The following is a 56,000-nucleotide window of genomic DNA, read 5'->3' as shown; positions in this document are numbered from 1 at the left end:
TTGGCAAGCGCATAAAGAAACAGGGAACGCGCCAGGCGATGTTTCAGGCTTCCGCTGGGATGCGTACTTTCATCTTTCAGATAGAACCCAATGCCCGGAAAATCCGGCAAACTGAAGCGAATTAAGTGCGTGTCCGCTGAGCGTTGAAAGTCAGCGTTTATTTCGTTAATCGCGTGGCGTATCCAGCATGTTGACATAGGGTTCATTTCCGCTCGGGTGAAAGTCACTATCTTAAGGCACGTGCAGGAAAAAGAGCTTGCAGGTTTTGCGTTAAAATGGCGGTAATGGAGAAAATAATTCTACCGGAGGCCCATATGCCAGATAAAATTGACCTTAAATTGCTGGCTATGTTGCAGCAGGACTGCACTACCTCGCTCCAGGTGCTGGCGGACGCGGTGAATCTCACTACCACGCCCTGCTGGAAGCGCCTGAAAAAGCTGGAAGAAGATGGCATTATTCGCGGGCGGGTTGCACTGCTGGACAATGAAAAACTTGGCCTTTCCCTGACGGCGTTTATGTTTGTCAAAACCACCCAGCACAGTAAAGCCTGGTATCAGGAGTTCGTCTCGGTGGTGCAGAGCATGCCGGAAGTGATGGGCTTTTACCGTATGGCCGGTGAGTACGATTATTTACTGCGTATTCAGGTTGCCGACATGAAAAGTTATGATGCCTTTTATAAGCGTTTAGTTAATGGTGTAACAGGCCTGATCGATGTGACCTCCAGCTTTGCGATGGAAGAGATTAAATACACGACAGCCCTGCCTGTTGGCCCTTGAGTACCAGAGATTGAGAGCAGCCTTGTGCGATTATTCAGCCAGTTAAGTTGGTATTTTATTCGTGAGTGGCGACGCTACCTTGGCGCCGTGACCTTGCTGATCGTTATTGCCGTACTGCAATTACTGCCGCCCTGGGTTGTGGGCGTGATTGTTGACGGTGTCACCCATCAGAACATGAGCGCCCGCCACATAATGATGTGGATTGGCATTATGTTGCTGACGGCCGTGGTGGTTTATCTGCTGCGCTATGTCTGGCGCGTGCTGTTATTTGGGGCATCCTACCAGCTGGCCGTTGAGCTGCGCGAAGATTTTTATCGTCAGCTCAGCCGTCAGCAGCCAGCCTTTTATTTGCGTCACCGCACCGGCGATCTTATTGCCCGCGCCACCAACGATGTCGATCGTGTGGTCTTTGCCGCCGGTGAAGGCGTGCTGACGCTGGTGGATTCCCTGGTGATGGGATGCGTGGTGTTGATTGCCATGAGTACCCAAATCAGCTGGCAGTTGACGCTGGTGTCGCTGATACCCATGCCATTTATGGCGCTGGTGATTCACCGCTATGGCGAGCAGTTGCATAACCGTTTCAAACTGGCGCAGGCAGCCTTTTCCAGTCTGAACGACCAGACGCAAGAGAGCCTGACCAGTATCCGAATGATCAAGGCGTTTGGCCTGGAGCAGCATCAGTCAGAGCAGTTTGCCGATATTGCCCGCGACACCGGCGAGAAAAACCTGCGTGTTGCGCGGGTAGACGCGCGTTTTGATCCCACCATTTATATCGCGATTGGCTTTGCCAACCTGCTGGCGATTGGCGGTGGAAGCTGGCTGGTGTGGCATGAGCAAATGACGCTCGGGCAGCTCACCAGCTTTGTGATGTATCTTGGTTTGATGATCTGGCCGATGCTGGCGCTGGCATGGATGTTCAACATTGTTGAGCGTGGCAGTGCTGCCTGGAGCCGGATTCGTGCGTTACTCTCTGAGGCACCGGTGGTTGAAGACGGCGATAAAACGTTGCCCGAGCGGGCAGGGACGCTGCAGGTTGCCATTCGTGAGTTTCGCTATCCCGCCAGCTCGGGCGCGATCCTGAGCCACGTTGAGTTTCAGCTTAAGCCTGGCGATATGCTGGGCCTGTGTGGCCCGACCGGCAGTGGTAAAACCACCTTGCTGAGTTTGATTCAGCGCCACTTCGATATTCAGCAAGGGGATATTCGCTATCATGCGATTCCGCTGCCGCAACTGCGTCTGGACAGCTGGCGCAGCCGCCTGGCGGTGGTCAGCCAGACGCCGTTTTTGTTTTCCGACAGCGTGGCCAATAACATCGCGCTGGGCAAGCCCGATGCCCGTCAGGAGGATATCGAGCAGGCGGCAAAAATGGCCTGCGTCCATGACGATATCTTACGCCTGCCGCAAGGGTATGAAACCGAAGTCGGGGAGCGCGGTGTCATGCTGTCGGGCGGCCAAAAGCAGCGTATCTCAATCGCGCGTGCCCTGCTGCTCAATGCAGAGATCCTGGTTCTGGACGATGCACTGTCGGCGGTTGACGGGCGCACCGAGCATGACATTCTGCATAATCTGCGCCAGTGGGGGAAAGGAAAAACGTTGATCATTAGCGCCCATCGCTTATCCGCACTGACTGAAGCCAGTGAGATTCTGGTGTTACATCAGGGAACCGTAGCGCAACGCGGCGACCATGCCGCCCTGAGCAACAACGCGGGCTGGTATCGGGATATGTACCGCTATCAGCAACTGGAAGCCGCGCTGGATGATGATGAAACTGAAAAAGGAGCGCCACATGACTAAGTCACAACCGATGTGGCCAACACTCAAACGCCTGCTGAGTTACGGTAAACCCTGGCGCAAATCCCTGTCGCTGGCGGTGTTAATGCTGTGGGTTGCCGCCGCCGCCGAAGTCACCGGTCCCGTACTGGTGAGTTATTTTATCGATAATCTGGTGGCGAAGCATCACATGCCCTGGGGCATTGTGGCGGGCCTGGTGGTGAGTTTTATTCTGTTGCAACTGCTGGCCGCTGCGCTGCATTACGGCCAGGCGCTGCTGTTTAACCAGGCCGCTATTGGCGTGGTACAGCGTTTACGCACCGATGCCATGGACGCGGCCCTGCGTCAGCCTCTTGCCGCATTTGATACCCAGCCGGTTGGACAACTGATTTCCCGGGTGACCAACGACACCGAAGTCGTCAGGGATCTGTATGTGACCGTTGTGGCAACCGTTCTGCGAAGTGCGGCACTGGTGGGCGCAATGATGGTGGCCATGTTCAGTCTGGACTGGCGCATGGCGCTGGTGGCCATGTTGATTTTCCCTATGGTGCTTATCGTGATGCTGATTTATCAGCGCTTCAGCACGCCGATAGCCCGGCGCGTTCGCAGCTATCTGGCCGATATCAATAACGGCTTTAACGAAGTGATCAGTGGGATGAGCGTGATACAGCAGTTTCGCCAGCAGGCGCGCTTTGGCGAACGCATGGGTGAGGCCAGCCGCTCTCACTATCTGGCGCGCATGCAAACGCTGCGGCTTGATGGTTTCCTGCTGCGGCCACTCTTAAGCCTGTTTTCGGCACTGGTGCTGTGTGGCTTACTGCTGTTGTTCAGTTTTTCGATGCCGGGTGTTTTCGAAGTCGGCGTACTGTACGCGTTTATCACCTATCTGGGACGGCTTAACGAGCCGCTGATTGAACTCACGACGCAGCAGTCCATGTTGCAGCAGGCGGTCGTGGCGGGCGAACGTATTTTTGAACTGATGGATGCACCGCAACAGCGTTATGGTGACAGTGACCAGCCGATGACGTCAGGGCGGATTACGCTGAATAACCTCAGTTTTGCCTATCGCGATAATCGCGACGTGCTGAGCAATATTAGTCTGGATGTCCCCTCACGCGGTTTTGTTGCCCTGGTCGGTCATACCGGTAGCGGTAAAAGCACGCTGGCAAACCTGTTAATGGGTTACTACCCGGTGACGCGCGGCCAGGTCAGGCTTGACGATCGCCCGCTGGGCGAGTATTCCCACCACGCGCTACGACGCGATATCGCTATGGTGCAGCAGGACCCGGTGGTGCTGGCCGATTCGCTGCTGGCCAACGTGCGTCTGGGCCGGGATATCAGTGAAGACGCGGTGTGGACAGCGTTGGAGCAGGTGCAACTGGCACCGCTGGCCCGCGCCTTGCCCGACGGCATTCACACCCGACTGGGCGAGCAGGGGAATAACCTGTCTGTGGGGCAAAAGCAGTTACTGGCGCTGGCGCGTGTGCTGGTGCAGTTGCCGAAGATCCTTATTCTTGATGAAGCCACTGCCAATATCGACTCCGGCACAGAGCAGGCGATTCAGCACACTCTGCGTACCCTGCGTCAGCATACGACGCTGGTAGTGATCGCTCATCGCCTCTCGACTATCACCGAAGCCGACAACATTCTGGTGCTGCACCGCGGTAACGTGGTGGAGCAGGGCACGCATCAGCAACTCCTGGCATTACAGGGGCGCTATTGGCAAATGTACCAGCTGCAACAGGCAGGTGAAGAGCTGGAACTGGCCGCGCCGTTAGTCAGCGCCGTCTGATTGCACCTTTTTTGCACATATTTTCTCCCTTGATCCGTTTGGATGCACGTCTTTGAGCCTGAGCGCACCAAAGATGTGCATCCGCTTCGCTTATCTGTCCTTCTGACTTTTCCTGTCCACATATTCAGCATTAACTGAGCCTTATTCCGTCGCGGCCTGATAACTGATTTCATCCTTTAATTACATCTGGCACAGGCTTTGCTTAAGTCTCTGCGTGTCCATGAGACTTACTTATTTCAAACCCTTAAGGAGAGGCTATGAAGCTGGTTACCGTCGTAATTAAGCCGTTCAAGCTTGAAGATGTGCGAGAGGCATTATCCTCAATTGGTATTCAGGGACTGACCGTCTCCGAAGTGAAAGGTTTTGGGCGTCAGAAAGGGCACGCCGAACTGTACCGTGGGGCGGAATACAGCGTGAACTTTCTGCCTAAAGTAAAAATTGATATCGCCATTGCCGATGACCAACTGGACGAAGTGGTGGACGTAATCAGTAAATCGGCTTACACCGGAAAAATTGGCGACGGTAAGATTTTCGTTGCTGAACTGCAGCGCGTGATTCGCATACGTACCGGCGAAACCGACGAAGCCGCACTGTAAACAAGACTCAGTAATGTGATGGGATGGAAAAAAAATGAATAAAATGCTGACCAAGTTGGGCCTCACCAGCCTGGCACTGTTACCGTCGCTGGCAATGGCTGCTGCACCTGCCGTTGCAGACAAAGCCGATAACGCCTTTATGATGATTTGCACCGCGCTGGTGCTGTTTATGTCAATTCCTGGGATTGCGCTGTTTTACGGTGGCCTGATCCGCGGTAAAAACGTCCTTTCTATGCTAACCCAGGTGGCTGTGACCTTTTCGCTGGTGTGCGTGCTGTGGGTCATTTATGGCTACTCACTGGCTTTCAGTGAAGGTAACGCCTTCTTTGGTAGCTTTAACTGGGTGATGCTGAAAAACATTGCTCTGACAGCGGTGATGGGCAGCTTTTATCAATATATCCACGTGGCATTCCAGGCCTCGTTTGCCTGTATTACCGTAGGGCTGGTTGTCGGTGCTATTGCTGAACGTATTCGCTTCTCCGCGGTACTGATTTTTGTCCTGGTGTGGCTCACGCTGGCCTATGTGCCTATCGCACATATGGTATGGGCGGGCGGTTTGCTGGCTCAGGATGGCGCACTGGATTTTGCAGGCGGCACGGTGGTGCACATTAACGCTGCGGTTGCAGGCCTGGTCGGTGCTTACCTGGTGGGTAAACGTGCCGGTTTTGGTAAAGAGGCGTTTAAACCGCATAACTTGCCGATGGTGTTCACCGGTACGGCGATTCTGTATGTCGGCTGGTTTGGTTTTAACGCAGGGTCGGCGTCTGCCGCTAACGAAATTGCTGCACTGGCCTTCCTGAATACCGTTGTTGCAACTGCGGGTGCCGTGCTGGCATGGACCTTTGGTGAGTGGGCGATGCGCGGCAAACCTTCGCTGTTAGGTGCCTGTTCTGGCTTCATTGCTGGCCTGGTCGCCATCACTCCAGCCTGTGGTTATGTCGGTGTCGGTGGTGCGTTAATTATCGGTTTAGTGGGTGGTCTGGCTGGCATCTGGGGCGTGACAACGCTGAAAAGATGGCTGCGGGTTGACGATCCTTGCGACGTATTCGGTGTTCACGGCGTCTGTGGCATCATCGGTTGTATCCTGACAGGTGTATTCGCGTCTTCCTCGCTGGGCGGCGTAGGTTATGCCCCAGGCGTCACCATGGGTCATCAGGTTTCGATTCAGTTGCTGAGCGTGGGTGTCACGATTGTCTGGTCCGGTGTGGTGGCCTTCATTGGCTTCAAACTGGCGGATATGATTGTGGGTCTGCGTGTACCAGAAGAGCATGAGCGCGAAGGCCTGGACGTCAACAGCCATGGCGAGAACGCTTACAACCAATAAGTTATCTCTACAGCGATACCGATAAAACAAAGGGGCGATTTCGCCCCTTTTGCTATTCGTGACGCTGGCGCATCACCCCTTCCTGCACCGTTGACGCCACCAGCTCGCCTTGCCGGTTATAAAATTCGCCACGTACAAAGCCACGCGCACCTGACGCGGAAGTACTCTCCACGCTATACAATAGCCAGTCATTGAAGTTCAGCGAACGATGAAACCACATAGAGTGATCTATCGTCGCTACCTGCATATCGGCTTCCAGAAAACCTTTACCATGTGGCTGTAGCGCCACCGGTAAAAAGTTGAGATCGGAGGCATAGCCCAGCAGATACTGATGGATGCGCAAATCGTCTGGCAGCGTTCCGTTGGCCCGAATCCATACCTGACGCTGTGGTTTATCAACATGACCTCTCAGCGGGTTGTGGATCTGCACCGGGCGAATTTCCAGCGGCCGTTCGGCAATAAATTTTTCACGCAGTTTTTCTGGCAGCATATGGGCCATTTTTTGCGCCATCTGCTGTTCATTAGGTAAGTTATCGGGCCCTTTTACCTGCGGCATCGGCTTTTGATGTTCAAACCCGCTCTCCAGTGCCTGGAAGGAGGCCGTCATATAAAAAATCGGCTGGCCGTTTTGAATGGCGCTAACCCGACGGGCGCTAAAGCTTTTACCATCGCGCAGGCTTTCCACATCGTAAATAATGGGCTTCTGGCTGTCGCCAGGGCGGAGAAAATAGCTGTGGAAGGAATGGATAATGCGATCGTCGGGGACAGTCTGTTTGGCCGCAAAGAGTGCCTGTCCCACGACCTGACCACCAAAGACCTGACGCAGTCCCAGATCTTCGCTCTGGCCGCGAAACAGACCTTCTTCGATTTTTTCCAGATGGATTAAAGTAAGCAAATTTTCGAGTGCCTGACTCATGGCGCTTTCCTGATTATCAGTATTTACCTCAGTGTGAAAGATCCGACCAGTTTCCGTCAATCAGACTTTCTGTCTTTCATCCAACCAGGCAAACTTCTGATTTTGTGCCAACATTAAGGCATACGGCGAGTGAAACGCTGTAATGAAGATTCACTGCTAAAAATCATTTTGATCAAAAGGAGACGACATCAATGAAATTCTGGCATGTGTTAAGTGGCGTAGCGATGGCAATGGCTCTCGCAGGTTGTGCACACAAAGGCAAACCGGTGCCAACCCCGACGTTGGGTTCGGCGGTAGCAGGACAAACAGCAACGATTGCTCAGCCTAACGTCAGCGGATCGGTCTATATCCGCCAACGTATCGCGCTTCCACCGAATGCGGCGCTGACCGTGACGCTGTCCGATGCGTCGGTGTCTGACGCACCGTCAAAAGTGCTGGCACAGCGCGTCGTACGTACGGATGGGAAACAGGCACCGTTCCACTTTGTGCTGCCCTTCAACCCAGCGGATATTCAGCCAAATGCACGTATCCTGTTGAGCGCCGCGATTACCGTTGACGGCAAAATGGCCTTTATTACTGAAGAGGTTAAACCGGTCATTAATCAGGGCGGAACGAAAGCCGATCTGGTGTTAGTGCCGGTACCATCAATGGCGATGGCGACACAACCTGGTGCAGCGACCAGCGTGCCGTCCACCTCACCGACTCAGGTTACCCCGTCAGCCGCCGTGCCTGCGCCGACGACCATGTAATGCCTTAGGGCGATATGTTCAGGGCGACCTCGTTGTCGCCCTGATGCATTAAAACCGCCAGCGATATTTTTCTAAATCAATCTCACCGCCGTCACTCACTTCAACGCCTTCTGCTTCCAGCGCGTCTCGCTGACGGAATAAACGGTCACCCTGCAACGAAATCGTGCCATGACGGTTAATCACCCGATGCCAGGGAAGCGTGCTGCCCTCGGGTAAGCGACTGAGTACGCCACCGACCTGACGTGCTGCTCTGGGCGAGCCGGCCAACAATGCGACGTCACCATAGGTGGTGACTTTACCGGGTGGAATCGCGGCGACAATTTGCCAGATTCGCTGTTTGAAGCTGTCAGTGCTGTCCATCGGCTTACCCTGCCCAAAAAAAGACGATGATTTTATCACAATGCAGGTTAATTATCGGCGATCGTACAAGAAACCAACGGTCATCCCCACCAGGCTTGCAATTGCCGGGGGCTTCCCCGATAATGCCTCCGCTCTCGAAATGAGGGCTAGTCAATGGAGGCCCTGTTGGTTCTCCCGCAATGCTAGCTTGTGAACTCGGTCAGGTCCGGAAGGAAGCAGCCGCAGCAGGTGACGTGTGTGCCGGGATGTAGCTGGCAGGGCCTCCACCATTTCATCTCTGTCACATCCCTTTCTTCAGATGATAAACAGCCGAAGCTCGCCTGGGCCGTTCCATTGCCGGCAGGCGAGTTATGCAGATACTGGCTGGTGAAATCAGATTAAACGTAAAGCAAAAATAACTTAGCGTACAAATTTCCAGACTGAGACCGGTACTTTGTCATAAAGCTTGTTCATCGTCAGTTCCGCCAGACGATGGTCGGCTGCTGAGTAGAATACTGCTAATTCGTCATCGGGTAATTCGTACTTATTTTTTTCAATCACTCTTTCCAGCGTGTCAATTGAACGACAGCGCCTCAGTCGCATCAAATAATCAGTTTTAGTTAGGGTTTTGTTCATAAATAAACCGTTCTCACGTCAGTACTATAATGAATGGCTTGGCTGTTGAAGAAAAGCGCACTCTTCAGTAAACAGATTAAATAAACGTTTCGCTGAGCGTTGCCAGCGCTGAAGGTCCTGAGTATTTACACTATAGTTGCTGAACAGCATAAAGGTATCATCAAGATATTCATCGATTTGGGTAATCAGTGCTTCGTCTTCAACATGCTTAATTTTGTAATTCATGGTGAAAGAGGCGATATGCTCAATCAGATCGTTTAGCTGTAAATTGCTTTCGGCAGTAGGATCATTAACCCAGCCATGATGACTGTCAGTTAATGTCGCCATGCTTGCGTCAAACAAACTCTCACACAAGTATTTAAGCTGGGCAATATCATGCCGTTTCGGTGAGTATTCGTCCATCTTTTTCCCCTCCGTAGCAAGCAAAGTTACCGCAATGCGGCAAGATTAGGTGAAGTGGCAAAGAAGTGGTTGTCGGGTTTGTAAATAACGGACTGAGTTAAGAATAGTGTAAAATCATTAGTTCTGCTCACCTCCATTACTAAATATTACAATTCATCGCCAGGTGAGGGGCGCTGATTCTCGATCGGCTCAAACACAAGCGCAGCAGGGCTGATATGAAAGCTGACTTGTTCATTCTGCGTAATGGTTTCATTTAAATCCAGGCAGGGATTAAATACATTCCACTGAAAATCGTAAAGTAACTTAAATCTATTCGACCCCGTCATCTCAACAGCAATAACTTTTAAACTGTCTGGCACTAACATGGCATTAGCTGAATACCATTGTAAATCGCCAACCAGAGAATCTGTTATTTTGAGAATATTCCGCCCAATAATTGTGGCTAATTTTGCGCAATCCGTTTCATCCTGCGCGACATTGCATTCAATTCTTACTGACATGGCCTGCTCATAAATAACGCCTGTAAACCCATCATTGATGTTCTTCTGGCGGTTTGCAAGTAGCAGTGCGCCTGTAATAAGAGATTAGTCGTGCCAGTTTTAAGCAAGTGATTGATTCGTTACTGCTTATCAAACGTGGCCTTACAGGCAATTTGTGCGCTGATTTATTTTTTGAAACACATTGCTGTGCCTCTGGCACCACAACATCGGATATCATAGTTGTTATGTTATAACATTTTTCCTGGTGCGGTGATGAATCAAAGTGGGCTGTTAATGTCACTCGGTGGGCGGTTAGTCGTAGCACTCATGTTAATCGCTGTTCTGGCAATAGCGATGTGGTGGGGAATGCAGCCGTGATAGCGTTCAGAAATTTGCAGGTGGGTTATCAGGGGCAATCGGTGACGCCCGTTGTGACGACGGAGCTGGCTCAGGGCAGCATGACCGCTCTGATGGGAGCGAACGGGAGCGGAAAATCCACGCTGATTAAAACCATTGCCGGCTTATTGCCGCCGGTGAAAGGACAGTGTGAGCTGCATGTCCCACGTCGCGAAGTCGGGTGGCTACCTCAGCGCAGTGAGCTGGAAACACGTTTCCCGCTGACCGTCTATGAACTGGTTTCGATAGGCTGCTGGCCGCGCTGTGGATGGTTTGGTGGTATCAACCGGGCATTACGCAAAGAGATCAGTGACGCGCTGGATGCGGTGCAGATGAGCGACTATGCCGATGCTCAACCTTCCACCTTATCTGGTGGGCAGCTGCAGCGCGTGCTGTTTGCCCGGCTCATGCTGCAACGCAGTCGCCTGTGGTTGCTTGATGAACCCTTTAACGGCATTGACAGCAAGACGGTAACGTTGCTGATGTCTATTTTGCAGCAGCAGCAGCAGGCCGGTACCACGCTCATGGTGGTGCTGCATGACCATCCCCTGGTGGAGCGCTACTTCACGGATGTTCTGTCTATGGATGATGGTTCTCATCGACGTAGCATGGTCGACACCGCTCCGTTACGGAGCGTCGCGCCGTGACAATTATTCAACCTTTCATTGAGTTCAGCTTTATGCGACGGGCGCTGGTGGCCTGTGTCGCGCTGGCGTTCAGTGCCACGCCGCTGGGCGTCTTCCTGTCTCTGCGCCGGATGAGCTTAATCGGGGATGCTTTATCCCATGCCGTGCTGCCCGGTGCCGCCATCGGCTATTTAATCTCGGGTTTATCCCTGGTGGCGATGGGCGTTGGCGGACTGATTGCAGGCCTGGCGGTGGCGCTGCTGTCGGGGGCCGTCAGTCGTTATACGCCGCTTAAAGAAGATGCCAGCTTTGCCGGATTTTACCTCGGCTCGCTGGCGCTGGGCGTCACGCTGGTTTCACTGCGTGGCTCCAGCGTCGATCTGCTGCACGTTCTGTTTGGATCGCTGCTGGCGGTGGATAATCCTGCCCTGGCGGTGGTCGGCGGCATCGCCGCGTTTACGCTGCTGATGCTGGCCGTCATCTACCGTCCTCTGGTCATTGATGCATTCGATTCAGATTTTCTGCGCGCGCAGGGCAAATGGAGTGCGCCGCTGGTGCACGGTATTTTCCTGACGCTGGTGGTGCTTAACCTGGTCGCGGGTTTTCAGGTGCTGGGCACATTGATGTCGGTCGGGCTGATGATGTTGCCCGCCGCCAGCGCACGCTTCTGGAGTCGTCACCTCGTCGTCATGCTGGGCTCAGCCATGTTGATGGCCGTGCTGTCTGCGTTCGCGGGGCTGGTACTTTCCTGGCACTTTTCACTGCCGGCAGGCCCGGCGGTGGTATTGAGTGCCGCGATGCTGTTTTTTCTCTCCATCTTAACAGGGCCGTGCGGTGGCATTCTGCGCCGCCATTAATCAGAGGTAGCTATGAAGATATTACCCATTAGTCTGGCAATCGGGGCGTTAGTCATTAGTCCATTATCAATGGCAAAAACGGTAGATGCGGTAGCCAGTTTTACCGTGCTGGCCGATATCGTGAAACAAATTGGGGGCGATCACGTTCACGTAAAAAGCCTGGTAGGGCCGAATGGTGATCCCCACACGTTTGAACCCACGCCACAAGACAGCGAAGCACTGGCAAAAGCCGACGTTGTCTTTGTCAGTGGTTTGGGGCTGGAAGGCTGGATGAATCGTCTGGTGAGTGCGTCGGGCTATAAAGGGCAACCTGTTGTGGCCTCGACGGGCATTGAAACACGGACGATGGAAGAGGATGGCAAAACCATCACCGATCCCCATGCGTGGAACAGCATGTACAACGGCACGATTTATGCCAAAAACGTGATGGATGCGTTGATTAAGGCTGACCCGCAGGATGCTGATGATATCCGTAAGCGCGGCGAAAATTATATTCAGCAGCTACAGAAACTGGACAGCTGGGCCAAAACGTCTTTCGCGGCAATTCCACAACAAAAACGTAAAGTGCTGACCAGTCATGATGCTTTTGGGTACTTCGGGCAACGCTATGGCGTTACCTTCCTGGCACCTGTCGGTTTCTCAACGGAAGCGGAAGCCAGCGCCAGCGATGTGGCCAGCCTGATCACCCAGCTTAAGCAGCAACATATTAAAACCTACTTTATGGAAAACCAGACCGATCCTCGCCTGGTAAAACAGATTGCCAGCGCCACCGGTGCTAAACCTGGGGGTGAGCTGTATCCTGAAGCGCTGTCGACGGCTTCCGGCCCTGCGCCCACCTATGAAGCGGCTTTTAAACACAATGTTGAGGTCATGCTCAAAAGCATGCACTGAGCATAAAAAAAGCCGGAATGGCAGGTGAGCGACATTCCGGCTAAGGTTCACGACACATCAACGTTTTTTCTTTCTTCCCTGCACGGCTTTAAAGCGCGGATTCGTTTTGCAGATGACATAGATGCGGCCTTTACGGCGTACCACTTTACAATCCCGATGCCGGTTCTTGGCGGAACGCAGCGAACTCAATACCTGCATGATGTCCTCTCTTATCGACGGCCCAGAAAACGGCCGAAGCGCTGGTTAAAGCGCGCGGTACTGCCTTCTTTAGCAAAGTCTTTCTGTTTACCGGTATAAAACACATGGGATGCCGACGAGACGTCGAGTGTAATGTAAGGCAGGGTTTCGCCTTCAAACTCAACGGTGCGGTCAGTCTTAATGGTTGAACCGATTTTGAAATACACGTCAGCAGAGGTGTCATGGAACACCACGGCACGATACGAGGGATGAATACCTGCTTTCATAATTGTCACCAATGTAATGTTATAATATAACAATATTATGCGCTGCACCTGATCCGAATGCAACCCTCGAAAAACCAGGGGCAAACAGCGTCGAGGCAGGGAGAAAATCGCATGCAGGTGACAAGCCAACGCAAGCAAACCGAAAAGCGTAAAGGCAGGTTGATACCGGCGATGTTCCGACGAAGGTCAGAGGCGCAAGCTAAAGCACGTGAAGGCTGGCAGAGATCAATCTGTGGCGAGGGAAGTCAGCGTGGCGGTAAACAGTGAAGGGATTAAAAAAGGCCGCTGACGCGGCCTTTATGTTTACAGATTAATGCGTGTGGTTATCGACAGGATGATCCTTTTCGATGTCCGCTTTGTTCTTACCGAAGCGACGGCGCACCACAACAAAGAACACCGGTACAAAGAAGATAGCCAGCGCGGTAGCGGTAACCATACCGCCCATTACGCCGGTACCGACCGCATTCTGCGCACCTGAACCTGCACCGGTGCTGATGGCCAGAGGCAGTACGCCAAGAATAAAGGCCAGCGAGGTCATCAGGATAGGACGCAGACGCATACGACAGGCTTCAAGCGTCGCTTCCACCAGACCTTTACCTTCTTTCTCCATCAGATCCTTCGCGAATTCCACGATCAGGATGGCGTTCTTCGCCGAGAGGCCAACGGTTGTCAGTAACCCCACGACAAAGTAAACGTCATTACTCAGGCCACGTAAGGTGGTGAAGAGTAACGCACCGACCACGCCAAGCGGCACGACCAGCATGACGGAGAACGGAATTGACCAGCTCTCATAGAGTGCGGCAAGACACAGGAATACCACAATCAGCGAAATGGCATACAGAGCCGGTGCCTGGTTGCCTGACAGACGTTCCTGATAGGACATTCCCGTCCAGTCATAACCGATGCCCGTTGGCAGCTTAGAGGCCAGCTCTTCCATCATGTTCATGGCTTCACCTGAACTCTTGCCCGGTGTAGGCTGACCCAGAATTTCCATGGCTGGCAAACCGTTATAGCGTTCCAGACGCGGTGAACCATACTGCCAGTGAGCGGAGGAGAAGGCGGAGAAGGGCACCATCTCGCCGTTGCTGTTACGAACGAACCACTTATTAATGTCGTCCGGCAGCATACGTGCGTCGGCTTTACCCATCACGTAGACCTTCTTCACACGACCACGGTCAATAAAGTCATTGACGTAAGAGCCGCCCCAGGACGCGCCGAGCGTGGTGTTAATGTCACTGAGTGACACGCCCAATGCCTGCGCTTTCTCCTGGTCAATATCCAGTTTGAACTGCGGGGTATCTTCCAGACCATTTGGACGGACACCGACCAACGTATCCGGATGCTGGGCAATCATGCCTAACAGCTGGTTACGCGCCTGCGTCAGTTTTTCATGACCAAGGTTTGCCTGATCGATTAGCTCAAAGTCAAAGCCCGTGGCGTTACCTAATTCAATAATCGCTGGCAGGTTAAACGCAAACACCATACCGTCTTTGATTTGGCCCAGAGCCTGCATGGCACGTCCCTGGATAGCCGGAACTTTCATGTTGCTGCTGGTACGCTCATCCCAGGGCTTCAGGCTGACAAAGGCGATACCGGTGTTCTGTCCACGACCCGCAAAACCAAACCCGGCAACGGTAAAGACCGATTTCACCGAGTCCTTTTCTTTTGTCAGGAAGTAGTCAGAAACCTGATCCAGTACCTTCTGCGTACGTTCCTGGGTCGCACCCGCAGGGAGCTGTGCCTGAGCCAGTAACAGGCCCTGATCTTCTTCCGGCAGGAAGGAGGAGGGCAGGCGCAGGAACAGAAACGCCATTCCCACCACAATCAGCAGGTAAAGCAGCAGATAACGACCGGTGCCGCGAACGATATGGCCCACGCTATCGACATAGTGATGCGTGCTCTTGTCGAAAAGACGGTTAAACCAACCAAAGAAACCGGTGGTTTTACCATGGTCGCCTTTTTTCACCGGTTTGAGCATGGTGGCGCACAGTGCTGGCGTCAGAATCAATGCGACCAGCACCGACAGCGCCATCGCGGACACAATGGTGATAGAGAACTGACGGTAAATGACACCGGTTGAGCCACCAAAGAAGGCCATCGGAATAAATACCGCTGACAGCACCAGGGCAATACCGACCAGCGCGCCCTGAATCTGTCCCATCGACCGCTTCGTGGCTTCTTTGGGCGGTAGCCCTTCCTCCACCATGACGCGCTCGACGTTCTCGACCACCACGATGGCATCATCCACCAGCAAGCCGATGGCAAGCACCATCCCGAACATCGTCAGGGTATTTATCGAGTAGCCAAAGGCGCTGATAATCGCAAAGGTACCCAGCAATACAACAGGGACGGCAATTGTCGGAATCAGTGTGGCACGGAAGTTTTGCAGGAACAGATACATCACCAGGAACACTAACAGAATGGCTTCCATCAGCGTCTTCACCACTTCGAAAATAGAGATTTTTACGAAAGGTGTGGTGTCATAAGGATAAACAACCTTCATGCCTGCCGGGAACGTGGGCTGCAGTTTTGCCAGCTCCGCCTTCACCGCATCTGCCGTATTAAGGGCATTCGCGCCGGTGGCCAGTTTGATACCAATACCGGAAGCCGGTTTGCCATTATAACGCGCGATGATCTCGTAGTTTTCACCCCCCAGTTCAATCTGCGCCACATCGCGCAGGCGAACCTGAGAACCATCACTGTTCACTTTCAGCAGAATGTTGCCGAACTCTTTGGTGGAGGTCAGACGGGTTTGCGCAATGATGGAGGCGTTTAACTGCTGTCCCGGTACTGGTGGCGTGCCGCCTAACTGACCGGCAGCCACCTGGGCATTCTGAGTTTTCAGCGCATTAATAACGTCAACAGGGGTTAACTGGTAGTTATTAAGCTTGTTGGGGTCCATCCAGATACGCATCGCATACTGCGCACCAAATACCTGAGTATCACCGACGCCAGGCGTACGGCTGATAGGATCTTTGATATTGGAGGCGACATAGTCAGAAATATCGTTCTGCGTCATGCTGCCGTCATCGCTGATAAAACCGGCGACCATCAGGAAGCTACTGGAGGATTTTTTAACCTGAATCCCCTGTTGTTGCACTTCCTGAGGCAGCAACGGCATGGCCAGCTGCAGTTTGTTCTGCACCTGGACCTGGGCGATATCTGCATCGGTACCTGACTCAAACGAAATCGTCAGCGTCAGTGCACCTGATGAGTCACTGCTTGATGACATATACATCAGGCCATCAATACCATTCATATTTTGTTCGATGACCTGCGTCACCGAGTCTTGCAGCGTTTTGGCGTCAGCACCGGGGTAGTTGGCCTGAATCTCAATTGCCGGTGGCGCAACATTGGGATATTGCTCAATCGGTAATTTGAGAATCGATAACGCGCCCGCTAGCATCACGATAATAGCAAGGACCCACGCAAAGATGGGGCGATCGATAAAGAACTTAGCCATGTATCAACGGCTCCTGTTATGACGATGTTTTAGCAGACTGCGCTTTGGACGGATCACCGCTCGCGGCTTTGGCATCATCTGTGGCTTCTTTAGGCGTAACCTGTGCACCCGGTTTCGCGCGCTGCAGACCGGTAAAGATCACGCGCTCGCCCGCTTTAAGCCCTTCGGTCACCAGCCATTTGTCCCCAATAGCCTGGGCAGCTTTGATCTTACGCGCTTCAACCTTGTTATCCGCACCCACGACCATCACGGACGCATCCCCCGTTGGCGTGCGGCTAACCGCCTGCTGTGGCACTAACAAGGCATTCGGATTGGTGCCTTCATCCAGACGGGCACGCACAAACATGCCTGGCAGGAGTGATTTGTCAGGATTCGGGAAAATGGCGCGCAGGGTAATTGAGCCAGTGGTTTGATCAACGGTGACGTCAGAAAACTCCAGCGTACCGGGCTGAGAATAGTCCTTGCCGTTTTGCATCAGCAGGGTGACCTTCGCTTTACCGTCGTTCTGCTTAAGCTGACCCGATTCCAGTTCCGAGCGTAACCGCAGGAAATCTTCACTGGACTGGGTAACATCGACATACATCGGATCAAGCTGCTGTACGGTCGCCAGCGCCGTGGTCTGTCCACTTTGCACCAGTGCGCCCTCTGTAACGGAAGACTTACCGATACGGCCGCTGATTGGCGAGGTCACTTTGGTGTAAGCAAGATTGATGCGTGCTGTTTCCACATTGGCTTTGGCTGACTGAACCGCAGCATTGTTCTGCGCGGCGGTAGCGACAGCCGTATCGTAATCCTGCTGGCTGATATATTTAGTACCAAGCAGCGGCTTGTAGCGATTCACCGTAAGCTGAGCAATGCGTGCATTTGCTTCTGCCTTGGCTAAATCGGCTTTTGCACTGTCATAGGACGCCTGATAGGTTGCGGGATCGATCTGATACAGCGATTCACCGGCTTTAATCTCACCGCCTTCAATAAAGTTACGCTTCAGAATAATACCGGAAACCTGCGGGCGGACTTCAGCGATGCGATAAGCAGACGTGCGGCCAGGCAGTTCAGTAGAAATGTTTAACGGTTCGCTTTTAACCGTAACAACACCCACTTCTGGCGGCTGTTGCTGTTGAGCGGCCTGGTCGGATTTATTTCCGTCACATCCTGTTAACACAAAGCTGCCTGATAGCATCAGGACGGCCGCCAGAGGCGTTAACCCTCTGAATTTAGTCATAAATAAACCTCTAGAGTCCGATATCAAATGATCAATGGATCACAAAGCCAGGAACCCATTGCTGCGTAAGAGTGTAGGTCGTGCTATGGTACATACATTCACAAATGTATGTAAACTTAATCGATTGTAAAAAAAGTCCCCTATGGCACGAAAAACCAAAGCGCAAGCACTTGAAACACGGCATCAAATTCTTGACGCTGCACTTGCCCTGTTTTCAAAAGAGGGGGTTTCAGCCACTTCCCTGGCGGATATCGCATCCGCAGCCAGCGTAACCCGGGGAGCAATCTACTGGCATTTCAAAAACAAAGCCGACCTGTTGAACGAAATATGGCTTCGCAGTGATGCAGGGCTGGATGACGTGAAACTTGAGTATCAAACAAAATACCCCGGTGATCCACTCTCCATTTTGCGGGCGATGCTCGTGTATGTCTTCCAGGCAACCGCCAGAGATCCACAGCGCCGGGCGTTGATGGAAATCATCTTCCACAAATGCGAGTTTGTGGGTGAAATGGCGGCGTTAAAAAGCATTCAGCAAAGCCTGTTACTGGAGCTCTACAATGAGATTGAAGATGTTCTGCGCCAGTGCATTGATGCCGGACAACTCCCAGAAACTTTCCAGACACGTCAGGCTGCATTGATTATGCGCAGCTATGTGAATGGCATGATGGAGAGCTGGCTGTTTACGCCCGATAAATTTGATCTGGTTGCCGATGCGCCTGAGCTGGTTGATGCGCTGATTGATATGCTGCGCTTAAGTCCGACGCTGGCAAAAAAAGCTTAATCTTTACGCTGCGCGTCACGCTTCCTTTCATAATCGCGCTGAACAATGGCTAATGCAGACAGCACGGTTTCTACAGCGAGCTGATTTTCTTCAAAAAGCTGAATTAAATCCACTGCCAGCTTGACCTCTTCAGGTGCCGTATCCAGGGACATCTTTCCTCCAGAGCAGTTGTATCATGGGCCAGATAAGCGTGCCATCTGGGAATACCGTCCAGCAAAGATAGCGCATTAACTGCTAAAGGGGCTGTTTGATAACGACATCGCCCATTCCACTGAACGAATAGCCTGTTTACAGCGTGCCATCCGACCTTCCAGCACCTCCAGGTCTTTCTTCAACTGCTGCTGGACCGCCAGCGTTTCTGCCTGGGCCATTCGCTGTTCACGCTGATCAATCATCTCCTGCAGTCGACGCGCATATTCGCAGTATTCCTGATATTTTAACTGCCGCGATGAGGGCTGGGCGCGTTCCTGTCGGCTGCGCAACTGCTGTGTGCTGGCTTCGCGTTGTAGCGCGGCAATCTGATCCACCAAATGGCTTGCCAGCCACTGGCTGCGATCGACGTCACCGCTGTGCTGGCAAAGGCGCTGGTAGTTTTGTTCTATCTCCTGCAAATAATCCGCCAGCCGGGTGCCTTTAGTGGTAAAGAGCTGGCTGTCAAAGCGGGGTGAACGGCAGCGCCCATCTGGCTGGCGCGCGATATCCTGGCGCAGAGCCACAATGCAGTTAAGCAGTCGTTGTGATGCCGTGGCGTTACTCATCGCCCGGCACTCAGGTATGCTAAGGTTATGGGACTGGAAACGCGCTGAGCGACCTTTATGCAACGCATTGTGTTATTAACCCTTGGCTGGCTGGCGATTGTGCTTGGCATACTGGGCATTGTATTACCTTTATTACCTACCACGCCATTTATGCTGTTGGCGGCCTGGTGTTTTGCGCGTTCTTCTCCCCGTTTTCATCACTGGCTGCTCTGGTCATCCCCTTTTGGCCGTTATATCCGGCACTGGCAACAACACCGTGGCATGCCGCCTGGTGCAAAAAGCCGGGCGATGCTTCTGATTGTGGTGACCTTTGCGGTTTCGCTCTGGCTGGTGCCGCTGTGGTGGGTACGTATCATGCTACTCATCATGTTGTGTCTGCTATTGCTGTTTATGTGGCGTATTCCGGTGGTGGCAGAAACAGCGGATGAACCCTTACCACCGCGATAAAGTTGCAATTAGCTGGCCATTTGCTTAGATTTGGGCCTCTTCGTGCGTAGCTTCCCATTATTGATGTATCTCCGCTGAGCCTTTACCCCGGTATTGGCGCTATTGAAGCTGCGCAAAACAGAACAGAATTTTTTTACCAGGCTTAAGATTATGACCGACACTGCGCAGCAGCTTGAACTGATTAAAAACAGTATCAAAAGTATTCCTGATTACCCGAAGCCGGGTATTCTTTTCCGTGACGTCACCAGCCTGTTGGAAGATCCTGTCGCCTATGCGGCGTCTATCTCACTGCTGGTGGAACGGTACCGTAATAAAGGCATCACCAAAGTGGTCGGCACGGAAGCGCGCGGTTTCCTGTTCGGGGCACCGGTTGCTTTGGGGCTGGAACTGGGTTTTGTACCGGTACGCAAGCCGGGCAAACTGCCACGTGAAACCTACAGCGAAGCTTACGAGCTGGAGTACGGCACCGATCGGCTGGAATTGCACAAAGATGCTATCCAGCCAGGCGATGTGGTGCTGGTGGTCGACGACCTTCTCGCCACCGGCGGAACGCTCGAAGCGACCATCAAACTGATTCGTCGTGCCGGCGGTGAAGTTAAAGATGCGGCATTTATTATCAACCTGTTCGATCTGGCAGGTGAAGCACGTCTCAAGGCGCTGGGCGTTGACAGCTACAGCCTGGTCAATTTCCCCGGCCACTAAGCCTCGCTTATGGCCTCACAATCTGCTGAGGCCGTTCATCTTTCCCTGTTCAAGATAACGAGTGATAGGTGAAAGCGTAGCTGGTAGACTACTGCAATCATATACAGGGGTTGCAGTGCGTCTGCGCTCACATTTCCATCCAAATTCGTCGAAACCACATGAGCTATCAGGTACTTGCCCGAAAATGGCGTCCACAGGCGTTTGCTGATGTTGTCGGTCAGGAACACGTTCTGACGGCGCTGGCGAATGGATTGTCTCTGGGACGCATCCATCATGCTTATCTCTTCTCCGGCACGCGGGGCGTAGGGAAAACGACCATTGCCCGTCTGCTGGCGAAAGGCCTTAACTGCGAAACGGGCATTACCGCCACGCCGTGCGGCCGGTGCGATAACTGTCGCGAGATTGAGCAGGGGCGTTTTGTCGATTTAATTGAAATTGATGCCGCCTCGCGCACCAAAGTTGAAGACACGCGCGATCTGCTCGACAACGTGCAGTACGCGCCAGCGCGTGGCCGCTTCAAGGTCTACCTGATCGATGAAGTGCACATGCTGTCGCGCCACAGCTTTAATGCGCTGCTGAAAACCCTGGAAGAACCGCCTTCACACGTTAAGTTTTTGCTGGCGACCACCGATCCCCAGAAGCTGCCGGTGACGATTCTGTCGCGCTGTCTCCAGTTTCATCTCAAAGCGCTCGACGTCGATCAGATTCGCCAGCAGTTGGATCGTGTTTTAGAGCAGGAGCAGATCTCGCGTGAGCCGCGTGCCCTGCAACTGCTTGCCAGAGCCGCCGATGGCAGTATGCGTGATGCGTTAAGCCTCACCGATCAGGCGATTGCGATGGGCGAGGGCAGCGTGACCAGCGCCACCGTGGGTACGATGCTGGGTACGCTTGACGATGAACAGCCGCTGGGTCTGCTTGAAGCGGTGGTTGAAGGCAACGGAGAGCACATGATGGCGCTGTTGGCCCAGGCGGCATCACGCGGCGTTGAGTGGGAAGCATTGTTGGTTGAGATGCTGCGCCTGCTGCACCGCATTGCTATGGTGCAGCTACTGCCTGCGTCGCTCAATGACGACGAAGAGAGTAATGCGCTGCGCCTGCGTGAACTGGCGCGTGCCGTGCCACCGGCCGATCTTCAACTGTATTACCAAACTCTGCTTATGGGGCGCAAAGATTTACCACTCGCGCCCGATCGGCGCATGGGCATCGAGATGACGCTGTTGCGTGCACTGGCGTTTCATCCTAAGGCGGCAATCGCCGAACCGGTTGCGCGTCCTACGCTGACCGCGCAGTCTGCCCCGGCACCAGTGCAGACTGTGGCGGCTCAACCTACAGAGAAAACGCCCGCCGCGCAGCCGCAAATGGCAGCACCGGAACCGGCTGTCACTCAGCAGGCTGTGCCGCCTGCGTCGCCCGATCCCTCACTATCCAGTTCCACCAGCCAGCTCCTGCAGGCGCGCACCCAGTTGCTGCGCCAGGGAGCAAACAAAGCAAAAAAGAGTGAGCCGGCAGCGCCAGGTGCGCGGCCGGCCAACTCCGCGCTGGAACGACTGGCCTCTGTTACCGAACGTAGCCAGCAGCGCGTGCGTGACAGCGCGCCTGCGGCACCGGTAAAAAAAGAGGCATACCGCTGGAAAGCGCAAACGCCGGTGACCGAGGTCGTCGTCGAGCCGGTCGCGACGCCAAAAGCCTTGCGTTCTGCGCTTGAGCATGAGAAAAATCCTGAGCTGGCCGCGCGGTTGGCGGAGGAAGCCCAGCAGCGAGATGAATGGGCGGCAGAAGTCGCAGGTTTACCGCTGCCTAAGCTGGTTCAGCAACTGGCACTGAATGCATGGAAAGAAACCACGGATAACGGCATTTGCCTGCATTTACGCTCCAGCCAGCGCCACCTGAATTCTGCGTCGGCGCAGCAGGCCCTGAGCGCCGCATTGAGTCAGGCAGCAGGGCATCAGGTTGAACTGTCGGTAATTGAAGACGATAATTCTACGGTATTGACGCCACTGGAGTGGCGTCAGGCCATTTATGAAGAGAAGCTGGCGCAGGCGCGTCAGTCAATCTTGAGTGACACCCACATTCAAACCCTTCGTCGCTTTTTTGATGCCGATTTGGATGAGGAAAGCATTCGACCCGTTTGAACACGCTGCAACGGTCTGAATAAACCGCGTTGTAGCCTCAGCAGAGAGAGAAAACTATGTTTGGTAAAGGCGGATTGGGCAACCTGATGAAACAGGCCCAGCAGATGCAAGACAAAATGGCCCAGGTTCAGGAAGAAATTGCCGCCCTGGAAGTCACGGGTGAATCAGGTGCTGGCATGGTTAAGGTCACGATCAACGGTGCCCATAACTGCCGCCGGGTAGAAGTCGATCCGAGCCTGCTTGAGGACGACAAAGATATGCTGGAAGACCTGATTGCCGCCGCGTTCAACGACGCCGCTCGCCGCATTGATGAAGTGCAGAAAGAGAAAATGGCCTCTGTCTCTTCAGGTATGCAGCTGCCACCAGGCTTCAAGATGCCGTTCTGATGCAAACCAGCCCACTGCTAGAGTCATTAATGGAGTCATTGCGCTGTTTACCCGGCGTTGGGCCTAAGTCGGCACAACGCATGGCGTTTCAACTGCTACAGCGCGATCGGAGTGGCGGAATGCGGCTGGCGCAGGCACTGACCCGGGCCATGTCGGAAATCGGCCACTGTGCCGATTGCCGCACCTTCACCGAGCAGGAAATCTGTACCATTTGCGCCAATCCACGGCGTCAGCAAAATGGTCAAATCTGCGTGGTGGAAAGTCCGGCCGACATCCATGCTATTGAGCAAACCGGGCAATTTGCCGGCCGTTATTTCGTGTTAATGGGCCATCTTTCGCCGCTTGACGGCATTGGTCCGGGCGATATCGGTCTTGACCGACTGGAACAACGGCTGGAAAAAGAAACGCTTCATGAAGTGATTCTGGCCACCAATCCTACCGTGGAAGGCGAAGCCACCGCGAACTACATCGCTGAATTGTGCGGTCAGTATGGCGTTGATGCCACCCGTATTGCGCATGGGGTTCCGATGGGCGGTGAGCTGGAAATGGTGGATGGCACCACGCTGTCCCACTCGCTGGCCGGTCGGCAAAAGATTAAATTTTAAACGCTTGCCGGTGTTGTGAAAGACACCGGCTTGAAAACCTCTCATTTATCCCCACATCCTCCTCAACGTTCGTTAAATCTGATTCTGTTGAGGTAGCAATGACCATGAAAGGACAAGAGACTCGTGGCTTTCAGTCAGAGGTAAAACAACTTCTGCACCTGATGATCCATTCTCTCTATTCAAACAAAGAGATTTTCCTGCGTGAGCTGATTTCCAATGCTTCGGATGCGGCAGATAAACTGCGCTTCCGCGCGCTGTCTGATGCCAGCCTGTATGAAGGCGATGGCGACCTGCGTGTGCGTCTCTCTGTGGATAAGGACAACCGGACCATTACGCTCAGCGATAACGGTATCGGCATGCGTCGTGATGAAGTGATTGAAAACCTGGGAACCATTGCTAAGTCAGGCACCAAATCCTTCCTGGAATCTCTGGGTTCAGACCAGGCAAAAGACAGCCAACTGATTGGTCAGTTTGGTGTGGGTTTCTACTCTGCATTTATCGTCGCAGATAAAGTCTCTGTGCGCACCCGTGCGGCGGGCGCGGCAGAAGACGAAGCCGTTTTCTGGGAATCGGCTGGCGAAGGGGATTACACCATTGCCGATATCAGCAAAGCCGAGCGCGGTACTGAAATTACCCTGCACCTGCGCGAAGGCGAAGATGAGTTCCTCGACAGCTGGCGCGTCCGCAATATTATTGGAAAATACTCCGATCACATCGCCCTGCCGGTAGAAATCGAAAGCAAAGATGAAGAAACCGGCACCACCACCTGGGAGAAAATCAATAAAGCCCAGGCACTGTGGACCCGCAACAAATCAGAAATCAGCGATGAAGAGTACAACGAGTTTTATAAACACATCGCCCACGATTTCAGCGACCCGGCTATCTGGAGCCACAACCGCGTAGAAGGTAAACAGGAGTACACCAGCCTGCTTTACATCCCGGCCCGCGCGCCCTTTGACATGTGGAACCGCGATCATAAACACGGCCTGAAGCTTTACGTGCAGCGCGTGTTTATCATGGATGACGCTGAGCAGTTTATGCCGAATTACCTGCGCTTCGTGCGTGGCCTGATTGACTCAAACGATCTGCCGCTTAACGTATCGCGTGAAATCCTGCAGGACAGCCGCGTAACCCAGAGCCTGCGTGGCGCGCTGACCAAACGTGTTCTTCAGATGCTGGATAAACTGGCGAAAGACGATAGCGAGAAATACCAGACGTTCTGGAAAGAATTCGGTCTGGTGTTGAAAGAAGGTCCGGCGGAAGATCACGCAAACAAAGAAGCGATTGCCAAACTGCTGCGCTTTGCCAGTACCCAAAGCGAAGGCGCGGCGCAAACTGTCTCGCTGGAAGACTACGTCAGCCGCATGGTAGAAGGACAGGAGAAGATCTACTACATCACGGCCGACAGCTATGCCGCCGCTAACAGCAGCCCGCATCTGGAGCTGTTCCGTAAGAAAGGTATCGAAGTTCTGCTGCTGTCCGATCGCATTGACGAGTGGATGATGAGCTACCTGACCGAGTTCGACGGTAAAACCTTCCAGTCTGTCAGCAAAGCTGATGATACGCTGGATAAACTGGCTGACGAAGAGACGGAAGAGCAGAAAGAAGCCGAAAAAGCTCTGGAGCCGTTTGTTGAGCGCGTGAAGACCTTGCTGGGTGAGCGAATTAAAGACGTGCGCCTCACGCACCGTCTGACCGATACGCCAGCGATTGTGACCACGGATGCGAACGAAATGACCACCCAAATGGCTAAACTGTTCGCCGCAGCAGGTCAGGACGTGCCAGAAGTGAAATACATCTTTGAAATCAATCCCGATCATCCGTTGGTGAAACGCGTGGCGGAGACGCAGGATGAAACTGGCTTTGGTGAGTGGATTGAGCTGTTACTGGATCAGGCACTGCTGGCAGAGCGCGGTACGCTGGACGATCCTAACCAGTTTATCCGCCGTATGAACCAGTTACTGACGGCGTAAAACGATAAAACCGGTGATAACCTCACCGGTTTTTTTCTTTCTGCGACGCTGGTCGGCTGTCGGTGAGCGTTTTTGTTGCGCAAACGCCACGAAATCCCTTCAGCTTCGGCCACCAGTCCGAAAATGGCCTTTGACTGACCTGACGCACTGCTATCGCGCGCTAAAGCCAGTACACTAGTTTTTCCTGACCCGCCGTTTTCTTGTGATGGGCGGGTCATAATGGTATGTTCTTCCGCTTCTCAGATTCATCAATGCGATTCGCAAGGGGATTTACGCAATGCGTATTATTCTGCTCGGAGCTCCGGGCGCAGGTAAGGGGACTCAAGCCCAATTCATCATGGAGAAATACGGCATTCCGCAGATCTCCACTGGCGACATGCTGCGTGCAGCGGTTAAAGCTGGCACCGAACTTGGCAACCAGGCGAAAGCCATCATGGATGCCGGCAAGTTGGTTACTGATGAGCTGGTCATTGCGCTGGTTAAAGAGCGCATCACGCAGGAAGATTGCAAAAACGGTTTCCTGCTTGATGGTTTCCCACGCACCATTCCTCAGGCTGACGCAATGAAAGAAGCCGGTATTAAAGTGGATTATGTGCTGGAGTTCGCCGTACCGGATGAACTGATTGTTGAGCGTATTGTGGGCCGCCGTGTTCACGCGCCGTCAGGCCGCGTTTACCATGTCAAATTCAATCCACCGAAAGTGGAAGGCAAAGATGACGTGACCGGTGATGAGCTGACCACTCGTAAAGACGATCAGGAAGAAACGGTCCGCAAACGTCTGGTGGAATACCATCATCTGACTGCGCCGCTGATTGCTTACTACAGTAAAGAAGCGGAAGCGGGCAACACCGAGTATCACAAAATTGACGGTACACGTAATGTGGCCGACGTGAGTGCAGAGCTGGCTAAGATTCTCGGCTAAGCTTATTGGGGCCGGGTTCGCTGGCCCCTTTTGCCGTCATCGCTTTTCTCTCCTGCCTCTCCGTGACCATTCCCTTCGTTTTCTCGCCTCCCCTCATCAAGAAATCATAATCAGCAAGATAAACCCGGCAGCAACGGGTCAATTTAGGGTTGCCAGAACGCGTCCTGCTTGCCAGCAGGCAGTCTGGCAACCCTGAAGAGATGCGCAGTGAAAACGTGATGCACGGCGTTGGGTTGAAACGTGCAGATATCACTGTGCTGAATGCCGATGAAGAACACATTGAGATGATGATGCAATGGGTCAACGCGCGCCGTTAAAGTCATGGCAGAGAATGTGATATGCTTCTCTGCCTGTTTTTCCTCACGGCAGTTACCATGAAATTTCCCGGCAAACGTAAATCCAAACACTACTTCCCCGTTAGCGCCCGCGATCCGCTGTTGCAGTCCTCCCCGTTTGATAGTGAAGACGGCAGTTGGGTGGTCGGCATCGATCAGACGCTGGTCGATATCGAAGCTAAAGTCGATGATGCTTTTCTTGTTCGCTACGGCCTGAGCGCCGGTCATTCGCTGGTGATTGACGATGCCGTTGCGGAAGCGCTGTATGCTGAACTCATGCGTGACGAACTGGTGACCCATCAGTTCGCGGGCGGCACGATTGGTAATACGCTGCATAATTTCTCGGTGCTGGCGGATGACCGTTCCGTACTGCTGGGCGTGATGTGTAACAATATCCAGATTGGCGGTTATGCCTACCGTTATCTCTGTAATACCTCCAGCCGAATGGACCTTAACTATCTGCAGGGCGTAGACGGGGCGATAGGTCGCTGCTTTACGCTGATTGGCGATCAGGGCGATCGTACCTTTGCCATCAGCCCCGGGCAAATGAACCAGCTTAAGGCGGAAAACGTCCCGGAAGACGTTATCGCAGGCGCTTCTGCCCTGGTCTTGACCTCCTATCTCATCCGCTGTGAAGCAGGTGAGCCCATGCCAGAGGCAACGTTAAAAGCGATTGAATACGCGAAGCGCCATAACGTGCCCGTGGTACTGACGCTGGGCACCAAACATGTGATTGGCGACAATCCACAGTTCTGGCGCGATTTTCTGCGCGATCATGTTTCTATTGTGGCGATGAATGAAGAAGAAGCCCTGGCGCTGACGGGCGAAGCCGATCCTCTGCTGGCATCGGATATCGCACTGGAATGGGTTGATCTGGTGTTGTGTACCGCAGGACCGACCGGATTGTATATGGCCGGTTATACCGAAGATGCGTTTAAGCGCAAAACGAATCATCCGCTCTTGCCGGGCGCGATTGCAGAATTCAACCTGTACGAATTTAGCCGCGCGATGCGCAAACAGGATTGCCAGCAGCCGTTACGCATTTTCTCTCATATCGCCCCTTATATGGGCGGGCCGGAGAAGATAATGAATACCAACGGGGCAGGGGATGGCGCGCTCGCGGCGTTACTGCACGATATTACGGCAAATAACTATCATCGCCGTAATGTGCCCAATTCCAGTAAACATGCGCGCGCTTATCTGACCTATTCGTCGCTGGCTCAGGTCTGTAAATATGCGAATCGGGTCAGTTATCAGGTGCTGAATCAGCACTCGCCCCGACTGACGCGCGGTTTACCCGAGCGGGAAGACAGTCTGGAAGAGTCTTACTGGGATCGTTAAGTCCGGAGAGATAAACCGCCCTGCATCGACGCAATGTGAACGGGGCGTGAGTCAGGCTGCGGTGCTTAACTGCGGCCTTCACTGGCCAGCTTGTGCTGCTCCTGCGCCATGTCGTTCTGCAGTTTCTGAATAATGCTGGCGGCAATCTCGCGTTCGCCCATCACCACATAGTTTGCGCCGCGTTCCAGAATGTACTCCACCTCATCGTCGTAATGTGCATGCACAATGATGTTGATGTCCGCTTTTTTCTGGCGGGCGGCGGTGACGATTTCTCCCACCTCGTAACCGTTGGGAATCGTGATCAGCAGCCAGGACGCACAGTCTACGCGGGCTAACGCCATGGTGTCGGCACGGGCAGCATTGGCCAGCACCGCCCGAACACCCTGATCGCGTAACGCTTTCACGCGTGGAATCGAACTTTCAACCACGACTACCGGGATATTGAGCGCCGTGAGTTGTTCACACAGCAGGTTGCCTACGCGGCCATAGCCGACAATCACCGCATGCTGACAGACATCAACGGGAATCTGCTGCTCTTCTTCCAGCGCCTCTTCCAGCGTCTGCTGCTCCATCGTTTCGTTACGGGACAGGTAACGGCCCAGCAACGTAAACAGGACCGGGTTGATCATAATCGAGAGGATTGCAGCAGCCAGCACCAGGCTACGCCCTTCTTCATCCAGCAGGCCGAGTGAGATGCCAAGCCCGGCGAGAATAAAGGCAAACTCACCAATTTGCGCCAGGCTGACCGAGATGGTCATTGCGGTTCGGCGCGAATGGCCCAGCAGCGATACCAGCAGCCAGGCTGCCGCAGATTTCCCTATGACGACAATCACCAGCGCACCCAACACCGCCAGCGGCTCTTTTACCAGAATCATCGGATCAAACAGCATCCCGACAGAGACAAAGAACAGCACCGCAAAGGCATCACGAAGCGGCAGCGTGTCACGGGCAGCGCGCTGGCTTAACTCGGACTCGTTCAGCACCATACCGGCAAAGAAAGCGCCCAGGGCAAAGGAAACATCAAAGAACTCGACGGCACCAAACGCAATCCCCAGCGCCAGGGCTAATACGGCCAGCGTAAACAGCTCACGCGAGCCGGTGGCGGCACTTTTCGCCAGAATCCAGGGCACAGCACGGCGGCCCACCACCATCATTAACACCATAAAGGCGGCAACCTTACCGATGGTCCAGACCAGATCCCATATCACCAGGCTGGCGCTGGCATTTCCCTGCTCCATCATGCCGGCAATGGCGGGTAACAGGACCAGCGTGAGCACCATTACCAGGTCTTCAACAATCAACCAGCCAATCGCGATTTGGCCGCGCTGGCTTTCAATAAGCTGGCGTTCCTCCAGTGCGCGCAGTAACACCACGGTACTGGCGGTAGAAAGACACAAACCGAACACTAAGCCCGTCATCCATGACCAGCCCATCGCCCACGACATTAGCATTCCCAGTAAGGTCGCCACGGCGATCTGCGCGATAGCACCGGGAATGGCTATCCGCTTTACCGACATCAGGTCCTTCAGTGAGAAGTGCAGACCGACGCCGAACATCAGCAGGATAACGCCAAGTTCCGCCAGTTCAGGTGCCAGATTGGTATCTGCCACGAACCCCGGCGTAAAAGGCCCCGCCAGCACGCCGGCGACTAAATAACCCACTAAGGGTGAAATTCGTAATCGGTTTGCCAGCATGCCAAGGAGAAAAGCCAGGACCAGAGCCCCGACGATAGTCGTAATCAACGGTGTGGTGTGATGCATGCCAGTCTCCTTGGATGTAAATGTATCCGGTTGTAACAAATGAGTTTAATGCATATCGGAAAGGATCGCTGAATAATTTGTGGGATTAACAGAAAAAAATATGCAAATACAAGAAAAATGCAATCGAAAGGCTGTTTTTATCACTTATCCCGCTTATCGACTGATTCAGCGCTGAGCCGAGAGCACAAGATTAAAATTTTACTCCCCTTAAATGACACAGAGGTGACGTCGATGACGCGCTAATGCGCTGACAACAGTCACTAACCGCAATTAGATCGGGATTTGCTGAAGCCATTTAGCCGCCTGGGTCGGAGGGGCAGATCACGCACCGACCTGACGCATAGCTGCCTGCCGTGGAAGTGATGCTAAAACAATCTATTGTGATGGCATAACGGAACCGCGCGGTGGAGATCTCGGGTATGTTTATTTTTACGACGTACGCATCAATGCGGAAAATCATTATGATGTTAACTTCATCAACATAACGATGAAGCTGTTAACCATTTTGGTTATTTAACAAACAACAGAATAACGGTACGGCAACATACGCGCGTCCTGTATTTGCGGTGTTAGAGTGCGCGGCAGCTAAAATCGAACCACTGGGGTTGCCTGTCAGGCCACATTACCGGCCATACTGGAACAGACAACGCCTTATGGACTCTGGGCCACCGCGGTTAAGATGCGGATACAGAAAGGGCCTGTTTCCCACAGGATTAAACGGACAATCATTAAAGGAGAAGGGCTGTGGTGTTATCTCGATGGGCAAGAGCAGGTCTGGCACTACTGGTGATGCTGTCATCCATATTAACCCAGGCCGCCCAGCCTGACCGGAGCTACCGTTTCAGCATTCTGCACACCAACGATCAGCATGGTCATTTTTGGTTTAATGAGCAGGGCGAATATGGGCTGGCTGCGCAAAAAACGCTGATGGATACGCAACGTTACGCCATCCAGGCCAAAGGCGGTGGCGCGCTAATTTTGTCTGCGGGCGATGTTAACAGCGGCGTGCCTGAATCGGATGAACTGGATGCTGAACCCGATATCCGCGGTATGAACCTGATTGGCTATGATGCCATGACATTGGGTAATCACGAGTTTGATAAACCGCTCGCCGTCCTGCGTAAACAGGAAAAATGGGCCAAATTCCCTTTCCTGGCCGCTAACGTCTACCAAAAAAGCACTGGTAAACGCCTGTTTAAACCCTGGGCTGTCTTTCAGCGCATGGGGTTGAAAATCGCTGTGCTCGGGTTGATCACGCCAGATACCGCCAAATTGACGAACCCTGCACAGCTAACCGACATCGAATTCCGCGATCCCGTTACCGAAGCAGAAAAGGCCGTGGCCGAGCTGCGTGCCAGCGACAAGCCAGACGTTATCGTGGCGTTAACCCATCTTGGTCATTACGACGATGGTAAGCACGGCAGTAACGGTATAGGTGACGTGACGCTGGCGCGCAGTCTGCCGAAAGGCACGCTTGATGTGATCGTCGGCGGGCACTCTCATGATGCGGTATGTATGGAAAAAGAGAATGTCAGTCGTAAAGACTACCTGCCAGGCCAACCCTGTCAGCCTGACCGTCAGAACGGCGTATGGATTATGCAGGCGGAAAAATGGGGCAAATACGTGGGCCGCGGCGATTTTATCTATCGCAATGGGGAATTAAGCCTGGAGGCCTATCAACTCATACCGGTTAACCTCAAGCACAAAATCAAAAACCATGATGGCAGTGAGTCCTGGCTTACCTGGCAGCAAGCGATCCCCAATAACACCGCAATGATGAAATTACTGACGCCTTTTCAAAAGCGAGCTGATGCCAAACTATTGGTGAATGTCGGCAGCATGAAAGGGGATTTCCCCGGTGAAAAACAGACAGTGCGCTTTACACAAAGCGCTATCGGGCAGTTGATATTGCGTGCACAGATGGCGGCGACGCAGGCTGACTTTGCTGTGATGAGCGGCGGCGGTATCCGCACTTCGCTTAAATCAGGCCCGGTAACCTGGCGCGATCTGTTACAGGTACAACCTTTCGGCAATCATGTGGTTTCCGTGACGATGACGGGCGCAGAAATCAGACGCTATCTGGCGGTGGTGGCAAATATCAAACCCGATTCAGGCGGCTTCGCCCAGTTAGCCAATATCAGCCTCATCGCTAACGGCAGCACAGTCAGTCAGGTGAGCATCAACGGCCAGCCATTGGCGGATGAAAAAACCTACCGTATGGTGACAAACAGTTTTAATGCCGCAGGCGGTGATGGCTATCCGCGAATTGATACGCATCCGGGTTATGTTAACAGCGGCAAGCCAGATGCCCAGGTGTTGCGAGACTGGGTGAGCACGCATTCTCCAGTGAACGTCAACGACTACCAGCCGCATGAAAGTGTCATCTATCAGGCTGAGCCCGCGGCCACGCCGCAGAGTGGCGCGAAAGAAGCGACGCCGCTTCGGCGCTATCCCAAAATGGTGCTGACATGGATCCGACACTGGAACAGTGAAAGCGCGACGCAGCATTAAGCACGAGCAGGGAGGCTGCCTCCCTGCTGTTTATCAGACGCGGCAGGATTTGCGGGCTAACCAGTGCGGACGCAGCTTGTCCCAGACCAGGTTGTAGACAAAGGTGTAGGGCAGAAAGAACAGAAAAAACGCCACTTCGATCAAAAAGGCCTGCCACAGCGAAATCTCCAGCATCCAGGCGGCCAGCGGCAACCCCATCAGGATGAAACCGCCCTCAAAACCCAACGCGTGCAGGATACGAAGCAGGGCGCTGCGTTTCTGCCCGGCCGGGTAAAACCGATCAAACACGCTGTTGTAAATCATATTCCACAGCATCGCCACCGTAGACAACATGATCGCCAGCGCACCCATTTGAAACAGGGGTTTATCCATAATCCATGCCGCCAGCGGGGCGATAGTGACGATGGCCAGGCCTTCAAACAGGGTGGCATGTACGATGCGTTCTGTGATTGAACGGGTTTGCATTTCGATCTCCTTTGTTCAGGTTGCGCATTCTCCCACGTCAAAATGCTAAGATAAAATGATCATCTATCGATAAAAGCGATGGTTTACATGCGTTATTCACCGGAATCTCTGGAAGCTTTTGTACAGACCGTGGCCAGCGGATCGTTTTCTGCCGCCGCTCGTGCACTGAAAAAAAGTCAGTCCACCATCAGTGTGGCCGTGGTCAATCTGGAAGAAGATCTGGGTTTTGCCCTCTTTGACCGGCGCGGTCGCCAGCCACTGCTCACCGAGCAGGGGCGACGCGTGTTGCCTCAGGTGCAGCAAATTCTTGCCGCCAGTGAGCGACTGGACGCGCTGGCAACGCGGCTGTCTGAAGGCGTTGAGCCGCGGCTGAGCGTGGCGGTGTCAGACTTTTGGCAAACCGACTACCACCAGCGTTTACTGAAGCAGTTTGAGGCGCACTACCCGGATGTGGAGCTGGAAGGGATCGCGGCGGAAGATGCGGATGTCCTGGAGCTGTTGCAAGAGGGACGAGCCCACATTGGAGTGATACGTGCCCAGCCGACGCTTCCTGCCGACATCGCGGTCGCCCGGCTGCAGGTCGATGCCGAGTTAGGTATTTACCTGCATCGGGATCATCCCGTGGCCCAACAATCCTCGGTAAACGAAAGTCAGCTTGAACCGCTTCGTCATCTTCGTCTTAATACCTGGACAGCGAAACGTGAGAGCGCGCCGAAAGGGCGCGCCTGGTCTGCGCAAACCTATTATGTGCTGCTGGAAATGGCGGAACAGGGTTTTGGCTGGGGTATTTTACCCCGCTGGCTGGTGAAACAGTGCGGGCACGGCGTGCTGCGGGAACTGCCAATAGCGGGATGGCCGCAGCGCATTGCCGTCGAAGTGGTGTGGTCACGCCGCAATCCGCCCGGTCCCGCTGGGCGCTGGATGATCGATCAACTCTGTGCGCTGCCACCGGCTTAATCGCGCCGGGCGATATCCGCTAACGGGGCATCCAACAGCCGGGAGAGATCCTGTGGGCTCAATTCAATATCCAGCCCGCGCTTACCGCCTGAAATAAACAGCGTGGCAAAGTCGTTAGCCGAGCTGTCGATCACCGTTGGCAACCGCTTTTTTTGCCCCAGCGGACTGATGCCGCCCACCAAATAACCGGTGATGCGCTGCGCCAGTATGGGATCGGCCATCTCGGCTTTTTTGGCATTGAACGCCTTTGCCACCTTCTTGAGATCGAGCTGGGTGGCGACAGGCGTGACCGCCACAGCAAGGTGTTTAGCCTCGCCATTCAGCGCCACCAGCAAGGTTTTGTACACCTGCCGGGCATCCAGATTTAGCTTACGGACCGCTTCGTCACCAAAACTGGTTTCGTTGCTGTCATGTTCATAAGGATGCAAAGTGAAGCTGACTTTTTGTTTTGCCAGCAGTTTTACCGCAGGCGTCATAGTATTCTCTTATTCGGAAAAATCTTATTACGTATTATTGAACAATAAATGTGGCGAAATAATGTGCTTTAGGCGAGAATTGCCTCGCGCCAGCAATCCTGTTGTTGGCGACAACTAAAATCATTAACACATTCCTCTTTGAAGAGCCGATATGACTGTCGGCTCTCTTTTTTTGCTCGTTTTATTCCGCGCGCATCATGCCCGGCAGGTTGTTCTCGCCGTATAAATGCAGTGCCCCGACCGCTACCACGTACTGACCAGCAGGCAGAGTGCGTAAATAATCGCACCACTGGCTGTTACGCTGGCTAATCAGCGTGTCGTTCAGTGTCTGACTGAAGGTCGCAGGCAGAGCAATTTGCGGCTCGCGCGGCGGGCTTTCCAGCCACCAACTCACCATCGTTTGCAACATGCGCGCGTTAGTGTGCCAATGGGTCAGCGTATCTGCCAGCAGCGCCATGCCGTCGTCAGGTAATGATTTCAGCAGGCTGATTTGTGCCTGCGCACCTTCCAGTTCAATCACGGGTTTATCCATCGCCCGCGCCGCCTGCAGTAGCTGATAATCAATGCCGTAATCAGGACGCAAACCCAGCCGCTGCGCCTGCTGCGCCTGTAACATCAGGGCAATTTGCCAGGCCGGTAACGTATCGAACCTGCTCAGGGATAAACCGGTTTCATTACACAGTGTTTCAAGCTTCGCCAGCGCCTCATCATCCATTCTGGCGGTCAGTGGCGGACGTTCCTCCGTGTTTTCAAACGGCGATCCTCCCTGAGTAATATCCGCTTCAACAACCAGCGCGTCGGCTTTTTGTAACTGCTGTAGCAGCCGGACCGGCAGGGGCTGCATGTCACGAGTGCCCATATGAATGCTTCCTACCAGATGAAACCGGCATTCGCCAGACTGAATATCTACGGCTGGCCAACGATAACTGGTAGGGAAAAGCGGGTTAATCCAGTTACGTAAACGTTGCAAAAGGCGCGCTGTCATTCCCTGTCCTTCACTGTGTTAAAGAAACCATGCTAGCGGGATCGCGTCACGAAAGACAGAGCAGGGCAGTTATTGCTAAACGCGGGGCTTATAGCGCAGCAGGCGGTTAGCATTACTCACCACGGTGATGGACGACAGCGCCATCGCTGCCCCGGCAAACACCGGGCTGAGCAGCAGGCCAGTAAAGGGAAAGAGCACGCCCGCTGCCAAGGGAATGCCGATAATGTTATAGATAAACGCACCAAACAGGTTCTGCCGGATATTGCCCAGAGTGGCGGAGGCAATTTTCAAGGCATCGACTACGCCATGCAGATCGGCTCGCATCAGGGTAATTGCTGCGGTTTCCACAGCCACGTCGCTGCCGCTGCCCATCGCAATACCGACATCAGCCAGCGCCAGCGCCGGGGCATCATTAATGCCATCGCCCACCATCGCGACGCGTTGCCCTTGCTGCTGCAACTGGCTAATCGCATCGGCTTTGCCATCGGGCAGCACGCCAGCAATCACCTCATCAATACCGGCCTCATGAGCAATAACCTGGGCCGTATTTTCATGATCCCCGGTCAACATAATCAGTCGGTAGCCCGCATGATGCAGCCTTTGCAAGGCCGCTTTTGCCTCGGGCCGCAGCGTATCACGCAAGCCAATCAGTCCCGTAAGCTGCCCGTCTTCTGCCAGCAATACCGGCGTCGCGCCTTGCCGGGTGAGTCTGTCAATCTCTGCCAGAGCCGGTTGGCAATCCACGCCGTGCGCATTCAGCAGGCTGACATTGCCCAGTAATAGCGTTCTGTTGTCGAGTATGCCGCTTACGCCTTTGCCGCGTATTGTACGAAATTGCGCAATATCGGCTCGAACAGCCTCCCCTGTTTCTGCAAGGATCGCTTTCGCCAGCGGATGACTTGACATCTGCTCCAGCGCTGCCGCCGCAGACAGGACCGATTGACGCGTACTGCCGTTCCAGTTCACCACGTCGGTGACCTGCGGCGTGCCGCTTGTCAGCGTTCCGGTTTTATCAAACACCAGCGTATCAATATGGCTGGCGCGCTGCAGTGCATCCGCATCGCGCACCAGCACACCATATTCGGCGGCGCGTCCGGTACCGGCGATGATCGACATCGGCGTGGCCAGGCCCAGCGCACAGGGACAGGCAATAATCAGTACCGTGGTCGCCACGACCAGAGCATAGGCCATTTGTGGCGCTGGCCCCGCGATATACCAGATCGCGGCGCTGAGCAGAGCGATAAGCACGACCACCGGCACGAACACGGCAGAGATACGATCGGCCAGACGGCCCACATCCGGCTTACTGCTTTGGGCCTTACGCACTAACTGAATAATGCGCGCCAGCGTGGTGTTGCCGCCGGTTGCGCGGGCAATAAAGCGCACCGTTCCGTCCTGCACCAGCGTGCCGGCAAACAGGCTATCGCCCTGCGTTTTACTTTGCGGCACCGCCTCACCGGTGAGCATTGCCTCGTCGCACCAGGCCTCGCCCTCCTGCACTTCGCCATCGACGGGTACGCGATCGCCCGCCACCAGCCGCAGAGTCATACCGGGTTGTACCGCACTGACCGGCATCAGGGTTTCCCCCTGGTCAGTTATCACTCTGGCCTGATCCGGTGTCAGATCGAGCAGGCGCTCCAGGGCTCGGGATGAGCGCTGACGTGCACGTTGCTCAAGCGCATGACCCAGATTGATCAGGCCGAGAATCATCACGCTGGCTTCAAAGTAGAGATGGCGCGCCTGCTGCGGGAAAAAATCAGGCCAGATCACCACGCTGAAGGAGTAAATCCAGGCGGCGGCCGTGCCCAGTGCCACTAAGGTATCCATCGTTGCGCTGCGGTTAACCAGGCTGCGCCAGGCGCTGCGATAGAAGTGACCGCCTGCGGCCACCATCACCAGCAGCGTTACGATGCCGAGCACCCGCCAGGTGGTGTGATTATCCGCAGTGAGCATCATATTGTCGCCCAGCATGCCCCAGATCATCAGCGGCACGCCAAACAACAGTGCGATACCTGCCTGCCAGCTAAAGCGTTGCATGGCACGTCGGGCGCTGCGCTGCTGCTTCTCGCGGCGTTGCTGTTCGTCGTCGACCACTTCAGCCCCGTAGCCGGCTGCATCCACGGCGGCGACCAGCTGATGGGGTTCAACGTTACCCATCACCAGCGCACTGCGCTCGGCCAGATTCACCCGGGCCTGCTGCACGCCACTGACCTGCTCAAGGGCTTTCTCTACCCGGCTGACGCAGCTGGCACAGCTCATCCCCTCGATGAGCAGCACGTGAGCGGCCAGGTTTTCGGTTGCCGGAAGAGAAGGGGACTCCGTTGTCAGCGCCTCCGGCGGCGGCTCTGCTGCTGTCAACGGCTCAGGCTTTGGGCGGGTGCCCGCAGCTTTTAATGTTGCATGGTAGCCCGCCTGTTCAACGGTGGCGATCAGGGCTGTCGCCTCTGCATAGCCCGACACGCTGGCTTCCTGCTGTGTAACCTCAGCCTGCTCGACATCGTCGCGCCCTTCGAGCGCTTCCTTGACGCGTTTTACGCAGTGGCCGCAGGACAATCCGTCCAGCGTCAGAACAATCGTGTTTGACATGGTTGACTCCTTTGTCGGATGTGCATGATTGCGCATTCAAATGGGATTGGTGCTAAGGTTAAACCTTCCATCAAGGGGAAGGTCAAGGAACCAATTATGAACATTAGTGCCGTGGCAAAAAAGACCGGATTAACCAGCAAGGCCATCCGTTTCTATGAAGAAAAGGGCGTGGTAACGCCACCATTACGCGGCGATAACGGCTACCGGCATTATAATTCGCACCATCTTGATGAACTGAATTTATTGCGGCAGGCACGCCAGGTGGGTTTTACCCTGGATGAGTGCCGCGAGCTGGTCGGGCTGTTTAACGATCCCGATCGCCACAGCGCGGATGTGAAAGCCCGCACGTTGCAAAAAGCCGATGAAATTGCTGCACATATTGAAGAGTTGCACGCCATGCGCGCTCGGCTGCTGGCGCTGGCGGCGGCATGCCCGGGCAACGACAGCGCGGACTGCCCCATCATTAATAACCTGGCAGGCTGCTGCAGTCAGGTTGGCGGCAAGCGTGACTGAATGCGCAGGGTGATCCCTTCCACCGCGACGACCTCGACCAGCGCGCCTGCTGGCAAATTCTGGTCTGCCTGAACACGCCAACTGCTGTCGCCGATGCGAACATGACCAATGCCATTTTGCAACGCGCTGTCCAGGGTTAGCTGCAGGCCGATCATCTGGTTGCCGCGCTGATTAAGTGAGTTTGGCTGCTGGTTGCGCTCACGGTAACGCATCACGCGATGCCAGATAAATACACTGGCCAGCGTCAGCACGGCAAACAGACAGCCCTGTCCGGTCCAGCTCAGTGGCAAAAACCATTCCGTGATGCCGACCAGCATGGCGGCCAGCCCGCTCCAGAGCAAATAGCCGTTCGTGCCGAGCATTTCTGCCGCCAGTAATAACCCGCCCAGCGTCAGCCAGAACCAGTGCGGATGTGCGACGATCTCGCTCACCATCAGCGTTTCGACTCGTTGCGGGTTTCTTTTAACAGCTCACTGATACCACCAATCGCACCCAGCAGGCTGCTGGCTTCCAGCGGCATCATGACGACTTTACTGTTGCTGGATTCACCAATTTTTTGCAGCGCATCCGTGTATTTCTGCGCCACAAAATAATTCACCGCCTGAATATCGCCAGCGGCAATGGCTTCTGACACCATCTTCGTGGCGCGAGCCTCTGCTTCAGCCTGGCGTTCGCGCGCTTCAGCTTGCAGGAATGCGGAGGTCCGCTCCCCTTCGGCTTTCAGTATCTGTGCCTGCTTTTCACCTTCTGCGCGTAAAATTTCGGCCTGACGCACGCCTTCCGCCGTCAGAATATCGGCACGTTTGGTCCGCTCCGCCTTCATCTGCGCGTTCATGGCACCAATCAGTTCCTGTGGTGGGCGGACATCACGAATTTCGATTCGGGTGATCTTCACGCCCCACGGATTGGTGGCTTCGTCAACGATATGCAGTAAGCGGGTATTGATACTGTCACGTTGAGACAGCATTTCATCCAGTTCCATGCTGCCCAGCACGGTACGCATATTGGTCATGGTGAGGTTAAGGATCGCCAGTTCCAGATTGCTGACTTCATAGGCTGCCCGCGCCGGATCGATAGCCTGCACAAAACAGACGGCATCAATGGTGACGTTGGCATTGTCTTTGGAGATGATCTCCTGAGAGGGAATATCCAGCACCCGTTCCATCATATTAATCTTATGGCCGACGCGATCCATAAAGGGAACAACAAGGCTCAGGCCGGGCTGAAGCGTGCGGGTATAACGGCCAAAGCGTTCGACTGTCCACTGATAGCCTTGTGGAACAATTTTCACGCCGGACCAGACGGTGACCAGGGCGACCAGGATAAGTACAGGAATGACGGTGAGCATATAACCTCCAGGTTGTCAGATGAACGGGCCAAATCGTTCGGCCCGTTTTCTGCTTACATCAGTAAAGCAGGGAATAAAGCTGACGGCGATAGCGTGCGGCCAGCGCATCGCCCGTGCCTAATGCCGCCAGAATCTCCTGCAACATTTTACGCGCCTGGCCGTCAGCGGCGTTCAGATCACGCTTGATGACGTTAAACAGCAGTTCCAGTGCTTCTTCATTACGACCGACCTGATGCAGTTGCAGCGACAGTTTGGTCGCCAGTTCGGCGTTTTCCGGGTCAGTTTCCAGTTGGGATTGCAGTTGCTGAATTTCGGGTGTGTCAGCCGCCTGTTTCAGTAAATCGATCTGGGCGATCAGGCTCTGATAACGGGTGTCCTGATCCTGCAACGGCACGGCGTTGAGTACCGTTTCAGCCTCATCACTGCGGTTAAGGGTAATCAGCACCTCTGCCAGCAGAAAACCGATTTCGCTGTCTTTGTTGCTAAGCTGCCAGGCCTCTTTTAGCAGAGGTAATGCGTCCAGCGGTTTGCCTTCCTGCATCAGCGCCATGGCCTGCTGGGCTTTTAACTCTTCTTCGCGCGGCAGCACTTTTTCCAGCAGTGCGCGCACGGCATCTTCCGGCTGTGGTCCCTGGAAACCGTCAACAGGCTGGCCGTTCTGGAACAGGTAAACCGTGGGGATGGAGCGCAACCCAAATTGGGACGCCACCCTTTGTTCTTTGTCACAGTCCAGTTTGGCAAGGATAAACTGGCCCGCATATTCCTGAGCCAGCCGTTCCAGCACAGGCGTCAGTTCCTGGCAATGTTGGCTGCGATCCGACCAAAAGTAGAACAGCACCGGTATCTGCATTGACTGCTCAAGGGTCTGTTGCAGGTTGGATTCGTTAATGTCGATAATCGAAGCGTGTGGTGACATGACTAAGTCTCTTTGCAGAAAATGTTTAAAGAATATGGGGCCGACCGCCCCTGCTTCAAGTTGTATTCGCGCAATACCTTTACTGACTGCGAATTATGCGATCCAGTATCCAGCCTGGCAGCAGGCGTTTCAACAGGCCCATCGCGTGTGCGACCAGCGTCACCGGATAACGTAAACGTGGATGTTTGCTTTCGAGCGCATGGCGCAGCTTAGGTAAAATGGCTTCAGGCGGCAGCGTAAATCGCGCCGCCAGACCGGGATTCAGCACCGGATTATCCTGCTCGCCCTGCGTCACATTATCCGTGAAGCGGCTCTGGATTGGACCCGGTTCAATCAGGCTGACGCGCACGCCGCTGGTATGCAGTTCCATGCGTAATGCATCGCTCCAGGCTTCCAACGCGTATTTACTGGCAGCATAAACGCCACGCCCCGGCGTGGAAATCAAGCCCAGCACCGAACTGGTATTAATGATGCGGGCATTGCCAAACGCCTTTAAAGCAGGGAGCAGCCGCACAGTAAGCTGATGGGTGCCAAACACATTACTGGAAAACTGCTGTTCGAATTGCTGACGCGTAATGGTGTTTAACGGACCATAGGTACCAAAGCCGGCGTTGTTGAACAGGGCAAACAGCCGGTTATCGGTGAGCGCCAAAACCTCATCGGCGGCGCGGTCAACGCTGTCAGGATCGTCCAGATCCAACAGCAGCCCGGTAAAACCCAGGCTTTGCATTCGCGCCACATCTTCAGCTTTACGGCAGGCCGCAATGACGTGATAACCGCGCGCCAGCAGGTCATTGGCCGCCACCAGGCCAATGCCGCTCGAACAGCCCGTGATCAAAATGGTTTTTTGCATGTGTTACCTTTTTTGCACAACTACTGCTTAACTAATGGGGTCAGTTCTTTCGCCATCAGTCCGGCGATAAAGGGTTGGGCATCAGGATTGGGATGAATACCGTCCTGCTGCATCCATTCGGGTTTTAAATAAACCTGCTCCATAAAAAAGGGCAGTAAAGGAATGTCATGCTGTTTCGCCAGTTGCGGATAAATCGCGCTGAACGCATCCGTATAGCGACGGCCATAGTTAGCCGGTAAACGGATCTGCATCAGAATCGGTTTAGCCCTGGCGGCTTTGACCTGCTCAATGACTGTACCTAATGTTTGTGCAATATCCTTCGGGGGAAAGCCACGTAAGCCGTCGTTACCGCCCAATTCGATTAACACCCACTGCGGTTGATGCTGCTTTAATAGGGCAGGTAAGCGCGCCAGTCCTTGTGCGGCGGTATCGCCGCTAATACTGGCATTAATCACTCTGGGCTGCTGCTGCCAGGTTTTATCGAGCAGGCTGGGCCAGGCCTTACTGGCCGACATCTGATAGCCTGCGCTCAGGCTGTCACCCAGTACCAGCAACGTATCGGCCGCAGCAAGACGGGACACCAACAGACAGCACAATAACAGGAAAGGATAATGCCAGCGGAAAACATTCTTGAAGTTCATCATCTTACTAAGTCCGTGGGTCAGGGAGATCATCAGTTAACCATCCTTACCGGAGTTGAGTTAGTTGTCAAACCAGCTGAAACAATCGCCCTGATTGGCGAGTCGGGATCGGGTAAATCCACGCTGTTAGGTATTCTGGCCGGTCTGGATGACGGCAGCGACGGCGAGGTGCATCTGCTAGGCCAGCCGTTGCATAAAATGAATGAAGAGCAGCGGGCAGCCTTACGAGCGCAGCAGGTGGGATTTGTGTTCCAGTCTTTTATGCTGGTGCCGACGTTAAATGCGCTGGAAAACGTCCAGTTGCCTGCGCTGCTGCGCGGTGAGAGCGACCGCCAGAGCCGCGACCAGGCACGAGAGTTGCTCACGCAGTTAGGCCTTGGCGAGCGTTTGCAGCATCTGCCTGCACAATTATCCGGTGGCGAACAGCAACGCGTCGCGCTTGCCCGGGCATTCAGCGGTCGCCCAGGACTGCTGTTTGCCGATGAACCCACGGGGAATCTGGATCGTAAAACCGGCGATCGTATCGTTGATCTGCTGTTTTCCCTGAACCGCGATTTTGCCACGACGTTAATTCTGGTTACCCATGACGAGCAGCTGGCGGCGCGCTGCAACCGGCGCTTGCGTCTGCGTGACGGTAAACTGTGGGAGGCGCAATGATCTGGCGCTGGTTCTGGCGTGAGTGGCGTTCGCCCTCACTGTTAATCGTCTGGCTGGCGCTTACGCTGGCAGTGGCCTGCGTGCTGGCGCTGGGATCAATCAGCGACCGCATGGAAAAGGGGCTGAGTCAGCAGAGCCGCGACTTTATGGCGGGCGATCGTACCCTGCGTACCAGCACGGCGGCCCCGCCTGACTGGCTGGCGAAAGCGCAGGAAACGGGATTATCGGTCAGCCGTCAGCTGAGTTTTATGACCATGACGTTTGCTGACCAGACGCCGCAGCTGGCGTCGGTGAAGGCCGTGGATAACCACTATCCGATGTTTGGTGAATTGCAAACCCGCCCGCCGGGCGTAAAGCCCCAGCCCGGCACTGCGCTGGCCGCCCCGCGCTTAATGGCGCTGCTCAATCTGAAAGTGGGCGATCAACTTGATGTCGGCGACACGACGCTGCGCATTGCCGGAGAGGTGATTCAGGAGCCGGATGGCGGTTTCAATCCGTTTGAGATGGCACCGCGTTTACTGATTAACCTGGCCGATGCCGATAAGACCGGGGCGATCCAGCCCGGCAGCCGTATTACCTGGCGCTATAAGTTTTCTGGCAACCCACAGCAGCTGGAAAATTACGATCGCTGGATAACGCCACAAATTAAAACCGGCCAACGCTGGATCAGTATCGAGAATTCCGAAGATGCCTTGGGGCGTTCGATGCAGCGCGCGCAGCAGTTTTTACTGTTGTCGGCGTTGTTAACGCTGATGCTGGCGATTGCGGCTGTGGCGGTGGCGATGAGTCATTATTGCCGTAGCCGGTATGATCTGGTGGCGGTGCTGAAAACCCTGGGCGCCACACGCGGCGTATTGCAAAAGCTGATTATCGGTCAGTGGCTGGCGGTATTGCTGCTGGCAGCCGTGGCGGGAGGCGCGGTGGGACTGGCGGTCGAAGCCCTGTTGATGGCGATGCTCAAACCTGTTCTGCCAGCATCCTTACCTGACGCCAGCCTGTGGCCGTGGGTGTGGGCTGTCGGATCGCTGTTTGTGATTTCCCTGCTGGTGGGATTACGTCCTTACCGCCTGTTGCTGGCGACTCAGCCTTTACGCGTATTACGGCGTGATGCCGTTGCCACCGTCTGGCCGCTGAAAATATATTTACCGGCGATGGGGGCCGTGGTGGTGGGGCTACTGGCTGCGCTGGTCGGCGGCAGTAAAATGCTGTGGGCGTTGCTGGCGGGGGTGGTGATACTGGCGGGCCTGCTGGCGCTGCTTGGCTGGGGCACGTTACTGCTTCTGCGCCGTCTGACGGTGCGAAGTCTGGCGCTGCGGTTGGCAATTAATCGCCTGCTGCGACAGCCCGCCATGACGCTGAGCCAGTTGGCCGCGTTTTCCCTGTCGTTTATGCTGCTGGCGCTGTTGCTGGTAATGCGTGGCGATCTGCTGGATCGCTGGCAACAGCAGTTGCCCGCCGACAGCCCAAACTTTTTCCTGCTCAATATGACGGCCGATCAGGTGCCGCAGGTACGTGACTTCCTGCAGGCGCATCAGGTGAAACCGGAAACCTTTTATCCGATTGCCCGCATGCGCCTCAGCGAACTAAATGGCAAAGCGGCCGATCCCGAACGGGATAATGCGCTCAACCGCGAGCTGAACCTGACCTCGCTGGCGGCTATCCCACAGCATAATCCGCTGGTGGCGGGCAGCTGGCCGCCGAAAGCGGGCGAAGTATCGATGGAGGTCGACCTGGCGGATCGGCTCGGTGTAACGCTGGGGGACAGCTTAACCTTTGAGGGGGATACGCAACAGCTCAGTGCCAAAATCACCAGCCTGCGTAAAGTCGACTGGGAAAGTCTGCGGCCCAATTTCTTCTTTATCTTTCCGCCGGGGGCGCTCGACAGCCAGCCGTTGACCTGGCTCACCAGCTTCCGGTTGGATAACAACCCCAGGCTACTGGCGCAGCTCAACCGCGAGTTTCCGGCCCTGAGCCTGCTGGATATTGGCAGCATTATGCGTCAGATCGGCCAGGTGCTGACGCAGGTCAGTCAGGCGCTGGAAATTATGGTGGTGCTGGTAACCGCCTGCGGCATATTGCTGCTGATGGCTCAGATTCAGGTGGGCATGCGCCAGCGCCGTCAGGAACTGGTCGTGTACCGCACGCTGGGGGCCGGCAAGCGCCTGTTGCGCACGACATTGTGGTGGGAGTTTGCGCTGATCGGCGTGGTCTCCGGCGTGGCAGCGGCGGTGGGTGCCGAAGCGGCGTTATGGGGATTACAGCGTAAAATCTTTGATTTCCCGTGGCAGCCCGACTGGACTTTGTGGCTGGCTTTGCCCTTGTGTGGCGCGTTGTTACTGTCGCTGTGCGGGGGCTGGCTGGGCGTGCGTTTGCTGAAAGGCAACGCGTTGTTCAGGAAATTCGACGCCGCATAAAAACGCCGTGCGCACTCATGCTGCGCACGGCGATTATCGTCATTACAGCCTGGCTGTGGCCCAGTGAAGACCGCTGGCGTATTCAGCAGGCAGCAGGGGCAGCAACGCATGCAGCGCGGCTTTCAGTCGGGAGTGATCGCTGTCGGTAAGGTTGAGATGACCCACCTTGCGTCCTTCCCGCACCGCTTTGTCGTACCAGTGCAAATGCACAAGCGGCTGCTGCAGCCAGTCTGGATTGATGGCGGTGCCAATCAGATTGACCATCACTGAGGGCGCAATCACCACCGGCTGGGGTAAGGCCAGATTCAGAATCGCACGCAGGTGCAGTTCAAACTGGCTGATTGATGCGCCATTCTGCGTCCAGTGTCCGCTGTTGTGCACTCTGGGAGCCAGTTCATTGATCAGCAAACCCTGCGGTGTGACAAAACATTCCATTGCCATCACGCCAACATAGTTCAGCTCGTGCAGGATAGCGCTCAGCATCGCTTCAGCCTGTTGCTGCTGTAGCGCATCCGCCTGCGGGAAGGCGACGCTGGTGCGCAGAATGCCGTCTTCATGGAGATTATGTGTCAGGGGATAAAATACGGTGCTGCCATCGTGACCGCGCGCGCCGACCAGCGACACTTCACCTGAGAAGTTAATGCCCTGCTCGACGATGCACTCGCCGTAGCAGTCGTCGGGTAAGGTTGCTGTTTCGTTGGCGCGTAATCGCCACTGACCGCGGCCGTCATAGCCACCGGTGCGACGTTTAACAATTGCCAGCTCACCCAGACGACTGAAAACGGCGGGCCATTCGCCCTTGTCTGCCAGCAGTTGCCAGGGCGCGGTGGCCAGATTGAGCTGGTCCAGCAGTTGTTTTTGCGTCAGGCGATCGGCCAGACGCGGGAAAATATCCCGGTTCACAAAGGCTGAATGAGACGCCAGTTCACGCGTCAGTGCCGTTTCCGGCCAGCGTTCGATCTCGGCGGTAATCACGCTTTCTGCTATAGGCAGGGCGGCGGGATCGGCATCCAGGCCCACCGGATGCACAGCAATGCCCATCGGCTCGCCCGCCTGGCGTAACATGCGGCCAAGCTGACCATTACCCAGTACACAAACCGGCTTCATGCTTCCTCCCGCGGGTCCGGGTTAGCCAGCACCTCATCGGTCTGCGCCTGACGCCAGTTGGCCAGACGAGATGCGAGCGCGCTGTCGTGAATCGCCAGAATCTGCGCAGCCAGCAATGCCGCATTAGCGGCACCGGCTTTACCAATCGCCAGCGTACCCACCGGGATGCCGCGCGGCATTTGCACAATAGAGTAGAGGCTGTCGATGCCGCTCAGTGCTGCGCTCTGTACCGGCACGCCCAGCACCGGCAGCAGCGTTTTTGCCGCCAGCATGCCAGGCAGGTGCGCCGCGCCACCGGCACCGGCAATAATGACCTGAAAGCCTTTATCTGCGGCCGTTTCGGCAAAGCTAAACAGCTTGTCTGGGGTACGGTGCGCTGAAACCACTTCCACATGGAAGGGCACGTCCAGGCTGGAGAGGATTTCCGCAGCGAACTGCATGGTGGACCAGTCACTTTTGGAACCCATAACAACAGCGATGCGGGCCGGGGCGGCATTCGACGACATGCGGTCAACTCCTGTGAATGAAAACACACCTGACCAGGCGGACAGGTTTTGAAGGGCACAGAGAATAGCATGGGAAGCGCACAAGGAAAACGGTTGCGTCGGGATTACACGTGGTGCTTTTAGGGTTTTATCGACATTCTGTTCTCTGACGTTGACGCGCGAGAAACGCTGAACTTTAGTTAACAGTGTTGCAAGGTGACTGACATGATGAGCCGTGCTGCACCCGGCTGGCAAGGAATGACGTTAACTGACACAAAGAGGAACAGGATGATTTCACGCTGGCAACTGATTTTCAGACAAACAGGCAGGAAACTGTGGTTCAGGGCAACTTTATTTGCCCTTGCTGCAGTTGTCAGCGCCCTGGCCTCGATTGTCTTTAAATCTGCGATTCCACCCTCGGTTTCGGTAAAAGTCGGTGCTGACGCGGTGGACAATATCCTGAATATTCTGGCGTCCAGCATGCTGGCGGTCACCACGTTTTCCTTAAGTACGATGGTAGGGGCGTTTGGTTCAGCAACCACACATGTTACGCCGCGAGCCACGAAACTGGTCGTTGAAGACAGTACAACACAAAATGTTCTCGCGACCTTTATTGGCTCATTCCTGTTTAGTCTGGTCGGCATCATCGCACTGAATATGGGAGCTTATGGTGAACAGGGGCGAGTGATTCTGTTTGCGGTCACGCTGGTGGTCATTGCATTAATTCTGGTGACGCTTCTGCGCTGGATTCACCATCTCACCTCGCTTGGCAGCGTTGATGAAACGACCTCACGTGTGGAACGCATGGCGCTTGATGTTTTTAGCGCGCGAGCTCAATCCTCTTGTTTCGGCGCCAGGCCCTGGCGGGAAAGCGATCGTCAACCTGCGGGCACGTTTGCTGTTTATTCGGACGCTATTGGCTATGTTCAGCATATTGATATGGACAGGCTACATAAGGCGATTAAAGACAGCCCTGTACATATTTACTTGGTCGCGCAACCCGGATTTTTTGTTCATCCCGCCCGCCCGGCCATGTTTGTCACCCACGCCCTGTCTGCGGAACAACGCAAACTGATGTTGTCTGCCCTGACAATAGCCGCGTCTCGCACTTTCGCGCAGGATCCCCGTTTTTGCCTGTGCGTGATGGCAGAAATCGCCTCGCGTGCGCTGTCGCCTGCGACTAATGACCCTGGCACCGCCATCGATGTGATCGGGCGAGCCGTCAGAATACTCTCCTGCTATGCACGCGAATGTGCGGTGCCAACGGTGATCTACCCCGCCATTCACGTCGCGCCCTTGTCAGTAGACGCATTATTCGATGATTTTTTCTCCCCTGTAGCGCGAGACGGCGCGGCGATAAAAGAGGTGCAGTTACGGTTACTTAAGGCGCTGGGAATGTTGTCTGTCGCCTGGCCTGATGCGTATCAGGCTGCAGCGTTGCGCCATGCGCATGAAGCCATGGCATACCTGGCGCGGGAAGAGATCATCCAGACGGACAGAGCACGAATTGAGCGCACATGGCGCGAACAATTTGGCGCAGACTATCCCCATCCCTTCCAGGATGAGAAGCTAACCGATTGGCCCTGTCAGAAGTCGAAATCGATCAGTTGAATCCCGCTGGCATCCAGTTGAATCATTGATCCACGGCTGTGCCAGGCACCCAGTACGGCACGCTGCGCGCGTTCGCCATTTAGCGACAGATCGTGAATCGCCGGGCGGTGCGTATGACCATGAATCAGCAACGGCACCTGCTGACGCAACATGGCTTCCACGACGGCCTGCTGATTCACATCCATAATCTCCAGCGACTTATGCTGATTGGCCTGTTTACTGTTGGCGCGCATGCGTTCTGCAATGCGTTTGCGAATAAACAGCGGCAGCGCCAGGAACAGGCGTTGAATCCAGGGATTGTGCACTTTGGCACGGAACTGCAGGTAGCCAGCATCGTCGGTGCACAGTGTGTCGCCGTGCATAATCAGCAGTCGATGGCCGTAAAGCGTCAGCACGCGCTCTTCAGGCAAGAGCGTCATGCCACTGGCGCGGGCAAAGCGTTGGCCGATCAAGAAGTCGCGGTTGCCGTGGATAAAATACAGTGGAACGGGCACGGCACGCAGGGCTTCAGCGACCTGTTGATGCAGGGGATTAGGATCGTCATCGCCGATCCAGGCTTCAAACAGATCGCCCAGAATATAGAGCGCGTCGCAGTGGGGGGCTTCGCGCTGTAAAAAATGCAGAAAACCGGCGGTGATCGCCGGTTCTTCCTGACACAGATGAAGATCTGCGATAAACAGCGTGCGCGGCATTACTCGCTGACGGTCACTTTCTGAATGATCACGTCATCTTTCGGTACGTCCTGGTGCATACCGCTGCGGCCGGTTGAAACGGCTTTGATTTTCTCAACCACATCCATACCTTCAACCACTTCTGCAAACACACAGTAACCCCAGCCCTGCAGGCTTTCGTCACGGAAGTTCAGGAAGTCGTTGTCAGCCACGTTAATGAAAAACTGTGCGGTCGCAGAGTGCGGTGCAGAGGTACGCGCCATCGCCAGCGTACCTTTGGTGTTTTTCAGGCCGTTGCTGGCTTCGTTACGGATCTCTTCTTTGGTGGCTTTCTGCTTCATGCCAGGCTCAAAACCGCCGCCCTGAATCATAAAGCCGTTAATCACACGGTGGAAAATGGTGTTGTCGTAGAAACCTTCACGGCAGTAATCCAGGAAGTTCTTTACGGTTGCGGGCGCTTTGTCATCGAAGGTCTTGATCACGATATCGCCATGGTTAGTCTGGAAAGTTACCATTTTTTTCGTCCTGTAAAGGTTGTCGTCAGTAGCATAGGGTGCGCTGTTAGGGTGCACACGCCTTTTTCTCGAACGTTCTTATATCATAATTTCCGATAATACGTCAGCCAGGCTGCGCAGTTGGCTTGCTTTGCATCGCGTGACAGATAAAAATACGGCACAATATCAGGATACTTAAAACGGTGCGTTACGCACGCTTACTACGGAAACCCCAATGCTGAAGATTTATAACACCCTGAGTCGACAAAAAGAGGAATTTACCCCTATTCATGCTGGCAAAATCGGCATGTATGTCTGCGGCATCACGGTGTATGACCTCTGTCACATTGGGCACGGGCGCACGTTTGTGGCTTTTGATGTGGTATCGCGCTATCTGCGTTACGTCGGTTATGACGTGAATTATGTGCGCAATATTACCGACATCGATGACAAAATTATCAAGCGCGCCAACGAGAACGGCGAGAGCATCGAAACCCTGACCAATCGTATGATCGCCGAAATGCACAGCGATTTTGATGCACTGGGCATCTTACCGCCGGATTTAGAACCGCGCGCCACGCGCCATATTCCTGAAATCGTCGAACTGGTGGAAAAGCTGATTGCCCGTGGTCATGCCTATGTTGCGGATAACGGCGACGTGATGTTCGATGTGCTGAGTGACGTGGACTACGGTGCGCTGTCGCGTCAGGATCTGGACCAGCTTCAGGCCGGTGCCCGCGTCGAAGTGGCGGATGTGAAGCGTAATCCCATGGATTTCGTCCTGTGGAAAATGTCTAAAGCGGACGAACCCTCATGGCCTTCGCCCTGGGGCCAGGGTCGTCCGGGCTGGCACATTGAGTGTTCCGCCATGAACTGCAAACAGCTTGGTGCGCATTTCGACATTCACGGCGGCGGCTCTGACCTGATGTTCCCGCATCACGAAAACGAAATCGCCCAGTCCACCTGCGCCCATGATGGCCCGTATGTGAATTACTGGATGCACTCCGGCATGGTGATGATTGACCGTGAAAAGATGTCGAAGTCGCTGAATAACTTCTTTACCGTGCGCGACGTGCTGCAGCATTACGATGCCGAAACGGTGCGCTACTTCCTGATGTCTGGTCACTATCGTAGCCAGCTCAACTATGGCGAAGACAACCTGAACCAGGCACGCGCGGCGCTGGAACGTCTTTATACCGCGCTACGTCATACCGATCGTAACGTGGTTGCCCACGGCGGCGAAGCCTTCGAGGCCCGTTTCCGCGAGGCGATGGACGATGATTTTAACACCCCGGAAGCCTATTCCGTGCTGTTCGACATGGCGCGTGAAGTGAACCGTCTGAAAAGCGAAGACATGACGGCAGCCAATGCGTTGGCCGCTAAGCTCCGTGAAATCGCCAACGTGCTGGGTATTCTGCAACAGGAGCCAGAAGTGTTTCTGCAAAGCAGCGCACAGGGCAATGATGATGAAGTGGCGGAAATCGAACACTGGGTGAAAGCCCGTGCTGATGCGCGCGCGGCTAAAGACTGGGCGCAGGCCGATGTGGCCCGCGACAAGCTGAACGCGCTTGGTGTGATTGTCGAAGATGGCCCCCAGGGCTCCAGTTGGCGACGCAAATAACCGGCAACACAGGAGAGGGCGAGCCATCGCCCTTTTTTGTCTATGACGATAAAACAGATTCACCTTCGTGGTTTTCGTTCGGTACGTGATCTGATTCTGCCGCTTCAGCAACTGAACGTGGTAAGTGGACCGAACGGCTGTGGCAAATCCAACCTGTATAAGGCGGTGCGCCTGCTGCACGAGGCCGCCAATGGTCGCCTGGCGTTAGCGCTGGCAGAAGAGGGCGGGATTCAAAAAGTCATGTGGGCAGGGGAACTGCATCGCAGCGCTCGTCGTCAGGATGCCAGCCGACTCATCCTTTCGGTCCTGATGGATGACATGGATTTTGAGCTTGCGGTGGGGTTTCCTCAGAAGCTTGAGACCAGCCTGTTCAACCTCGATCCGCTGGTCAAAGAAGAACACATCTGGCTTAGTGGCCAGCAGCGACGTCCTTCTTCCTGCATTATGCAGCGCACGAATCAGACCGCCTTTTTACACAATGTAGAGGGAGAGCGCGTAAGCTATCCGGCGGTACTGCATCCCGAAGAGTCCCTGTTTGGTCAACTTGGTGAGCCACACCGCTATCCCGAACTTTCTCAGATGCGTGAACGTCTGCGCCAGTGGCGCTTCTATCATGAGTTTGCCGTCTGGCCCGGTTCGCCGATTCGTGCGCCGCAAATTGGCGTGCGCGCCCCTATTCTGGCGCACGATGGCGCTAACCTCGCGGCGGCATGGGCAACCATTGTCGAACGGGGTCATCATGAGTTGCTTTATAAGGTGATAGCTAAAGCCTTCCCTGACACCAAATTTCAGGTGGATGTCCAGAACGGTCGTTTCCAGATGCTGATGCGGCGACAGGGCATTTTGCGTCCGCTGGAAAGCGCCGAGTTCTCTGACGGGACGCTGCGTTTCCTGTGCCTTGTGGTCGCGCTGCTCAGCCCGCGCCCGCCAGCCTTTATGGCGCTCAACGAACCCGAGAACAGCCTGCATGAGGATCTGCTACCGGCCCTGGCGGCACTGATTGCCGAAGCCAGTCAGTTTAGTCAGTTGTGGATCACCAGCCATTCACCCAGGCTGGCCGCGCTGATTGCGCAGCATGCAGAGGTGAATCACATTGAGCTGGAGCAGATGAATGGGGAAACACGGATAGTGGGAGAAGCACAGCTTTAAGGCGCCCCGAGCGGGGCACCTGACGATCAGGCAACGACGGTGATGCGCTGCCCGGCAAACTCAACTGTTTGCCCCTGATGAATTTTGCAGCGCTTACGGGTTTCGACTTCCCCATCGACCAGGACTTCACCTTCACCAATCACCACTTTGGCCTGTGCACCGCTTTCCACCCAGCCTTCAAGTTTCAGCAGATCGCAGAGATCAACGTGTGGGAACTTACCCAAAGAAAAAGTCGCCATTATGCCTGTTCTCCATCGTGGAACTCTTCACATGCCTGTAAGGTATTTTCGATTAAGGTTGCTACCGTCATCGGCCCCACGCCGCCAGGGACGGGCGTGATATAAGAGGCGCGCTCAGCGGCGGCGTCAAAATTCACATCACCGACGACTTTACCGTTTTCGAGACGATTAATACCGACATCGATAACGATCGCACCCGGTTTGATCCAGTCGCCCGGAATAAAGTTGGGCTTACCCACTGCCACGATCAGCAGATCGGCATGCTCAACGTGATGGCGCAGATCGCGGGTAAAGCGGTGCGTCACGGTTGTGGTGCAGCCCGCTAACAGCAGTTCCATGCTCATTGGACGACCCACGATGTTCGACGCACCGACGACCACGGCATTCAGGCCGTACGCATCAATGTTGTAGCGTTCCAGCAGCGTAACGATGCCGCGCGGCGTGCACGGGCGCAGCTTGGGGGCGCGCTGACACAGGCGACCAACATTATAGGGATGGAAGCCGTCTACATCTTTGTCGGGCGTGATGCGCTCCAGCACTTTGACGTTATCAATGCCTGCCGGGAGCGGCAGTTGCACCAGAATGCCGTCAATCTCTGTATCGTTGTTGAGTTTATCGATCAGCTGCAGCAACTCGGCTTCGCGGGTGGTGGCGGGCAGATCGTAAGAGCGGGAGATAAAGCCCACTTCTTCACAGGCGCGGCGTTTGCTGCCGACGTAGATCTGCGATGCAGGGTTCTCACCCACCAGAACGACTGCCAGACCCGGTGCACGTTTTCCGGCGGCCAGGCGCTGCTTTACTTTTTCTGCAACCTCAAGCCGTACCTGCTGCGCAATCGTTTTACCGTCAATAATTTTTGCTGCCATCAGAGCGTAAATCCACTGTGTTGAGTTTAAGTCGGGGATGGCACCTATTTTGTCAGAAGCGCGTCCGGCTGTCAGGTAGAGATTCTTGTTGCAGGGTGGTTGACGATATTTAGCCGTGACGAAAGTGCGGGTTAACGCTTATGATGCCAGACAGGGAATTTACTGGATGACGTGATGATTTGGTTAATGATTGCCACCCTGGCTGTGGTGCTTGTTGTAGGATTTCAGTTGCTGACTGCGGGTTCTCGCCATGCTGCGCAGGCGCTCAGCAAGCGGCTGCAACTGCCGCCGGTCCATATTGAATCAATGCTGTCGCAGATGGGTAAAGAGGCGGCGAAAGAGTTTACCGATTACATCGCCGGCGATAACGAAGCGCATTTAAATAATGGTGCGGCGGTACTTTTGATCTGGCAGGTACTGATTGTGGATGGCAGCGACGAAAATATCCAGCGTTGGCACAGCGTGTTAACCGGCGCAGGTTTTTCTGCCACGCTCACTCGTCAGCAACTATTATTGGCATTGGGTTTTCTGCGTCAGCTCGAACCCGACAGCCAGGAGCTAAACGCGCTGCGTGAGCAGTATAACGCGCGCGTCACGCAGCAGGGCATTGAGCTGGAAGGGGAAACTACCGAGGTGAGTAATCTGGTGTCGCTCAGTGCCTGGCGCGACCGCCATTAGTGGAAATTGGTTATTACCTGGGCACTTACCGCGCCACCGCGGCAAAAACGTTGACGTTACAGCGTTCAACCGTATAATTCGACGCAACCTCTCCGCGCCCTTAGCTCAGTTGGATAGAGCACCGGCCTTCTAAGCCGTAGGTCACAGGTTCGAATCCTGTAGGGCGCGCCACTTTCTCTTCTTTTTACATCCCTTAAAGTCTACTTTTCCCTTAAAAATCAGAACATAAATCTTTTAACTGGTCCATTTTGGTCCGGGGTCACCGTAAAAATTCTGGCTGTGAACAACAGCTTTGAGCTTATCGCTCTTGAGTGGCATGAGCACAAGAAGCTATCGTGGTCTAAACGTTATGCCACAGATATTCTGGAATACCTGAAAAAGGATATTTTTCCTCACATTGGCAAAAGACCTATTGCAGACATTAATGCAAAAGAGATGCTTGATGTTTTTCGCAAGATGGAGAAGCGGGGAGTTCTCGACAAGCTAAAGAAAACCCGTCAGGCATGTCGCCAGATTTTTACCTATGCAGTGATTTCTGGCAGGGCTGAGCACAATCCCGAATAAAAGCCTTATTGGTTTTTTTAAAACAGGTATCGCTAGTCAGCAGAAATTTCCGATACTCCTAAATCGCGTCATTCTTCGATACGACGAATCAGACTGCAATAAAGAAAAAAATCGTAAAAAATGCCTGTCTGTTCTGTGTATGATACTTTTTGAAGTATCAACAGGATTATCAGAATCCCTATCTGAAAGGGCCAGGCAATATAATTGTAGTTTTGAGTTCGGCTTTGCTCAGTCCAAACTTCTATACAATACCTTCAACTGTCAGTCTCGAACGAGTGCTGTATTTTTACAAGTCTATTATCGAATACTTATCTGGAATGAGTACGAAGTAGAAAGAATATTTGCTACTCAAAAACAGAGCTTTACGCCTTCACCAGAGCCTAAAGCAGATGTTTTCAAAATGAAAAAAAGGGTTTAGGATATACTTTTTTTTGAAAATGACGATACAATATCTATGCCATATGATCCTTACACTTAACTTAGGGCGAGTGTTCTGCAAATGGATCATATGGCATCCATGATTTAATAAATCATTTGGTATCAAGTCTGTTAGGGAAGGAACAGGAGCGTATAATGGTTGTAGGAAGAGGAAAGTTTACCTTTAAAAACAATATCAAATCTAATATAATAAAAGTGGTTGCACTATATTTTATTGTTTTCCTTTTTTCTTTGTCAGGTTTGTATTTCGAAAGGTTTTTTAACCTACCTTATAAGTTTTTATTTATAAGCCCTTCAATATATAACAACACAGATTTTAACTGGACTACAAGCGTCTGGGGAAGTGTTTTAGGTATACATGGCACTATTGCTGCATTATCTATAACCTTCATGAGTATGTTTGTAGGTCAAGTTTCAAGTTATTCTGAGTATGGTTTTGAGTCAATATCGAAAATATTATTATTGAGGGATAATAAATTCCTTGATTTCAGCATGGAATCAATATGCAGTTTGATATGTGGTGTTTTGCTTTTGACTATTGGTTGTGGTTTTATTGGATATTTTTTATCACTTTATTTCTCCCTTTTATTTATTATTAAATATGGGGTGATGTACTACAAGCTTTATGAGTTTATGGAGAGATCAGACACAATAAGGATTCTGCTTTTTAATAATATAAAGTCTGTTGGGTCTGCCTACTCGCTTGTAAATATAGAAAGAAAAGAATTAAATCAAAGATTTCACGAAAAGTTAAGTTCCAGTGATTATATTCAGTCTGAATTAATTGGAGGTCACTTTTCATCTAATGTAATCGAATTAGATATTTTCCCAATCAATGCAAACTACTCATTAGTTGGGTTTAATGATAAAGTTTTGATTAAATTTTATGAGATGATTGAGGAGTTGGGCAAATCT

At 54.0% G+C, this 56,000-nt stretch carries 57 protein-coding genes, 1 tRNA gene, 1 other RNA gene, 1 pseudogene and 1 other annotated feature (2 of these 61 running past the window's edge); of the genes and pseudogenes, 32 read left to right on the top strand and 28 right to left on the bottom strand.

Annotated elements, in window-relative coordinates; all coding sequences use genetic code 11:
• Positions 1–197, bottom strand: partial view of a PLP-dependent cysteine synthase family protein gene (locus tag CMR03_RS15860; protein ID WP_063878657.1) — the 5' end (the start) only. Its footprint begins 838 nt before the window's first position; the window shows 197 of its 1,035 coding nt (coding positions 1–197); the start codon lies at positions 195–197; its stop codon lies beyond the left edge, outside the window.
• Positions 198–314: 117 nt separating this feature from the next.
• Here CMR03_RS15860 and CMR03_RS15855 point away from each other — a divergent pair, with 117 nt between their 5' ends.
• The 5 genes from CMR03_RS15855 (at position 315) to amtB (ending at position 6,258) form a co-directional block, all read left to right on the top strand.
• Positions 315–776 carry an Lrp/AsnC family transcriptional regulator gene (locus CMR03_RS15855; protein ID WP_015700832.1) on the top strand — a complete coding sequence of 154 codons (462 nt, stop codon included), beginning with the start codon at positions 315–317 and terminating at the stop codon, positions 774–776.
• A 24-nt stretch (positions 777–800) separates the two neighbouring features.
• Positions 801–2,570: a SmdA family multidrug ABC transporter permease/ATP-binding protein gene (locus CMR03_RS15850; RefSeq protein ID WP_063878658.1), complete on the top strand. Its 1,770-nt coding sequence runs from the start codon at positions 801–803 to the stop codon at positions 2,568–2,570.
• A complete protein-coding gene (locus CMR03_RS15845; protein WP_096011993.1) occupies positions 2,563–4,338 on the top strand; it encodes a SmdB family multidrug efflux ABC transporter permease/ATP-binding protein in 1,776 nt (591 codons plus the stop codon). The genes CMR03_RS15850 and CMR03_RS15845 overlap by 8 nt, the downstream gene beginning before the upstream one ends.
• A gap of 257 nt (positions 4,339–4,595) precedes the next feature.
• Positions 4,596–4,934 carry a P-II family nitrogen regulator gene (gene glnK, locus CMR03_RS15840; RefSeq protein WP_013024898.1) on the top strand — a complete coding sequence of 113 codons (339 nt, stop codon included), beginning with the start codon at positions 4,596–4,598 and terminating at the stop codon, positions 4,932–4,934.
• A 34-nt stretch (positions 4,935–4,968) separates the two neighbouring features.
• Positions 4,969–6,258, top strand: a complete 1,290-nt coding sequence (gene amtB / locus CMR03_RS15835; RefSeq protein WP_063878660.1) for an ammonium transporter AmtB — start codon at positions 4,969–4,971, stop codon at positions 6,256–6,258.
• Between the two features lie 52 nt (positions 6,259–6,310).
• Here amtB and tesB read toward each other — a convergent pair whose 3' ends face one another.
• The gene (tesB, locus tag CMR03_RS15830) at positions 6,311–7,174 is read right to left on the bottom strand and encodes an acyl-CoA thioesterase II (RefSeq protein ID WP_096011992.1); all 864 of its coding nucleotides are present in this window, start codon (positions 7,172–7,174) and stop codon (positions 6,311–6,313) included.
• A 191-nt stretch (positions 7,175–7,365) separates the two neighbouring features.
• Here tesB and CMR03_RS15825 point away from each other — a divergent pair, with 191 nt between their 5' ends.
• On the top strand, positions 7,366–7,923 hold the full coding sequence (locus CMR03_RS15825; protein WP_063878662.1) for a YbaY family lipoprotein: 558 nt from the start codon (positions 7,366–7,368) through the stop codon (positions 7,921–7,923).
• A 48-nt stretch (positions 7,924–7,971) separates the two neighbouring features.
• On the opposite strand, the gene CMR03_RS15820 is transcribed toward CMR03_RS15825, so the two are convergent.
• On the bottom strand, positions 7,972–8,283 hold the full coding sequence (locus CMR03_RS15820; protein WP_063878663.1) for an MGMT family protein: 312 nt from the start codon (positions 8,281–8,283) through the stop codon (positions 7,972–7,974).
• A gap of 163 nt (positions 8,284–8,446) precedes the next feature.
• Between CMR03_RS15820 and ffs the strand changes: the two genes are divergently transcribed.
• Positions 8,447–8,543: signal recognition particle sRNA small type (gene ffs / locus CMR03_RS15815), an RNA gene on the top strand.
• Positions 8,544–8,682: 139 nt separating this feature from the next.
• Here the strand turns inward: ffs and CMR03_RS15810 are convergent.
• The 3 genes from CMR03_RS15810 to CMR03_RS15800 form a co-directional block, all read right to left on the bottom strand.
• Positions 8,683–8,898: an HHA domain-containing protein gene (locus tag CMR03_RS15810; protein ID WP_063878664.1), complete on the bottom strand. Its 216-nt coding sequence runs from the start codon at positions 8,896–8,898 to the stop codon at positions 8,683–8,685.
• A gap of 24 nt (positions 8,899–8,922) precedes the next feature.
• Positions 8,923–9,300, bottom strand: coding sequence for an Hha toxicity modulator TomB (gene tomB, locus CMR03_RS15805; RefSeq protein WP_063878665.1), 378 nt, complete (start codon positions 9,298–9,300; stop codon positions 8,923–8,925).
• Positions 9,301–9,446: 146 nt separating this feature from the next.
• Positions 9,447–9,800 carry a hypothetical protein gene (locus CMR03_RS15800; protein WP_063878666.1) on the bottom strand — a complete coding sequence of 118 codons (354 nt, stop codon included), beginning with the start codon at positions 9,798–9,800 and terminating at the stop codon, positions 9,447–9,449.
• Between the two features lie 353 nt (positions 9,801–10,153).
• Here CMR03_RS15800 and CMR03_RS15795 point away from each other — a divergent pair, with 353 nt between their 5' ends.
• Genes CMR03_RS15795 through CMR03_RS15785 form a run of 3 tightly spaced genes read left to right on the top strand, consistent with a single transcriptional unit; the run spans position 10,154 to position 12,549 of the window.
• The gene (locus CMR03_RS15795; protein ID WP_096011991.1) at positions 10,154–10,822 is read left to right on the top strand and encodes a metal ABC transporter ATP-binding protein; all 669 of its coding nucleotides are present in this window, start codon (positions 10,154–10,156) and stop codon (positions 10,820–10,822) included.
• Entirely contained in the window at positions 10,819–11,658 is an 840-nt protein-coding gene (locus CMR03_RS15790) for a metal ABC transporter permease (RefSeq protein ID WP_063878667.1), read from the top strand. Before CMR03_RS15795 ends, CMR03_RS15790 begins: the two co-directional genes overlap by 4 nt.
• Positions 11,659–11,670: 12 nt before the next feature.
• A complete protein-coding gene (locus CMR03_RS15785; RefSeq protein WP_096011990.1) occupies positions 11,671–12,549 on the top strand; it encodes a metal ABC transporter substrate-binding protein in 879 nt (292 codons plus the stop codon).
• A gap of 57 nt (positions 12,550–12,606) precedes the next feature.
• On the opposite strand, the gene ykgO is transcribed toward CMR03_RS15785, so the two are convergent.
• From ykgO to CMR03_RS15765, 4 genes are all read right to left on the bottom strand, one after another.
• Complete coding sequence (gene ykgO / locus CMR03_RS15780; protein ID WP_063878669.1) at positions 12,607–12,747, bottom strand: type B 50S ribosomal protein L36; 141 nt, start codon at positions 12,745–12,747, stop codon at positions 12,607–12,609.
• Positions 12,748–12,758: 11 nt separating this feature from the next.
• Complete coding sequence (locus tag CMR03_RS15775; RefSeq protein WP_096012062.1) at positions 12,759–13,013, bottom strand: type B 50S ribosomal protein L31; 255 nt, start codon at positions 13,011–13,013, stop codon at positions 12,759–12,761.
• A gap of 310 nt (positions 13,014–13,323) precedes the next feature.
• Entirely contained in the window at positions 13,324–16,476 is a 3,153-nt protein-coding gene (locus tag CMR03_RS15770; RefSeq protein WP_096011989.1) for a multidrug efflux RND transporter permease subunit AcrB, read from the bottom strand.
• Between the two features lie 16 nt (positions 16,477–16,492).
• Positions 16,493–17,698 carry an efflux RND transporter periplasmic adaptor subunit gene (locus CMR03_RS15765; RefSeq protein ID WP_063878671.1) on the bottom strand — a complete coding sequence of 402 codons (1,206 nt, stop codon included), beginning with the start codon at positions 17,696–17,698 and terminating at the stop codon, positions 16,493–16,495.
• 142 nt (positions 17,699–17,840) lie between these two features.
• On the opposite strand from CMR03_RS15765, the gene acrR reads away from it, so the two are divergent.
• Positions 17,841–18,479 (top strand): multidrug efflux transporter transcriptional repressor AcrR, encoded by a 639-nt coding sequence (gene acrR / locus CMR03_RS15760; protein WP_063878672.1) that lies wholly within the window; start codon positions 17,841–17,843, stop codon positions 18,477–18,479.
• On the opposite strand, the gene rsmS is transcribed toward acrR, so the two are convergent.
• Together rsmS and priC are read right to left on the bottom strand one after the other, a co-directional pair.
• Positions 18,476–18,631, bottom strand: coding sequence for a pleiotropic regulatory protein RsmS (gene rsmS, locus CMR03_RS15755; protein ID WP_074180999.1), 156 nt, complete (start codon positions 18,629–18,631; stop codon positions 18,476–18,478). The genes acrR and rsmS overlap by 4 nt on opposite strands.
• A gap of 75 nt (positions 18,632–18,706) precedes the next feature.
• The gene (gene priC / locus CMR03_RS15750) at positions 18,707–19,237 is read right to left on the bottom strand and encodes a primosomal replication protein PriC (protein WP_096011988.1); all 531 of its coding nucleotides are present in this window, start codon (positions 19,235–19,237) and stop codon (positions 18,707–18,709) included.
• A gap of 57 nt (positions 19,238–19,294) precedes the next feature.
• On the opposite strand from priC, the gene CMR03_RS15745 reads away from it, so the two are divergent.
• From CMR03_RS15745 to CMR03_RS15710, 9 genes are all read left to right on the top strand, one after another.
• On the top strand, positions 19,295–19,684 hold the full coding sequence (locus CMR03_RS15745; RefSeq protein WP_063878674.1) for a DUF454 family protein: 390 nt from the start codon (positions 19,295–19,297) through the stop codon (positions 19,682–19,684).
• A gap of 150 nt (positions 19,685–19,834) precedes the next feature.
• Positions 19,835–20,386, top strand: a complete 552-nt coding sequence (gene apt / locus CMR03_RS15740; RefSeq protein ID WP_063878675.1) for an adenine phosphoribosyltransferase — start codon at positions 19,835–19,837, stop codon at positions 20,384–20,386.
• A gap of 158 nt (positions 20,387–20,544) precedes the next feature.
• Complete coding sequence (gene dnaX / locus CMR03_RS15735; RefSeq protein WP_096011987.1) at positions 20,545–22,518, top strand: DNA polymerase III subunit gamma/tau; 1,974 nt, start codon at positions 20,545–20,547, stop codon at positions 22,516–22,518.
• Positions 21,857–21,918, top strand: a sequence feature (DnaX frameshifting element). Its footprint overlaps the gene before it by 62 nt.
• A gap of 56 nt (positions 22,519–22,574) precedes the next feature.
• Positions 22,575–22,904 (top strand): YbaB/EbfC family nucleoid-associated protein, encoded by a 330-nt coding sequence (locus tag CMR03_RS15730; RefSeq protein ID WP_013024920.1) that lies wholly within the window; start codon positions 22,575–22,577, stop codon positions 22,902–22,904.
• On the top strand, positions 22,904–23,509 hold the full coding sequence (gene recR / locus CMR03_RS15725) for a recombination mediator RecR (protein ID WP_063878677.1): 606 nt from the start codon (positions 22,904–22,906) through the stop codon (positions 23,507–23,509). Before CMR03_RS15730 ends, recR begins: the two co-directional genes overlap by 1 nt.
• Before the next feature lie 98 nt (positions 23,510–23,607).
• Entirely contained in the window at positions 23,608–25,482 is a 1,875-nt protein-coding gene (gene htpG / locus CMR03_RS15720; protein ID WP_063878678.1) for a molecular chaperone HtpG, read from the top strand.
• 277 nt (positions 25,483–25,759) lie between these two features.
• Positions 25,760–26,404: an adenylate kinase gene (gene adk, locus CMR03_RS15715; protein WP_063878679.1), complete on the top strand. Its 645-nt coding sequence runs from the start codon at positions 25,760–25,762 to the stop codon at positions 26,402–26,404.
• A 149-nt stretch (positions 26,405–26,553) separates the two neighbouring features.
• Complete coding sequence (locus tag CMR03_RS25270; RefSeq protein ID WP_158087016.1) at positions 26,554–26,721, top strand: hypothetical protein; 168 nt, start codon at positions 26,554–26,556, stop codon at positions 26,719–26,721.
• A 57-nt stretch (positions 26,722–26,778) separates the two neighbouring features.
• Positions 26,779–28,080, top strand: coding sequence for an inosine/guanosine kinase (locus CMR03_RS15710; protein WP_063881119.1), 1,302 nt, complete (start codon positions 26,779–26,781; stop codon positions 28,078–28,080).
• 65 nt (positions 28,081–28,145) lie between these two features.
• Here the strand turns inward: CMR03_RS15710 and ybaL are convergent, their stop codons facing one another.
• Entirely contained in the window at positions 28,146–29,840 is a 1,695-nt protein-coding gene (gene ybaL / locus CMR03_RS15705) for a YbaL family putative K(+) efflux transporter (RefSeq protein ID WP_096011986.1), read from the bottom strand.
• 744 nt (positions 29,841–30,584) lie between these two features.
• Between ybaL and ushA the strand changes: the two genes are divergently transcribed.
• Complete coding sequence (gene ushA, locus CMR03_RS15700) at positions 30,585–32,351, top strand: bifunctional UDP-sugar hydrolase/5'-nucleotidase UshA (RefSeq protein ID WP_096011985.1); 1,767 nt, start codon at positions 30,585–30,587, stop codon at positions 32,349–32,351.
• Between the two features lie 33 nt (positions 32,352–32,384).
• Here the strand turns inward: ushA and CMR03_RS15695 are convergent, their stop codons facing one another.
• A complete protein-coding gene (locus CMR03_RS15695) occupies positions 32,385–32,816 on the bottom strand; it encodes a multidrug/biocide efflux PACE transporter (protein WP_096011984.1) in 432 nt (143 codons plus the stop codon).
• A gap of 87 nt (positions 32,817–32,903) precedes the next feature.
• Here CMR03_RS15695 and CMR03_RS15690 point away from each other — a divergent pair, with 87 nt between their 5' ends.
• Positions 32,904–33,773 carry a LysR family transcriptional regulator gene (locus CMR03_RS15690; protein WP_096011983.1) on the top strand — a complete coding sequence of 290 codons (870 nt, stop codon included), beginning with the start codon at positions 32,904–32,906 and terminating at the stop codon, positions 33,771–33,773.
• Here the strand turns inward: CMR03_RS15690 and ybaK are convergent.
• The 3 genes from ybaK to copA all read right to left on the bottom strand — a co-directional run bounded on the left by ybaK (position 33,770) and on the right by copA (position 37,820).
• Positions 33,770–34,249 (bottom strand): Cys-tRNA(Pro)/Cys-tRNA(Cys) deacylase YbaK, encoded by a 480-nt coding sequence (gene ybaK / locus CMR03_RS15685; protein WP_096011982.1) that lies wholly within the window; start codon positions 34,247–34,249, stop codon positions 33,770–33,772. The genes CMR03_RS15690 and ybaK overlap by 4 nt on opposite strands.
• Positions 34,250–34,430: 181 nt before the next feature.
• On the bottom strand, positions 34,431–35,234 hold the full coding sequence (locus tag CMR03_RS15680; protein WP_096011981.1) for a TraB/GumN family protein: 804 nt from the start codon (positions 35,232–35,234) through the stop codon (positions 34,431–34,433).
• Between the two features lie 75 nt (positions 35,235–35,309).
• The gene (copA, locus tag CMR03_RS15675) at positions 35,310–37,820 is read right to left on the bottom strand and encodes a copper-exporting P-type ATPase CopA (RefSeq protein ID WP_096011980.1); all 2,511 of its coding nucleotides are present in this window, start codon (positions 37,818–37,820) and stop codon (positions 35,310–35,312) included.
• A 96-nt stretch (positions 37,821–37,916) separates the two neighbouring features.
• On the opposite strand from copA, the gene cueR reads away from it, so the two are divergent.
• Positions 37,917–38,333 (top strand): Cu(I)-responsive transcriptional regulator, encoded by a 417-nt coding sequence (gene cueR / locus CMR03_RS15670; RefSeq protein WP_063878687.1) that lies wholly within the window; start codon positions 37,917–37,919, stop codon positions 38,331–38,333.
• On the opposite strand, the gene CMR03_RS15665 is transcribed toward cueR, so the two are convergent.
• From CMR03_RS15665 to tesA, 5 genes are all read right to left on the bottom strand, one after another.
• On the bottom strand, positions 38,309–38,767 hold the full coding sequence (locus CMR03_RS15665; RefSeq protein WP_096011979.1) for an NfeD family protein: 459 nt from the start codon (positions 38,765–38,767) through the stop codon (positions 38,309–38,311). The genes cueR and CMR03_RS15665 overlap by 25 nt on opposite strands.
• On the bottom strand, positions 38,767–39,681 hold the full coding sequence (locus CMR03_RS15660) for an SPFH domain-containing protein (protein ID WP_063878689.1): 915 nt from the start codon (positions 39,679–39,681) through the stop codon (positions 38,767–38,769). The genes CMR03_RS15665 and CMR03_RS15660 overlap by 1 nt, the downstream gene beginning before the upstream one ends.
• A gap of 58 nt (positions 39,682–39,739) precedes the next feature.
• A complete protein-coding gene (locus CMR03_RS15655) occupies positions 39,740–40,597 on the bottom strand; it encodes a thioredoxin family protein (RefSeq protein WP_063878690.1) in 858 nt (285 codons plus the stop codon).
• Between the two features lie 79 nt (positions 40,598–40,676).
• Entirely contained in the window at positions 40,677–41,450 is a 774-nt protein-coding gene (locus CMR03_RS15650) for an SDR family oxidoreductase (protein ID WP_063878691.1), read from the bottom strand.
• Between the two features lie 20 nt (positions 41,451–41,470).
• The gene (tesA, locus tag CMR03_RS15645; RefSeq protein WP_172823889.1) at positions 41,471–42,094 is read right to left on the bottom strand and encodes a multifunctional acyl-CoA thioesterase I/protease I/lysophospholipase L1; all 624 of its coding nucleotides are present in this window, start codon (positions 42,092–42,094) and stop codon (positions 41,471–41,473) included.
• Between tesA and ybbA the strand changes: the two genes are divergently transcribed.
• Both ybbA and ybbP read left to right on the top strand, forming a co-directional pair.
• Entirely contained in the window at positions 42,062–42,748 is a 687-nt protein-coding gene (ybbA, locus tag CMR03_RS15640; RefSeq protein WP_096011977.1) for a putative ABC transporter ATP-binding protein YbbA, read from the top strand. The two genes, tesA and ybbA, sit on opposite strands and share 33 nt — an antisense overlap.
• Entirely contained in the window at positions 42,745–45,162 is a 2,418-nt protein-coding gene (gene ybbP / locus CMR03_RS15635; RefSeq protein ID WP_096011976.1) for a putative ABC transporter permease subunit YbbP, read from the top strand. Before ybbA ends, ybbP begins: the two co-directional genes overlap by 4 nt.
• A gap of 42 nt (positions 45,163–45,204) precedes the next feature.
• Here ybbP and purK read toward each other — a convergent pair whose 3' ends face one another.
• Both purK and purE read right to left on the bottom strand, forming a co-directional pair.
• Positions 45,205–46,269, bottom strand: coding sequence for a 5-(carboxyamino)imidazole ribonucleotide synthase (gene purK / locus CMR03_RS15630; RefSeq protein WP_096011975.1), 1,065 nt, complete (start codon positions 46,267–46,269; stop codon positions 45,205–45,207).
• Complete coding sequence (gene purE / locus CMR03_RS15625; RefSeq protein WP_096011974.1) at positions 46,266–46,775, bottom strand: 5-(carboxyamino)imidazole ribonucleotide mutase; 510 nt, start codon at positions 46,773–46,775, stop codon at positions 46,266–46,268. The genes purK and purE overlap by 4 nt, the downstream gene beginning before the upstream one ends.
• Positions 46,776–47,042: 267 nt before the next feature.
• Between purE and CMR03_RS15620 the strand changes: the two genes are divergently transcribed.
• On the top strand, positions 47,043–48,365 hold the full coding sequence (locus CMR03_RS15620; RefSeq protein WP_096011973.1) for a DUF2254 domain-containing protein: 1,323 nt from the start codon (positions 47,043–47,045) through the stop codon (positions 48,363–48,365).
• Here the strand turns inward: CMR03_RS15620 and lpxH are convergent.
• Positions 48,341–49,057, bottom strand: coding sequence for a UDP-2,3-diacylglucosamine diphosphatase (lpxH, locus tag CMR03_RS15615; RefSeq protein ID WP_096011972.1), 717 nt, complete (start codon positions 49,055–49,057; stop codon positions 48,341–48,343). The genes CMR03_RS15620 and lpxH overlap by 25 nt on opposite strands.
• A complete protein-coding gene (ppiB, locus tag CMR03_RS15610; RefSeq protein WP_063878698.1) occupies positions 49,057–49,551 on the bottom strand; it encodes a peptidylprolyl isomerase B in 495 nt (164 codons plus the stop codon). Before ppiB ends, lpxH begins: the two co-directional genes overlap by 1 nt.
• A 214-nt stretch (positions 49,552–49,765) precedes the next feature.
• Between ppiB and cysS the strand changes: the two genes are divergently transcribed.
• Entirely contained in the window at positions 49,766–51,151 is a 1,386-nt protein-coding gene (gene cysS, locus CMR03_RS15605; RefSeq protein WP_096011971.1) for a cysteine--tRNA ligase, read from the top strand.
• 42 nt (positions 51,152–51,193) lie between these two features.
• Complete coding sequence (locus CMR03_RS15600) at positions 51,194–52,300, top strand: AAA family ATPase (protein WP_096011970.1); 1,107 nt, start codon at positions 51,194–51,196, stop codon at positions 52,298–52,300.
• Between the two features lie 26 nt (positions 52,301–52,326).
• Here the strand turns inward: CMR03_RS15600 and ybcJ are convergent, their stop codons facing one another.
• Entirely contained in the window at positions 52,327–52,539 is a 213-nt protein-coding gene (ybcJ, locus tag CMR03_RS15595) for a ribosome-associated protein YbcJ (RefSeq protein WP_063878701.1), read from the bottom strand.
• Entirely contained in the window at positions 52,539–53,405 is an 867-nt protein-coding gene (gene folD / locus CMR03_RS15590; RefSeq protein ID WP_063878702.1) for a bifunctional methylenetetrahydrofolate dehydrogenase/methenyltetrahydrofolate cyclohydrolase FolD, read from the bottom strand. The genes ybcJ and folD overlap by 1 nt, the downstream gene beginning before the upstream one ends.
• Before the next feature lie 174 nt (positions 53,406–53,579).
• Here folD and CMR03_RS15585 point away from each other — a divergent pair, with 174 nt between their 5' ends.
• From CMR03_RS15585 to CMR03_RS15565, 4 genes and pseudogenes are all read left to right on the top strand, one after another.
• Positions 53,580–54,083 carry a DUF1198 family protein gene (locus CMR03_RS15585; protein WP_096011969.1) on the top strand — a complete coding sequence of 168 codons (504 nt, stop codon included), beginning with the start codon at positions 53,580–53,582 and terminating at the stop codon, positions 54,081–54,083.
• 94 nt (positions 54,084–54,177) lie between these two features.
• A tRNA-Arg gene (locus CMR03_RS15580) sits at positions 54,178–54,254 on the top strand.
• Between the two features lie 96 nt (positions 54,255–54,350).
• Positions 54,351–54,641: pseudogene (locus tag CMR03_RS15575) on the top strand (tyrosine-type recombinase/integrase); the annotation flags it as partial.
• Positions 54,642–55,220: 579 nt separating this feature from the next.
• Positions 55,221–56,000, top strand: partial view of a hypothetical protein gene (locus CMR03_RS15565; protein ID WP_096011968.1) — the beginning only. Its footprint extends 2,001 nt past the window's final position; the window shows 780 of its 2,781 coding nt (coding positions 1–780); it begins with the start codon at positions 55,221–55,223; its stop codon lies off the right edge, out of view.

It is taken from the genome of Pantoea allii, assembly GCF_002307475.1.
Classification (GTDB): Bacteria; Pseudomonadota; Gammaproteobacteria; order Enterobacterales; family Enterobacteriaceae; genus Pantoea; species Pantoea allii.
The sequence above is the reverse complement of the archived record's forward strand: the minus strand, read 5'-3'. Positions and strand labels throughout refer to the sequence as shown.

Bases quoted from the DNA above. Each gene is read 5' to 3' on its own strand.
- adk (WP_063878679.1), top strand. From the start codon at position 25,760: ATGCGTATTATTCTGCTCGGAGCTCCGGGCGCAGGTAAGGGGACTCAA.
- tesA (WP_172823889.1), bottom strand. From the start codon at position 42,094: ATGATGAACTTCAAGAATGTTTTCCGCTGGCATTATCCTTTCCTGTTA.
- CMR03_RS15585 (WP_096011969.1), top strand. From the start codon at position 53,580: ATGATTTGGTTAATGATTGCCACCCTGGCTGTGGTGCTTGTTGTAGGA.
- acrR (WP_063878672.1), top strand. From the start codon at position 17,841: ATGGCACGAAAAACCAAAGCGCAAGCACTTGAAACACGGCATCAAATT.
- CMR03_RS15855 (WP_015700832.1), top strand. From the start codon at position 315: ATGCCAGATAAAATTGACCTTAAATTGCTGGCTATGTTGCAGCAGGAC.
- ybaL (WP_096011986.1), bottom strand. From the start codon at position 29,840: ATGCATCACACCACACCGTTGATTACGACTATCGTCGGGGCTCTGGTC.
- ybcJ (WP_063878701.1), bottom strand. From the start codon at position 52,539: ATGGCGACTTTTTCTTTGGGTAAGTTCCCACACGTTGATCTCTGCGAT.
- folD (WP_063878702.1), bottom strand. From the start codon at position 53,405: ATGGCAGCAAAAATTATTGACGGTAAAACGATTGCGCAGCAGGTACGG.
- CMR03_RS15785 (WP_096011990.1), top strand. From the start codon at position 11,671: ATGAAGATATTACCCATTAGTCTGGCAATCGGGGCGTTAGTCATTAGT.
- dnaX (WP_096011987.1), top strand. From the start codon at position 20,545: ATGAGCTATCAGGTACTTGCCCGAAAATGGCGTCCACAGGCGTTTGCT.
- cysS (WP_096011971.1), top strand. From the start codon at position 49,766: ATGCTGAAGATTTATAACACCCTGAGTCGACAAAAAGAGGAATTTACC.
- cueR (WP_063878687.1), top strand. From the start codon at position 37,917: ATGAACATTAGTGCCGTGGCAAAAAAGACCGGATTAACCAGCAAGGCC.
- ybbP (WP_096011976.1), top strand. From the start codon at position 42,745: ATGATCTGGCGCTGGTTCTGGCGTGAGTGGCGTTCGCCCTCACTGTTA.
- CMR03_RS15770 (WP_096011989.1), bottom strand. From the start codon at position 16,476: ATGGCTAAGTTCTTTATCGATCGCCCCATCTTTGCGTGGGTCCTTGCT.
- apt (WP_063878675.1), top strand. From the start codon at position 19,835: ATGACCGACACTGCGCAGCAGCTTGAACTGATTAAAAACAGTATCAAA.
- htpG (WP_063878678.1), top strand. From the start codon at position 23,608: ATGACCATGAAAGGACAAGAGACTCGTGGCTTTCAGTCAGAGGTAAAA.
- CMR03_RS15775 (WP_096012062.1), bottom strand. From the start codon at position 13,013: ATGAAAGCAGGTATTCATCCCTCGTATCGTGCCGTGGTGTTCCATGAC.
- CMR03_RS15695 (WP_096011984.1), bottom strand. From the start codon at position 32,816: ATGCAAACCCGTTCAATCACAGAACGCATCGTACATGCCACCCTGTTT.
- CMR03_RS15820 (WP_063878663.1), bottom strand. From the start codon at position 8,283: ATGGACAGCACTGACAGCTTCAAACAGCGAATCTGGCAAATTGTCGCC.
- CMR03_RS15680 (WP_096011981.1), bottom strand. From the start codon at position 35,234: ATGACAGCGCGCCTTTTGCAACGTTTACGTAACTGGATTAACCCGCTT.
- purK (WP_096011975.1), bottom strand. From the start codon at position 46,269: ATGAAGCCGGTTTGTGTACTGGGTAATGGTCAGCTTGGCCGCATGTTA.
- priC (WP_096011988.1), bottom strand. From the start codon at position 19,237: ATGAGTAACGCCACGGCATCACAACGACTGCTTAACTGCATTGTGGCT.
- recR (WP_063878677.1), top strand. From the start codon at position 22,904: ATGCAAACCAGCCCACTGCTAGAGTCATTAATGGAGTCATTGCGCTGT.
- tesB (WP_096011992.1), bottom strand. From the start codon at position 7,174: ATGAGTCAGGCACTCGAAAATTTGCTTACTTTAATCCATCTGGAAAAA.
- CMR03_RS15765 (WP_063878671.1), bottom strand. From the start codon at position 17,698: ATGACTAAATTCAGAGGGTTAACGCCTCTGGCGGCCGTCCTGATGCTA.
- CMR03_RS15845 (WP_096011993.1), top strand. From the start codon at position 2,563: ATGACTAAGTCACAACCGATGTGGCCAACACTCAAACGCCTGCTGAGT.
- CMR03_RS15690 (WP_096011983.1), top strand. From the start codon at position 32,904: ATGCGTTATTCACCGGAATCTCTGGAAGCTTTTGTACAGACCGTGGCC.
- rsmS (WP_074180999.1), bottom strand. From the start codon at position 18,631: ATGTCCCTGGATACGGCACCTGAAGAGGTCAAGCTGGCAGTGGATTTA.
- CMR03_RS15600 (WP_096011970.1), top strand. From the start codon at position 51,194: ATGACGATAAAACAGATTCACCTTCGTGGTTTTCGTTCGGTACGTGAT.
- CMR03_RS15745 (WP_063878674.1), top strand. From the start codon at position 19,295: ATGCAACGCATTGTGTTATTAACCCTTGGCTGGCTGGCGATTGTGCTT.
- CMR03_RS15665 (WP_096011979.1), bottom strand. From the start codon at position 38,767: ATGGTGAGCGAGATCGTCGCACATCCGCACTGGTTCTGGCTGACGCTG.
- ybaK (WP_096011982.1), bottom strand. From the start codon at position 34,249: ATGACGCCTGCGGTAAAACTGCTGGCAAAACAAAAAGTCAGCTTCACT.
- ppiB (WP_063878698.1), bottom strand. From the start codon at position 49,551: ATGGTAACTTTCCAGACTAACCATGGCGATATCGTGATCAAGACCTTC.
- CMR03_RS15655 (WP_063878690.1), bottom strand. From the start codon at position 40,597: ATGTCACCACACGCTTCGATTATCGACATTAACGAATCCAACCTGCAA.
- CMR03_RS15620 (WP_096011973.1), top strand. From the start codon at position 47,043: ATGATTTCACGCTGGCAACTGATTTTCAGACAAACAGGCAGGAAACTG.
- CMR03_RS15825 (WP_063878662.1), top strand. From the start codon at position 7,366: ATGAAATTCTGGCATGTGTTAAGTGGCGTAGCGATGGCAATGGCTCTC.
- ybbA (WP_096011977.1), top strand. From the start codon at position 42,062: ATGCCAGCGGAAAACATTCTTGAAGTTCATCATCTTACTAAGTCCGTG.
- CMR03_RS15730 (WP_013024920.1), top strand. From the start codon at position 22,575: ATGTTTGGTAAAGGCGGATTGGGCAACCTGATGAAACAGGCCCAGCAG.
- CMR03_RS15650 (WP_063878691.1), bottom strand. From the start codon at position 41,450: ATGCAAAAAACCATTTTGATCACGGGCTGTTCGAGCGGCATTGGCCTG.
- CMR03_RS15660 (WP_063878689.1), bottom strand. From the start codon at position 39,681: ATGCTCACCGTCATTCCTGTACTTATCCTGGTCGCCCTGGTCACCGTC.
- ykgO (WP_063878669.1), bottom strand. From the start codon at position 12,747: ATGCAGGTATTGAGTTCGCTGCGTTCCGCCAAGAACCGGCATCGGGAT.
- amtB (WP_063878660.1), top strand. From the start codon at position 4,969: ATGAATAAAATGCTGACCAAGTTGGGCCTCACCAGCCTGGCACTGTTA.
- lpxH (WP_096011972.1), bottom strand. From the start codon at position 49,057: ATGCCGCGCACGCTGTTTATCGCAGATCTTCATCTGTGTCAGGAAGAA.
- tomB (WP_063878665.1), bottom strand. From the start codon at position 9,300: ATGGACGAATACTCACCGAAACGGCATGATATTGCCCAGCTTAAATAC.
- purE (WP_096011974.1), bottom strand. From the start codon at position 46,775: ATGTCGTCGAATGCCGCCCCGGCCCGCATCGCTGTTGTTATGGGTTCC.
- glnK (WP_013024898.1), top strand. From the start codon at position 4,596: ATGAAGCTGGTTACCGTCGTAATTAAGCCGTTCAAGCTTGAAGATGTG.
- copA (WP_096011980.1), bottom strand. From the start codon at position 37,820: ATGTCAAACACGATTGTTCTGACGCTGGACGGATTGTCCTGCGGCCAC.
- CMR03_RS15710 (WP_063881119.1), top strand. From the start codon at position 26,779: ATGAAATTTCCCGGCAAACGTAAATCCAAACACTACTTCCCCGTTAGC.
- CMR03_RS15800 (WP_063878666.1), bottom strand. From the start codon at position 9,800: ATGTCAGTAAGAATTGAATGCAATGTCGCGCAGGATGAAACGGATTGC.
- CMR03_RS15810 (WP_063878664.1), bottom strand. From the start codon at position 8,898: ATGAACAAAACCCTAACTAAAACTGATTATTTGATGCGACTGAGGCGC.